We start from the raw sequence: 44,465 nt of genomic DNA, 5'->3' as shown, positions 1-44,465 counted from the left end.
CCCTGAGGGCGCTTCCGGAAAACACGGCGCGCCACCTTGGGTAGCCTAGCGTGTGCGGAGGGGTGGTGTCGTCCGTAGTGACATCAGGGTGCCCGAAGCGAAGCGAGGGCGGGTTCCCTGTAGGAACGAGGACGAGCACCGTCCCCCCCCCGCGTAGCGCAACGTGCTGAAACGAAGAACGCTCCGTCCGCATCACTCAGATACAGACGGAGCGTTCTATTTAAGAGATGAGCTACTCAGTAACGCCGAGGTTAGTGAGCAGGAACGCGTAATCCCAGGCGATCTCACGCCAACGCACTGGAGCGTGCAGATTCCGAGCGCGCGAGGCACCAAATCTGCATGCGGAAGGGTATACGCGGTTGGCGTGCTTTAGCCTACTTGGTGACGCCCAGGTTGCTCAGCAGGAACGCGTAATCCCACGCGATCTCACGCCAACGCGTATACCTGCCGGAACCACCACCGTGACCGCCCGACATATCAATCTTCAGCAGCGGCACCGGCGACGACGGGTCAATCTGCTCACGCAGCGCCGCAATCCACTTGGCGGGCTCCACGTAGAGCACACGCGTGTCGTGCAAGCTCGTCACCGCAGCAATCGCCGGGTAGCGGACCGGGCGGATGTTCTCGTACGGGGTGTACGACTTCATGTAGGCGTAGACCTCGGGGTCCTCAATCGGGTTGCCCCACTCTTCCCACTCCATCGCCGACAGCGGCAGCTCCGGGTCAAGGATGGTGGTCAGCGCATCCACGAACGGCACGGCAGCCAGGCAGGCGGCGTACTTCTCGGGGGCGAGGTTCAGCACGGCACCCATGAGCAGGCCGCCCGCGCTACCGCCGTAGCAGCCGATACGCGCCTCATCAGCCCACGGCTTCGCCGCAATGTAGCTGGTGACGTCCACGAAGTCGGTGAAGGTGTTCTTCTTCGCGAGCTTCTTGCCGTTCTGGTACCAGGAGCGGCCCATCTCGCCGCCGCCGCGGATATGCGCGATGACGTAGATGACGCCGCGGTCCAGGATCGACAGCATCGGGATGGAGAACATCGGATCCATGGACGACTCGTACGAGCCGTAACCGTACTGGATGACCGGGTGCGGCTTGCTCATGTCCAGGTCGGCGCGGTGAATCACCGAAATCGGGATGAGCGTACCGTCCGCCGCCGGTGCCCAGTCGCGGTAGGCGCGGTAGTCCTCGCGGTTGTAGCCGCCCAGCACCGGGGTTTCGCGGCGCAGCAGCAGGGTCTGCGACATGGGGAAGTAGTCGTAGACGCGGCGCGGAGTCAGGTACGAGGTGTAGGCGATGCGCAGCACGGGGGAGTAGTTCTCCGCACGCAGCACGGATGCGGTGTACAGCTCCTCGTCGAAACCGGCAGGTTCCATGAAGGTCACGCCGGCGGGTCGGCGGCGGCGCCACTGGATGGGCAGCTGCTCACGCGGTGCAAGGAAGATGCGGGTGGTGGTGTCCGCGCGGGCGGTAACAACCAGGTGCGTTGCGGTGAAGGTGAAGCCCTCCAGACGCACGTGCTCGCTGTGGCGGATGACCGGCACCCAACGCTGTGCGTACTCTTCGAGGCTTTCGCCTTCGCGCGGCATGTCTGCGAGGACCAGCTCGGAGTTCAGCGCATTGTAGTCGTGCTGAATCAGCAGGTGCTGCTCGCCGGCAATGTTGAGCGGCTCGGCGTAGTATTCGATGCCCGCGCTCTTGGGGATGAGCAGGGTCGGCTCGCCCTTGGGTTCGCGGGTCGGTACGATGCGCACCTCGGTGTACTCGGAGTTCGAGCTGGTGAGCACCACGGAGGAACGGTCGGAGCTCATAGCAGCGGAGAGCCACATGGTGTTGTCCGGCTCTTCGTAGATGAGGTGATCTTCGGTGCCCTGTCCGACGTCGTGCACGTAGACACGCCAAGGGCGCCAGGAGTCGTCGGGGACCACGTAGATGAGCTGCTCGGCGTGGTTGATGAAGAAGGAGCCCGCCGCAATGTTGGGGATGGTGTCTTCGAGGAAGGTGCCGGTTTCCATGTTGAGGAAGCGCTGCTCGTAGCGTTCGTCGCCCTTCTCGTCCACGGAGATGCTCAGCAGCTTGCCGTTACGTGCCGGCTGGAAGCTGCCGAGGGAGAAGAACTCCATGTCCTTGGCGTATTCGTTGCAGTCGAGGATGACGACCTCGCCCTCAAGCACCTCGCCGGGGGTGACGGTCGGCGGGGTGTAGCGCACCACCTCGTCGCCCTCGTGCAGGGCGGGGTAGCGGTAGAAGACGGGGTACTGGCCGCCGGGCACCATACGGCTGTAGTACCACCAGTCACCGATACGGTTCGGGACGGTCAGATCCGACAGCAGGGTGCGGTTCTTAATCTCGTTGAAGATGGACTCGCGGAGGGGCTGCTGGTCTGCGGTGACAGCTTCGGTGTATTCGGCTTCTGCCTTGAGGTAGTTGAGGACCTCTTCGCTTTCCTTGTCGCGGAGCCATTCGTAGTGGTCGATGAAGACGTCGCCGTGGTGTTCACGGCGGTGCTCGACCTTCTTCGGTACGGGCGGGGTGAGGTTCTGTTCAGCCATGCTGCCACCTCTTTCAATGAGTTATGGGTTTATGAATGGTGTGTGCCGTCTGCGCCCGCGTTCCTGCGCCGCCGCGATGGCGGTGAGGGTGCGCGGGGGACTGTGGGCACGCCTAGTTCTAGTGTATCGAAGAGTGAGGGAGGCTACTATATTGCGGCTTGTGCGGGGTTGCCCGGCTCAGCCTGTGGAAGCCCCACTGAAGTCTCACCGTAGCCTTGCCGGGGCGTGCGTGTTCGGCGGCTAGTTGGCGCGGCCTTTAATGGACATGAGGGTGCGGCGGCCCGCCTTGTTTGCCTTCGTGAAGGCTCGGTTACTCTGCCGGTACTCGCGCTCCTGGGAGCGTAGACGCAGGCGCGCGGATTCCGCCATCATCCTGCGGTAGCGTTCGAAGCGCTCGGGGTCGAGAGCGCCGTCAGTGATGGCCTGCTGCACCGCGCATCCGGGTTCGGAACCGTGGGAGCAGTCGCTGTACCGGCAGGCGGAAGCGTAACCGGAGACGTCATCGAAGGTTTCGTCAATCGCGGCGCTATCGCTCGTTGCGGCTAGGGCTCGCACGCCCGGGGTGTCGATGAGCACCGTGCCTGCCGAAGATTCTGCACCGGAGTCTGCCTCACCGGGCAGAACAATCATCTGGCGGCTGGTGGTGGTGTGCCGTCCCTTGCCGTCAGCATCGCGGACCGCGGAAGTCGCCTGCACCTGGTTCTCTGAAGCATCTTCGCGGGGGTCAACTCCGGGGTTGAGCAGGGCGTTGACCAGGGTAGATTTTCCGGCGCCGCTGCGGCCCAGGAACGCGGCGGTACGCCCGGCGACAAGTTCGGCAACCGGGGCAGGGTCGTAGCCGTTATCCGTGCAGACGGTGAGCACCGCATCCACGCCGCTACCCAGGGATTCCTGATACCCGGCGAGCTGTTCCGCCGTCACCAGGTCGCCCTTGGTGAGAATCAGCGCGACCTGCACCCCGGAAGCGTGTGCCAGGGCGGTGTAGCGTTCGATTCGCCCGATGGACGGCTCGGGGAAGCACGGCTCAACGATGCAGAGCATATCCACGTTGGCGGCGACAGGCTGATCCGAGGATTCGCGGGTGGCGCTGGGGCGGGTGAGGTAGCTTCGGCGGGGCAGAATCGCGAGGGGCTTATGCTCCGCGGGCTGGCTATCGCTACCGGTCCCGGGGATGGGCTGAGCCAGCACCCAGTCGCCCACGACGGGGTACTCCTCTTCGCCGTAGTCGTTCTCAACCGGACGCAGGGGAGCGGAGAGCTTCACGAGCTCGCCCCGCTCGCAGGTTAGTAGCTCGCAGCGGGTGCGGTGCACGGCGCTGACGCGGGCGAGGGTGAAATCTTCAAGGGTGCCGTCGAGGGTGAACGCGGCGCGGATTGCCGCGCCCTGCCAGGAGGGGTCGAAGCCGAGGGTCTCTAAGGTGTATGAGGCGGGAGTAATGGTCACAGGAATAGTCTTTCGTGGTTGCGGCGCCCGGTTGGTTATTATGCCTGGATAGCGCACTGGGGGAGGGGGCGTTTAAAAGGTTTGTTCTATTTGGGTTTCACGCCTTATAGCAGCGAGGCGCGGGCGCCGGCGCGGATGCGGCGGGCGGCAAGGAAAGTCAGCCCCAACCCGATAGCGGCGTAGAGTCCCGCCAGGGCCGTGTCTACCGCCAGGAGCGCGAAGAGATCCGGCGCGGTGCTGCTCGCAATACTGCCAGAGGTATCTAAAGCCTGCACCAGTCGGGACCCGGGGACCCACGAACACACCCACGCAAGCCAGCCGGGGTAGGTGCTCACCGGCACAATCACGCCCGCGCTGACCGGCAGAATAATCGACAGAAAATTTGACCCAGTGTACGGATCCGATAGGTACAGGCCCAAGCCGGCAGCAAAAATACCCAGGCAGACCCCGCCCAAAACCGCAACCGGCATCAGCGCAATGGCGCCCAGTAGAAGCCCCGAAGCCGCCCCGGTAGAGGGTGCCGTGAGGGACAGTAACCACACGATACCCACATTGCTCAGACCCGTCACGGACGCCAACAGGGCCGGCACTGCCGCCGCACCCAGCCAGTAGCCCGCATCCACTGCTCGTGCCGTGCACACGTACTCGAAGACACCAATCCACCGGTCGGTGGCCACACGCGCGACAATACCGGCTGCCACCGAGCTGAGGGTCGCAATCAGGGCGGTCGCGCAGCCGATGCGCACCGTATCGTTCGCGGCGAGGTCGGCACCCAGCAGCACCGTGAAAAGCACGTTGAGACCCGGCACGAGAACCAGGGTCGTGATAGCCGTTCCGAGGGTCGCGAAGGTAATGGACGACGACCAGCCGATAGAGGCGGTAGACAGTGCCCGACGCACCACGCCGGGCAGGGAGTCAGTAGAGAGAACACGCACGCTACATCGCCCCCAGGGTGCCGCGGCGACGGGCGGAGGCGAGAGCCTTCCGCGCAAAGCGGAAAGCGCATGCCGCCCAGATGAAGCTCACGATCAGGGTCTGAACCAAGGGGAGGAGCGCATCCGCCGGGGTAGTGATGGCGGTACGCCCAAGTAGGAGGTGAACCGGCGCCTGCAGGGGAATGAGCACGCCCGCGGCGTCCAGCCAGGCGGGCGCCTCAACGGTCGTGAAGAGAACCCCGGAAAGAATAAAAACCGGTACGAGCAACAGCTCCTCGTAGGCGATGGCGTTCGGCGTCGCCACGAAGAACACCGCAATCATGAACGTGACCGACAGGCAGGCAAGCCACAGCAGGGGAACGCCCAGAACGTAGCGTGGCCAGAGGGCGGAAAAGTCCGTGACCTGCAGGTTGAGGGTCGCCAGGGCCCACGTCAACCACGCCAGCGGTAGGGCTGCCAGACCCACAATGGAGGCACTCGAAACGATAGCCGCCAGCACCCGCAGCGGAGAAATCGACCCCGAACACAGGTACACGAGGGTCCCGCGGAAGCGCTCAAAATTAATGATGCCCGCAGACACGATGCAGACCGACCACATGCCCACAATGCCCGCGCGGGTCCACGCCAGGGTCGGGTCAACAGAGTGCCCCGCGGAGCTCTGCGCCGCCGCGCGCACGGCGAGCGCCTGAAGGATGACCGATCCGAGTACCGTACTGATGAGTAGCTGAATGAAGTAGGGGACCGTCAGGAACTGCCGCAGACTAAAGCCCATGAGCCGCAGCTGACGGGCGCACTCCTGCCACAGGTTGCACCCTCGGCGCTGTTGCCGGGACTCTACCGGACGCCGTGTCTGAGCGTTCATCGCTTGAGCCCCTCCGCCATTGCCAGGTATGCCTCTTCCAAGGTTGCCGGGCGAGTGTACGGCTCGGTCCGTACCCCAATGCGTGAGGCGGTGAGCCCCTCCGCCAGGATGCGGTGCGCCTCGCCCGCCTCGAACGTGGCGCGCTCGCCGTGCCAGTAGAGGGTCAGCTCCCAACCGGAACCGCGTGGGGCAAACAGTACCGCCGCCTTATCGCCGAGGAAGCCGCGTAGTGTATCAATGCCCTCGGTAGCGGTGGGGTCCACCTGAACCACAGTTGTGGCGGCAATACCTGCGTGTGCGGCAACGTCCTCGAGGGTGCCGCACACCGCAACGGAACCGGCGCCCAAAACGGTGATGGTGTGCGCCAGATCCTCAATTTCGCCCAGCAGGTGGCTCGTCAGCAGAATGGCGGTACCTTCATCCGCCAGAGACCGGATGAGGGTACGCACGGTCAGGGCGATATCGGGGTCGAGCCCGTTGGTTGGCTCATCCAGCAGGAGCAGGGCGGGGGAGCCGAGCAGCGCGCGGGCAATATGCAGGCGCTGCTTCATGCCGCGGGAAAACTCCTGGACGGGCCGCGTTGCCGCATCGGCGAGTTCCACACGGGCTAGAGCGTGCTCGATCTCGTGTCGTCGAGCCCGCCCGGAAACCCCCGCAACATCGGCGAAGAACAGCAGATTATCGCGGGCACTGGCTCGCGGGTAGAAGCCGTTCTCCCCGCCCAACGCGAGACCCACGTGACGGCGCGCCCGCTGCGGGTGAGCGATAGCATCAACGCCGTTCACGGTGAGGCTACCGCCGGTGGGTGTGAGCAGGGTCGAGCACATCTGCACGGTCGTCGTTTTGCCCGCACCGTTGGGGCCGAGAAGGGCATGAATTTCACCGGAGCTAACGCGAAGCGACACCCGGTCGACGGCGGTAAAGGCGTTTTCACCTTTGCCAAAGACGCGGCGAAGCTGCGCCGCGTCAAGAATTGTAGACATCGTGATAAAACCTTGCGGTGCTTAGTCACCCGAAGACGCTTGAGCATGGTGTTCGCACGCCTGCAATACGTGGGACGGGTGAGATGAATAGTCGTGAGAGAGGCACTACGTAGTGCCTGAATAATCCCAAGTCACCGACTGCAGGTGCGGAAGGTATAACAACGAAACCCTCAGAACTTTGGTATCCCAAGCGCACACTATGCGCTCCTGAAATGTATCGAACCAAAGCAGGGTTGTTTCTGAAATTTTTTAGAGCCCACCATCTGGGCGGGCATTCCGCGAGCCGGTGCGACTTTAGCGGGAGGTCATACCTCATCACTCCTAGATTCAAGGTTTCCATCAGTGTAGCACGGCTCACGGAATGCTGTGATTAAATTTTTTTGATTTTATTCGAAGAAGTTAAAACGATCCCCCGTTATTCGATCGGAATGCCCCACCAAGTGCATAGACACCAAGAGAAATTGCGACTGCACATGCACTCATGACGGCTATACCGCTATACCCCGGAAACTGCGTAAGTAATGTACCGCCAACGGCACCGCTGATAGTGGTTCCAGCGTACATTGCCGTGTTTGAGAGGGATGATACAGTACCGCGAGCTATAGCGGTATGGCTTTGTAGCTCTCCCATGAGGACGGGGAGCATAATTCCTCCGAGAAAAAGTGCAAGAGTAAAAATACCTAAAGCAGTCCAGAAATTAGCTGTCAATGACGCCGAGAGATACACAATACTGAGTGCCATAAGTCCCATGAGCATAGTCTTCTGCGTACCTATATGTGCGACGAATCGTGACCCTGTGAGGGAGCCTAGAGCGTTGCCACATCCGATTACAAGCATGGCGAAACCGATGGTTGTCTGCGATGCCCCAAAGTCTCGCGCGAACCATGAACCTATGAAAGATAGAGATGCGAATACTCCTGTCTGGAAAATCAGGTACGCCAGGAGGGATAGCAAAAGTGAAGGGGCTTTTAAAACGTGCAGGTAGGGAGTCAGAAAATTTCCATCTTGCGCTGCAGACACAGGGGGAATGCTGGGAAAACGTGAATAAAGTATACCCGAGAGAAGAAGAGACGCTGCGGCGATTGCAAAAAATGGTATCTGCCATCCATAAGTAGAGAGGAAAGAACCTACAGGAATACCGGCGATTTGGGCTATAGCAAGTCCAGCCGTTGCATACCCCATAGTTTTAATAATGGCTTGTTTCGGCACTGTCATGGGGATAGATGCCCAAATCTGCGGTGAGATCAGAGAAGCGAACACTCCCGCAAGAAACCGGGCGGTAAAAAGAGACCAAAACCCCCATGCTAAACCGCATAAGCCCGTAAAAAGCGTAAAGCCGATGGACCCGGTAAGAATAATACGCCTGCGATCAACGCGGTCTGACAGCGGGCCTGCAATGAGTGCGAAAATTGCATACCCTAAAGCGTATGCAGAGACGAACCACCCTGATTGTTCTGTGCTGGTGTTGAACTCCTTGCTGAGTAGCGGAAGCAGAGGGGCAGTGAGAAAAGTATCTGTGCCGATGACAAAGAGAGTGCTGAATGAGACAAGCCGCATGGTTGCCTCAGAATTTTGAGGTAGCTGATGAGATGTATTGTGAGAACTCATTGTGTGTCCTTTCATGTTATTTCTATGTTCGTCGAAATTAGAATAAATCTATATTATGCTAAAGGGCAAGCCCAAGATGTAATATTCTGTCACAGAGTCATGAAGGCTCAATACGTTATGCGAAAAACCCGGAAAGGCGTGGTTATGGGTAAGGAACGGCTGTATCACCCCACCTCTGATGACGTGACGTTGGATCGTGTCCTTGGCGCATTGTCAGACCCCATTCGACGAGATGTTCTCGCCCGTATCGCAGACCACGGGCCACAGTTCTGCGGTGATTTTGACTATGGAATCGCCAAATCTACGATGTCTTATCATTTCAAAGTGCTCCGAGAATCAGGGCTCATGCACACCGAAGTGCTGGGAACGCACCGTAAAATTACACGCCGAGACAGCGTGATTGAGAATCTTTTCCCCGGTCTTTTAGACTCTGTTGGACTACCACCGGGTCAAGGCCAATGGGGTGAATCTGCTGCGGATACTACAGGTGCCTGACTCGGCTAATCGGGTTGAGAGTATGCGAACCCCTAAAATGAGGTCAGAGCAAAGGCAATTCATAAAACGTCATCTTTGCAATGAAGCGTCTTAAAGTGTCGCGCACTCCTAAAACCCTTGACCCCGCGCAACCGATTATGACACCCTAATGACAGGTCAAGAGCGCCAGCGACAAGCCCCAGCTAGCTGGCCGGCAACCCTCCTCCGCGGTGGGGTGCCCTGGGTGAAGACCGGGCGTTACGCACAAGCGTGACGCAAGCGCGGGACCGATGTGACCGAATCCGGTACATCAATCGTGACAGGACAACTCAACGACGATTCCTGTACCGCTCGGCATGCGGCCCCCTAACTATCCCCTTAGGAGAGCCAAGCATGAGCAACAACACTACCGTCCCGACTCCCGCCAACCCCGCCGGTTGGAAGTTCGAAACCCGCCAGATTCACGCGGGACAGGCACCGGATGCCGCAACGGGAGCTCGGGCACTACCCATCTACCAGACCACTTCCTTCGTCTTTGACAGTGCAGAGCAAGCTGCAAACCGCTTCGCTCTCGCCGAGCTGGGCCCCATCTACACCCGCCTCAACAACCCCACCCAGGAAGTTATCGAGAACCGCATCGCCTCCCTCGAGGGCGGCGTCGGCGCGCTCCTGCTGGCCTCCGGTCAGGCGGCCATCACCTACGCAATTCTGAACATCGCTGGTGCCGGTGACCACGTGGTCGCTTCGCCCTCCGTGTACGGCGGTACCTACAACCTGCTCAAGTACACCCTCGCCGATCTCGGCATCGAAACCACCTTCGTTGAGAATCCTGACAACCTCGACGAGTGGCGCGCCGCGGTTCGCCCCAACACCAAGCTGTTCTACGGCGAGTCCGTGCCCAACCCCCGCAACGACGTGCTCGACATTGAGCCCATCGCCGCAATTGCCCACGAAAACGGCGTGCCCCTGATCGTGGACAACACCGTGCCCACCCCCTACCTGCTGCGCCCCATCGAGCACGGCGCGGATGTGGTCGTTCACTCGGCCACCAAGTACCTGGGCGGCCACGGCACCTCCATCGGCGGTGTGATTGTGGACTCCGGTAACTTCGACTACGGCGCAGACCCCGAGAAGTTCCCCAAGTTCAACCAGCCTGCCCCCGGCTACCACGGCCTGGTCTACGCACGCGACCTGGGCAAGGACTCCGCGTTCGGCGCGAACCTCTCCTACATTCTGAAGGCCCGCGTTTCGCTGCTGCGTGACACCGGTGCCGCCATCTCGCCGACCAACGCTTTCAACATCGGCATCGGTCTGGAGACCCTCTCCCTGCGCATCGAACGCCATGTTGAGAACGCCACCAAGGTCGCCCACTGGCTCGAAGCAAACCCGCAGGTCGAGAAGGTCATCTGGGCTGGCGTGGAATCCTCCCCCTGGTACGAGCGTGCACAGAAGTACCTGCCCAAGGGCCCCGGCGCAGTGCTCGGCTTCACCCTCAAGGACGCAACCCTGGAGCAGGCCCGCGACTTCGTGGACGCGCTGAAGCTGCACTCCAACGTGGCGAACATCGGCGACGTGCGCTCGCTCGTGATTCACCCCGCCTCCACCACTCACTCTCAGCTTTCCGCTGAGGAACTGGAGAAGATTGGCGTGTACCCGAACTTCATCCGCCTTGCTGTCGGTATTGAGAACATCGACGACATTCTCGCCGACCTGCAGTTGGGCTTCGACACCCTCTCCTAAATGGTGATGCAACCCGCAGGTGGACCGGCAAGCTACGGCTTTTCGGTCCACCTGCGGATTCCCCGTTACGGAGCATGTTGTAACTGTGCGGCGTTGCTGCCGCCCAACCTGTTGCTTCTTCTACCCACAGACGAGTACCCCGCTCACACCCGGCACCACCTCGCCGACCAACCCAGTGAAGGGAACCCCATGACCACCCAGAGCACTAGCCAGTCCGGCACCACCAAGTCCGGCACTACCAGCCAGCCTGTCACCGCACCCATCCCCGTGGCGGGCACCCAGCGCGAACACCCCGAAGCGCAAGGCTACCTGCGTCAGCTGAACATCGGCGACCTGGAGCTCGAATCCGGCGTAACCCTGCCGCAGGTCACCATCGGCTACGAAACCTGGGGCACTCTCAACGAGGCTGGCGACAACGCCATCCTGATTCTGCATGCGCTCACCGGTGACACGCACGTCTCCCGTGGCGTGCCCACCCCCGACATGCCTGCCCCGCTGATTCGCGCTATCGAATCGGACGGCTGGTGGGAAGGCATCGTGGGCCCCGGCTCGGTCGTGGACACCAACCGCTACTTCGTGATTGCCCCCAATATTTTGGGCGGCTGCTACGGCTCGACCGGTCCGTCGAGCATCGTCCCCGAGGGCTACCCGGGCGCTGGTGAGCACTGGGGTTCCCGCTTCCCGCAGGTGAGCATCCGCGACTCCGTACGTGCGGAGGCGCGTCTGGCGCGTGCACTGGGCGTGACGAGTTTCCGCTACGTGATTGGTGGTTCCCTCGGTGGTGCTCGCGCCCTGGAGTGGGCGGCGACTAACCCCGAGCTGGTGCGCGGATGCGCGGTCATCGCCTCCGGTCCTTCGGCTACGGCGGAGCAGATTTCGTGGGCGCACACCCAGAACATTGCGATTCGTTCGGACGCGAACTTCGCCGGCGGCGACTACTATGCGGGTCCCGCGCCGGTAACCGGTCTTGCCCTGGCACGCCGTATCGCGCACACCACCTACCGCAGCCCCGCCGAGCTGGAGCACCGCTTCGGTCGCGAAGAGAACCGCGGCGAAAGCACCGTGGGCGGTTCTCTGGGCGAGCCTCGTGGCCGCTACGCGATTGAAAGCTACCTGGACCACCACGGCGCCAAGCTGGTTGAGCGCTTTGACCCAAACAGCTACCTGGCAGTGAACGAGGCACTGATTTCGCACGACGTAGCGCGTGGCCGCGGCACCCTGGCGCAGGCGCTGGCGCACACCGATTGTGAGTGGACCATTGCGGCGGTGAACACGGACCGTCTGTTCTTCCCGCACGAGTCGCACCGCCTGGCGGAGGCGCTGCCCACCCCGGTGCCCGTGGACATTATCGAGTCGAACCACGGCCATGACGGCTTCTTGATTGAGGCGAAGCAGGTGGAGAAGATTCTGGCGCGTGCCCTCGGCGTTGAAGATGAATCCGCCACCCCAAGTGAGGCGCAGCGTGAGCGTGAGGCGTTGGATTCGATGACTCGCCTGTATGCTACGGCGACCCGCTAGAACCGCGAGTATTCACGGGGTACTGACCCAAGCCCCTCTGATCGCTGTTTATACCACCTAAGTGCGGGTAAATTCCGGGCGGGCAGATAGTGTCTTCACAGGTTCTTCCGCCCGCCGAGAATTAACCTTCACCCTAAAGGTTAGGTAAGGAGGCGCCGGGTGCTTGCACAATGCGAGTATCCGGCGTTTCTTTGCATCCTTTTAAAGGGTGTTGTGCCAGGTCAGGGAATATTTTCCGGTTTTTCGGGTGTTTTGCGAAACCTCCGCGAGATACCGCGGAAGTAGCCTCCTGTTGCACCGGAAGGTAAGGGTTCTCGGTTTGCTTTAGACCCGCTCTAACCCCATAGCATTAAAGTTGTGGTAAGTATTCAAGAGGTAGCGGAGCAGTTGGGGGTGAGCACCCACGCCCTGCGCTATTACGAAAAAGAGGGGCTCATTGCTGTGCCCCGTGATGCTCACGGAACCCGTATTTTTGATGAGGAGTCTATCTCCGCAGCACGGTTTATTGCTACCTGCCGTCAGGCCGGCATGAGTCTTGCCGATATTCGCACGATTTTGAGCAATCCGGACGACCACGCCCTATCCATTGAGGTGATGGAGCGTGCCCGTCAGAAGATTGAGGATGAGATTGTGGGGTTGCAGCAGAACCTTGAGCACCTGGATCGCCGTATTCAAGAGCACCGCCGTCACCTCGACAGCACCCGCTAGGTAACTAGTCTTCTGCAGACGCGTATAAACGCCCGGTATTCCCAACGTTGGGAATACCGGGCGTATTTTTGTGCTCAGCTGGCATGCTCGGCTACTCACCCCTAGCTACTGGGTATTTTCAGCCCGTAGGTTTAACCCCAAGCCGCTTTTTCCGGGTCAACACCGTGCGCACGAGCGTTCTCAAAGATGACCTCCCGCAGCCACTCCGCAAGCCCGGGCGCAAGCTTCTCGTAGTGCGCCTTGAAGCGGGCATCCTCAACGTAGCCGCGAGCCAGAATAGCGTGCTTGGCGGGGGTGACCTCAAAGAAGAACAGGGAGGCGCGGTGCCGCTCGGCGAGCGCGTTCGCCTCCTCGCTGCCGGGCTTCACGCCGCGGTTGAACGCCTCGACGAGGGCCTGTTCCACCTCCGCAACCTGCTGTTTGCCGTTCTGCCAGTCGGCACGGTTCATCGTTGCGGTACGGCGCTGGTATTCAGCCCAGTCGTCAGTTTTTCCGTAACGCTCCTGCGCTTCCTGCTGGTGGGCGAGGCTGAATCCCTCGCCCATAATTTCTGCTTTTTCGGCAGCGCTGAGCTGCTCATTTTTAGGTGCCATAGTGTCCTCCAAAAGATGTTCGATGGTTTCAAGCATGCGCTTGTACGCGACGATTTTGCGTTGAAGCATATCCCGCTGAGCGAGTAGATGCTCGGTGCTGTTCGCTTCGTCCTGCAGTATGTTGTGAATGGCGTCAAGGCTCATGCCGGTGGCGCGGTACCCCATGATGACGGTGATTCGTTCAAGATCTGCGTCGGTGTAGTACCGGTACCCGTTGAACTCATCATGCGCCGGGTTGAGCAAGCCTCGCTGCTCCCAGTGGTGAAGCGTGCGGACTGTTAGCCCGTGTAATGATGCCGCTTCTCCTACGGTGTATTCGTGTTGCCCGTCAGGTGGTGTTATGTTCGCGTCCATGGTTTCACTCTAAAACCTCACGTTAGGTGAGGGTCAAGCTAGCAGCGGAACCTGCGGTGCAGGTTTGCGGGGGAGTCCTCGCTAAGATGGGTGCATGAGCGAAAACAAATACGTCGTCGAATACACCCGCCCCGAGAACGAACGCGCAGGCACCCATCTGGTGCTCATGCTGCACGGCTACGGCTCCCAGGAACACGATCTGCTGTCTCTGGCGGCGCACCTTCCGCAGGAGGGCTTCACCTACGCCTCCATGCGTGCACCGCAGCCGGTTGGCACCCAGTTCTCCGCGGACTCGACCGGCGCCTACATTGCAGCAGACGCTATCGGCTACCAGTGGTACCCGCTGAACCAGCAGCTCGAATCCGACCAGCGCGCTATTGAGCAGGCGAGCGACTACGTGCTGGAGTGGGTGCGCGCGAACCGCGAGCCGTATGCTTCGGTGACCCTGCTGGGCTTCTCGCAGGGTATGGGCATCGCAACTTCGATGGTGCGTCACGCCCCCGGCGAGTTCGCCGCCGTGGTGGGGCTGTCCGGCTACGCGGTAGATTCTGATTCGCCGTACTTCAAGGATGAGGAACTGAAGAAGACCGAACTGCCGGTGTTCTTCGGCCGTGACCAGGAAGACCCCGTCATCCCGCAGGAGATGGTGAACTACACCTACGACTGGATCCGCAAGTACACCGACGGCATCAAGGTGCTGTACGCCGGTATCGGCCACGGCGTTGGCCCCATGGAGATTCGCCATGTGGGCGAGTTCCTGGAGGTGAAGGTGCAGGGTCAGGAGCCGCGTATTCGTGCGCAGAAGGTTGCGGAGGCGACCGGCGCCGTGGAAGGCTCTGACGCCTAAATCGACTACACGTAAGCCCTCGGGTCATCGACTCGGGGGCTTACGTGTAGTTCCGCTTGGAAAGACCGGGGATGCTTGGCTCCGCGCGGAAAGCGGTATTCGTCCTCGTTCCTACAGGGGACCCGCCCTCGCTTCGCTTCGGGCACCCTGATGTCACGTTCGGACGATACCGCCTTTCCGCGCTGGGGTGCTGTGCGGGCGCGGCCGCGTTTTCCGGATGCGCCTTCCGCCTCCCACTGTCCCCTCCCGACAGTGAGGAGGCTGCTCGGTGACCACACCCTGCCCCGCATGAGGGCAGTGCCTCCACCCCTTGAAAATATACCCCCCGGGGGTATATGCTGGAGAGTAGCATCGCCGCATCCCACCGACCCGTAGGAGCTTTCCCATGATTACCGCCCCGCCCCACCTCTTGCCGATGGCCTCCCACGGCTGCAGCTGTTGCGGACCTGCCTCACGTGCCGACACCGTCTCCAACCCTGCCGCCAGCGACTCGTCAGCAGGAGGGTCCTCCTCTAGCTACCAGGTCACCGGCCTGACCTGCGGGCACTGCGCGAAAAGCGTGACCCAGGCCCTTCAGGCCCTCCCCCAGGTCGACGACGTCCAGGTTGATCTCGCTGCTGGTGGTGTTTCCACCGTCACGGTCACCGGTGTCGTACCTCCGGAGACGGTTCGCCGGGCTATCGAGGCGACCGGCTACACCGTCTTATCCTGATCGATTTACCCATCATCTCGACCCCGACCGGGTTGAGCGAAAGGAACGTCATGAACACTCCCCACCATTCCGGCGATCACCATGGTGATCACCCCGCTCCGGAAACAGACCACACCCACCACCCGGATCATGCCAGCCACGAACACCACGCAGACGCCGACACCCACGGCCAGGCGATGCACCACGGTCACCCGCACTCTGCCCTGGACGAAGACCACCAGGTTCATGGTCACGGCGAACACGCCGGGCACAGCACCGCAATGTTTCGGGAACGCTTCTGGTGGTCACTGATTCTGTCCATTCCCGTCGTTATTTTCAGCCCCATGGTCGCCCACCTGCTCGGCTACCCCCTCCCGGAATTCCCCGGATCCACCTGGATTCCCCCGGTACTGGACACGATCATCTTCGTCTACGGCGGAACGCCTTTCCTCAAGGGCGGATGGAAGGAACTGAAATCCCGCCAACCCGGGATGATGCTCCTGATTGCCATGGCCATCACCGTGGCGTTTGTCGCCTCCTGGGTCACCACTCTGGGGCTGGGCGGTTTTGACCTGGACTTCTGGTGGGAGCTGGCCCTGCTGGTGACCATCATGCTGCTGGGCCACTGGCTGGAGATGCGCGCTCTCGGGGGTGCGTCCTCCGCGCTTGACGCGCTGGCTGCCCTGCTGCCGGATGAGGCCGAGAAAGTCATCGATGGGACCACCCGCACCGTGGACATCTCCGAGCTGGTCGTCGGCGACGTCGTGCTGGTGAGGGCCGGTGCCCGGGTGCCGGCCGACGGAACCATCATCGACGGAGCCGCCGAATTCGATGAGGGGATGATCACCGGCGAATCCCGTCCCGTCTTCCGCGACACCGGTGACAAGGTGGTCGCTGGTACCGTGGCCACCGACAACACCGTCCGCGTCCGGGTGGAGGCTACCGGCGGGGACACCGCCTTGGCCGGAATCCAACGCATGGTTGCCGACGCACAGGAGTCCTCCTCCCGGGCCCAGGCCCTGGCGGATCGGGCGGCGGCGTTGTTGTTCTGGTTCGCGCTGATTTCTGCTCTGATCACCGCGGTGGTGTGGACCACCATCGGCAGCCCGGACGATGCCGTGGTGCGCACGGTCACGGTGCTGGTCATCGCCTGCCCGCACGCCTTGGGCCTGGCGATTCCGCTGGTCATTGCAATCTCCACCGAGCGGGCCGCGAAATCCGGGGTGCTCATCAAGGACCGGATGGCGCTCGAGCGGATGCGCACCATCGACGTGGTGCTCTTCGATAAAACCGGCACCCTGACCGAGGGTGCGCACGCGGTCACCGGTGTCGCGGCAACTGTCGGCGTCACCGAGGGTGAGCTGCTGGCCCTGGCCGCCGCCGCGGAGGCCGACAGCGAGCACCCCGTGGCCCGCGCCATCGTGGCGGCCGCGGCCGCCCATCCCGAGGCCTCTCGTCGGCAAATCCGTGCAACTGGTTTCAGCGCCGCCTCCGGCAGGGGGGTCCGGGCCACTGTCGATGGCGCTGAGATCCTCGTGGGCGGGCCGAACATGCTGCGCGAGTTCAACCTCACCACCCCGGCCGAGCTCACCGACACCACCAGCGCCTGGACCGGGCGTGGGGCCGGTGTACTCCATATTGTCCGCAACGGTCAGATTATCGGTGCGGTGGCCGTCGAGGACAAGATCCGCCCCGAATCCCGCGCCGCTGTGAAAGCCCTGCAGGACCGCGGGGTGAAGGTCGCGATGATTACCGGTGACGCGCAGCAGGTGGCCCATGCGGTTGGCCAGGACCTGGGGATCGATGAGGTCTTCGCCGAGGTCCTGCCCCAGGACAAGGACACCAAGGTCACCCAGCTACAGGAGCGTGGCCTGAGCGTGGCCATGGTCGGCGACGGTGTCAACGACGCCCCGGCCCTGGCCCGCGCCGAGGTCGGCATCGCCATCGGGGCCGGCACGGATGTGGCAATGGAATCCGCCGGAGTGGTCCTGGCCAGTGACGATCCCCGGGCAATATTGTCGATGATTGAGCTCTCGCAGGCCAGCTACCGCAAGATGATCCAGAACCTCATCTGGGCGTCCGGTTACAACATCTTGTCCGTGCCCCTGGCCGCCGGCATGCTCGCCTCTAGCGGCATTCTGCTTCCCCCGGCTGCTGCTGCGGTGTTGATGTCGCTGTCGACGATTGTGGTGGCGCTTAACGCTCAGTTGCTGCGCCGGATTGATCTGGACCCGGCCCACCTGGCTCCCACCAGTCCGAAGGAAGAACACACCACGCCTACTCCGGCATCCACCGCCGTCCACTGATTCACCACTTCTCTCCACTGCCCCATATGACCCTGAAAGGCTCCACCATGAAGCGCACCCTTTCAGGGTCATATGGGGACCACGGACGAGATGGGTGGAATGGATCACGGCGTGAGCGCCATGGAGATTCGCCATGTGGGCGAGTTCCTGGAGGTGAAGGTGCAGGGTCAGGAGCCGCGTATTCGTGCGCAGAAGGTTGCGGAGGCGACCGGCACCGCGGAAGGCTAAGCTTTTCTGCTGACCCGGCTCTAACGTAATAGAGGCGCCGTCTCCCGAGGAGGGAGGCGGCGCCTCTTTCGCTTTCTCAGATTCTGCTTGGAAAGGTGGTTATCGTCCTCGTTCCTACAGGGGCTGGGTGGGTGGGTACGCTATACCCTTCCTCCGCTCCTGCAGGGGCACCCGCCGCACCCGGACGCTCTGCTCTTCCTTGCTTCGCGGCGGAGAGCGCCCGGGTGGGCACCCTGATGTCGCTTCCGGAGGGTATAGCTACCCTCGGCTCTGGTGAGGGGCGCGCGGAGGGGCGGTGTCGTCCGAAAGTGACATCAGGGTGCCCGAAGCGAAGCGAGGGCGGGTTCCCTGTAGGAACGAGGACGAACGCCGTCCCTCACTCTAACGCCCTATCTCAAACGGAATAAGAGGTCGGATTAGCCCTCGTGCGCAACCTTCACGGTCACGCCGTTGAAGGTGACGGTGTCGCCGGGGTGCAGCTGCTTGCCGCGTGCTTCCTCAATGTCGCCGTTGACCTTTACCAGGCCGTGCTGAATGACCTCGCGTGCCTGCGCGCCGTCCTCTACGAGGTTGGCGAGCTTGAGGAACTGGCCGAGGCGGATCATATCGTCGCGAATAAAAATTTCTTCCATGCTTCCTAGTTTATCCCGCCGGGTGCATCCTGGTGTCCGGCAAAAATGGGGGAGTGGTGGGCCGGGTAGGCATACCCAGGGGTGGGGTGGTGATGGTACCCTAGTGTCTTGCATCAAAAAGTGTGCATATTGCGCCGATGAGCGCGAATACGGGCGCCCCGTTCTGGGTTGCGTCCCTTATGAACCCGAACTCACGCACGTCACAGCCGGTGGCGGGGCAGAAGGAGTAACTATGGCTGAAAAGTCCACCCTCGATAACGTTATTGCGCTCGCGAAGCGCCGCGGCTTTGTTTTCCAGGCCGGTGAAATTTACGGCGGTTCCCGCTCCGCATGGGACTACGGCCCCCTCGGTGCAGAGCTGAAGGAAAACATCCGTCAGCAGTGGTGGCAGCGTTTCGTCCGCTCCCGTGCGGACATGGTTGGCCTGGACTCCTCCGTTATTCTGCCTCGTGCGGTGTGGGAGGCGTCCGGTCACGTGGCGACCTTCACCGACCCGCTGGTTGAGTGCCTGTCTTGCCACAAGCGTCTGCGTCAGGATCACCTGCTGGAGAACTTTGAGGCGAAGAAGGGCCGCGCGGCTGAGGGCATGGAAGAGATTGCTTGCCCGAACTGTGGTACTCGTGGCGAGTGGACTGAGCCTCAGAACTTCTCCGGTCTGATGAAGACTTACCTGGGCCCGGTTGATAATGAGGAGGGTCTGCACTTCCTGCGCCCGGAGACCGCTCAGGGTATTTTCGTGAACTTCAACAATGTGGTCACTGCTTCTCGTAAGCGCCCGCCGTTCGGTATTGGCCAGATCGGTAAGTCGTTCCGTAACGAGATCACCCCCGGTAACTTCATCTTCCGTACCCGCGAGTTCGAGCAGATGGAAATCGAGTACTTCGTGCACCCGGACGAGGCTGACAAGTACTTCAACGAGTGGGTTGAGGACTGCTGGAACTGGTTCGTTGACCTGGGCATCAACCCGGACAACATGCGCCGCTTCGACGTTCCCAAGGAAGAGCGCGCACACTACTCGGCTGGCACCATCGACGTTGAGTACCGCTTCGGCTTCCAGGGTTCTGAGTGGGGCGAGCTGATGGGTGTTGCGAACCGTACCGATTACGACCTGGGCGTTCACAACAAGCACTCCAACGCGAAGCTCGAGTATTTCGACCAGGCAACCGGCGAGCGTTACGTGCCGTACGTGATTGAGCCGTCCTTCGGTCTGACCCGCTCCATGATGGCGTTCCTCGTCGACGCATATGTTGAGGACGAGGCACCCAACACTAAGGGCGGCGTGGACAAGCGCGTCGTGCTGAAGCTCGATCCGCGCCTGGCACCGGTGAAGGCTGCTGTTCTGCCGCTGTCCAAGAAGGCTGAGCTGTCCGAGCCGGCTACCAAGCTGGCGAACGAGCTGCGCGGCCTGTGGAACGTGGACTACGACGAGGCGGGCGCTATTGGTCGCCGTTACCGCCGCCAGGATGAGATCGGTACCCCGTTCTGCATCACCGTGGACTTTGACACTCTTGAGGATCAGGCTGTGACCATCCGCGAGCGCGACACCATGAACCAGGAGCGTGTGGCTCTGGATCAGGTGAAGTCCTACCTGGCTGCACGCCTGGCAGGCTAAAAATATTCATAACATCGTCGGCGGGTAGCCTCTTAGAGCGAAAGAGGCTACCCGCCGTCGTGTATTTGGGCTACCCTGGTTAGACTGATTGGCACGATAGACGCGAGCGAAGGAAGGCACACGGATATGGCTGAACGCCTCAGCGAAAAATTTGAGATTCGCCCCTGGCAGGAGGGTGATGACCTTGCCCTGCTTGAGATTTGGAACTCTGCCCGCAATGAGGTTGAGGAGCGCCAGCGTGGCCTTTTCGGCCCGGATAGTGATGCGCCGTTTAGCCGTACTCTGGTGGTGACTGCTTCGGGTGTGCCGGTGGCTGCCGGTACTGTGGTAGCTTCGCTGCTGCATCCGACGCGTCTGTGGTCCTACATTGAGGTGGCAGCTGACCACCGCCGTCAGGGTATTGGTACCGCCCTGCTGGATGCGTTGCGTGAGATTGCGGCGGCGCACGGCCAGACGACTGCTCTGCGCGTGAAGCTGTCGCCGTTTAGTGATGGTGAGGAGTTTGCACAGGCTACTGGTATGAAGCTGATTCAGCGTTCCCGCATGGTGCGCGTGGAGCCGGGCGCGATTCCCCCGGTGTCTCTGCGTGAGGATGCTGACGGTAACGAGACTCAGGCGATTGAGGATTTGGCGACCGGTTCGGTAGAGCTGACTTCTGCGCTGTGGAATTTCTACCGCCGCGCTCACGAGTGGGATGTGCCCGCCGAGGTGGGTTTGGGCACCGTGAACCGTTACTTCCTTTCGGATGAGGTGCGTGCCTTTGGCGCTGTGGTGCTTCGCGACCACATCCGTGAGGCTGCCGCCGAGGGTAAGAAGGGCCAGATTGTGGCGTTTGCGGTGAGCTACCACCCCTTCGAGACTGACCCGGAGGCGGCGCTGGTGGATGAGAAGACCGCCACGGAGTTGCTGCTGGGCTACGACTTCGATAATGAGGGCGCTGTGGAGGCGATTATGCAGGTGCTGTCCCTGCTGAGCGCTAAGTACCCGGTGCTGGTTGAGGTTGACGACGCCATGGAGGCGCTGGTTCAGGTAACCGACGTGCTACTGCGTGCCGGTACCGCTTCGGTGGAGGGCGACCCGACCTATATTTACGTGACGGAGTAGGTTCGAGAGTAGATTCTCGAGTAGGTTTGTAGGTTCCCAAATAGATTCGCGGTACCGAGCCTGCTGGCTGACTCTTGCTGAAAGGGGCGGGGGAGCGGAATGCTCCTCCGCCCCTTGTGCGTGCTGCCCCTTTCGCGTACCTGCGCTCGCTGCCAACTACCGCCGCGGGGCGCCTCTGCGGCTCAGCATGCACCGCGCCTCCAAATTCCGCCTGTACTGTGTCTCTGTACCCCGTCAGCTGAGTCCGGTTCTCGATTTGCCCCCGTATGCCACAATATAGGGGTGAATTCTGAAGCACCCCGTCTTACCCTTCCGCCCCTGAAACTGGGCAATCTGACCGTTGATACTCCCGTGGTTCTCGCCCCGATGGCTGGCGTGACCAATAAGGCTTTCCGCCGCCTCTGCAGTGAATATGGCGGCGGCCTGTACGTTACCGAAATGGTGACTGCGCGCGCCCTGGTGGAGCGTAAGCCCGAGTCCATGCGCATTATTGAGCATGACCCGGACGAGAAGATCCGTTCCATCCAGATTTATGGTGTGGACGCGGTCAACGTCGGTAAGGCTGTGCGTATGGTCGTTGAAGAGGACCGTGCCGACCATATTGACTTGAACTTTGGCTGCCCGGCTCCTAAGGTGACTCGCCGCGGTGGCGGTGCCGCCCTGCCCTGGAAGACTGACCTGTTCACGGCGATTGTGCAGACCGCGGTGAAGGAGGCGTCCCGCAACGATATTCCGCTGACCATTAAGATGCGTAAGGGCATCGATGATGACCACATTACGTTCTTGGAGTCCGCCAAGATTGCGCGTGATGCGGGCGTTGCGGCGATTGCTCTGCACGGCCGTACTGCGGCTCAGCACTATTCGGGTAAGGCTGACTGGGATTCCATTGCGCAGCTGCGCGAGCTGATTCCGGACGTGCCGATTCTGGGCAATGGCGATATTTTCTCCGCTGAGGATGCGGTGCGCATGGTTGAGCAGACCGGCGTGGACGGCGTGGTGATTGGCCGCGGCTGCCAGGGTCGCCCGTGGCTGTTTGGTGACCTGCAGAATGCGTTTGAGGGTTCGTCGGAGCGTATCCGACCGACCCTGACTGAGGTGTCGGACATGATTTACCGCCACGCAGAACTGCTGGTAGAGACTTTCGGCGATGAGACCCGCGGCCTGCGCGAGATTCGCAAGCACGTGGCGTGGTACTTCAAGGGCTACCCGGTTGGCGGCGAGCTACGCGCGAAAATGGCTCAGGTGCCCGACCTGGCGACCTTCCGCGAGCTGATTGCTCAGCTGGACCACTCGATTGGTTACCCGGGCGCCGCCGTTGAGGGTTCGCGCGGTCGCGCCGGCAGCCCCAAGCAGCCGCACCTGCCCGACGGCTGGCTGGATTCGCGCATCCTCGGCGATGCTGAGCGTCTGGGGCTGGTGGAGGCTGAGCTGGACATTTCCGGCGGCTAACCCCCTGTACTTGTGTGCCGCGGCGTGCTGTTTGCGCGTCGCGGCGCATCCTTTTTTCGAGCTTGTTCGCGCCGCTCTTTGGCGCCCCTGTAGCGCCCACAGGCGCTACCTGTTGACCCCCACCGTAGAATTGAGTTTATGGCTGGATTAATCCGCAAAGAAGACATTGACGAAGTCCGCGCCCGTACCGATATCCGCGAAATTATTGAAGGCTACGTCAGCCTCAAAAGCGCCGGTATAGGCACCTTCAAGGGGCTGTGCCCGTTCCACGACGAGCGCACGCCCTCCTTCAATGTGCGCCCGCAGGTCGGCTCGTACCACTGCTTCGGCTGCGGTGAATCCGGTGACGTGTACTCCTTCGTCATGGCGATGGAGCACACCAGCTTTGTTGAGACGGTGGAGCGCCTAGCCGCCCGTATTGGTTACACCCTGCACTATGAGGGCGGTAAGCCCGGCGACCGCTACGAGGCGGGTATGCGCCGCCGCCTGCTCGATGCGCACAAGATTGCCGCCGAGTTCTTCGAACGCAACCTCTACAGTGCTGATGCGCAGGAGGCGCAGCGCTTCCTCGGCGCCCGCGGCTTCGACCCCGCCGCAACCCGCAAGTTCGGTGTCGGCTACGCCCCGCGCGGCTGGGACCACCTGCTCAAGCACCTTCGCTCCCAGGGCTTCACCGACGAGGAGCTGAAGGCGACCGGCATGTTCTCCGAGGGCAACCGCGGCCTGTACGACCGCTTCCGCGGCCGCATCATCTGGCCGATTCGTACTATTGCCGGGGAGACCATCGGCTTTGGTGCCCGCCGCCTCTTCGATGACGACCAGGGCCCCAAATACCTGAACACCCCCGAGACGCAGCTGTATAAGAAATCCCAGGTGCTCTACGGCATTGACCTGGCAAAACGCGATATGACCAAGACCAAGCAGGTCGTCATCGTGGAAGGCTACACGGACGTCATGGCGGCACACCTTGCCGGCATCACCACCGCCGTTGCCACCTGTGGTACCGCGTTCGGTCCCGGCCACATCAAGATGGTGCGCCGCATGATTACCGACGACGGCTCCGGCGGAGAAATCATCTTCACCTTCGACGGTGACGCCGCAGGACAGAAAGCCGCCATGGCAGCTTTTCAGGAGGATCAGCGTTTTGTGGCGCAGACCTTCGTGGCGGTTGCTGAGAACGGCATGGACCCCTGCGACCTGCGCCTGCACAAGGGCGACGCCGCCGTGCGCTCGCTGATTGCTTCGCGCCGCCCGCTGTTCGAGTTCGCGATTGATTCGACCCTCGCCAAGTACGACCTGGCGACTCTTGAGGGCCGCGTGCTGGCGATGCGCGCTATCGCCCCGATTATTGCCGGCATCAAGGACCGCGACCTGCGCCCCGCCTACATGCGTAAGGTCTCCGGTCAGCTCGGCCTGGAGCTGGACGAGATTCAGCGTGCCGTGGCGTACGCGCAGAACCAACCGAAGCTTTCGCGCTCCCAGCAGGCGGAGGCTGCCGCCGCCGCGCCGCGTTACGAGCGTCTGAACGAGGGGCCGCAGGGTCAGCCCGGTATGGCACATACCGACGCGCCCTACGACCCCGCCTACGATGCACCGCCTCCCGAAGATTACGCCGCGCCCAGCGCCTACGCCGGGCAGAACGCTGCCGCGCACCCGCCGAGTAGCATTCAGCCCGCCGCACCCCAGCCGCAGCCGGAGGCGCCTGCCGTCGAGGAGTTCCTCACCCCCGACCCGCGCGACCCGGTTGCACGCCTCGAAAAGGCTGCGCTCGAGATTGCCCTGCAGCACCCCGAGCTCATCAGCGTGGAGCAGTGGCGTAACCTCGCCACCGTGCAGTTCCGCTACCGCACCCACCGCGAGGTAGCCGCCGGCATTATCCATGCGGCAACCGTCATGGCGCCCACCCCCGGCATCGAGTGGATCAACTGTGTGCGCTCCGGCGCGGTGGAGGGGGTTCACCCCGCCATCGCGGAGCTGGCCGTCTCGCCCCTGCCCGTCAGCAGTGCTGAGCGTCTGCCCGGTTTTGTGACCGGCGCGCTCAACGCCCTGTTTGAGCAGCAGATTGCCCGCCAAAAGTCCGACCTGATGATGCGCCTGGAACAGCTCAGCGCCAACCCGGACGACGAAGAGTTCGAGGCGGTACAGCGTCAGCTCCTCGAGCTGGAGATGCGCCGCCGCCAGCTCAGCGCACAGCGCGGCTAGGCGCGGTTCTCTACGGGTGCCCCGGCAACCTGTCGAATGTCCTGCGTTCTGCATGTTGCCGGGGGAGCACAACCGGTCAGTAGAGGGCAACACCAGCCCCAATCCAAAGAGTGATGCACTTCACGGCATTTCAAGTTGCGGAGCCCAAACAGCCCCGGTATAGTTATTACTCGTTGCAAGGGAAACCGGCAACGAAAACAAAATAATCCCCCGTAGCTCAATTGGCAGAGCATTCGACTGTTAATCGAAGGGTTACTGGTTCGAGTCCAGTCGGGGGAGCAAAGCAGAGAAAGCCTCAGAACGAAGTTCTGAGGCTTTTCCATTTTCCCGACGGGACTCGAACGCAGTAACCACTGCGTTAGGTGCAGGCGCTGGGGCGCCCGCACCTAACTTCGTCTAGTCGAGTCCAGTCGGAACGTTCCCTCTAAACCGTGCACCAGTAACCCCTCGGGCTTACGCCCTCGGCGAGGCAAAGATGCCCCACCGCGCAAAAATATGAAGTCTAACGCACAGAAAAGTTCACCCCGTCCACACGCGCCGCACCCGCACCCCGGACACAGCGGGGGAGCGCCCCTCCGGCATCCTCTTACGCCTACTCCAGAGCAAATCCACAGGCGCAACCAAACCTAGAAAGCTACGCCTGCAGCTCAATGCAGCCTCCAGAAAGTCGAAAATACCTGAAGAGATAGCGCAAACCCCCACCCAAACGGTCACGCGGAGGTATCATAAGGGGCTAAACTATAGGAGGTGGAGTGCGAAAAAGAAGCCTCCAAAAACACGTCACGGAGAGGTGGTCATGACCACTACTACTAATCCCAAGGCACCCAAGCGTTTCTTTGCTGGCATCAGCGGGATTAAGTCCGGCGTCGCGAACATCATCGACGCTGGCAAAACCTTCAAGACCCTCGGACCCAGCCAGGTCAAGGACGAAATCCAGATTGCAAAGCACGAGCTGAAGACCAAGGGCATCGCCGTTGGTAAGGGCGCAGCCTTCTTCGGCGTCGCAGCAGTCTTCGGTCTGTTCCTGATCATTGCGCTGGTCGCCGCAGCAATCCTCGGCCTCGGCACCGTCATGCCCTACTGGGCATCCGCACTGGTCTTCGCCCTCGTCTTCCTCATCGTCCTGGCAATCTGCGCCCTGGTCGGTCTGAAGAAGGTCAAGGCACAGCTGCCGTTCAAGCCCGAATCCGCAATCTTCGGTCTGCTCTTCGACCTCGGCGTACTCAAGGAAGGTACCGCCATGTCCGCTGAGCGCCTGAAGAAGGAACAGGCAGAGCGTGCAGAGCAGAAGGCTAAGGAAGCTGAAGAAGCAGCAGAACGCGCACGTCAGGAAGCTGAAGAGCGCAAGGCACGCGGCGAGGAAGAGCCCAAGCCGCCGACCTTCGAAGAGCTCAAGCAGCGCACCGCGGAACGCCGCCAGCACCTGGCAGCCCTGCGCGACGACCTGCAGTCCTACACCGGCGACGTTCAGAACAACACCCAGCAGGCTCTGGATGCACTCAAGGCAGTGCCCTCCGAGGTTGCCGCAAGTGCAGCAGCTACCGGCCGCGGCCTGGCAGAGAACGTGCGCAAGCCCGAGGTTCTGCAGGCACGCTGGAAGTCCTTCGCAGCACTGGGCGCATCCATTGCAACCGTCCTGCACTTCCTGAACCGCCTGGTTCGCCGCTAAACACTGTTCGCCGCTAAACCTAGCCGCCGCTAAAACCGGTACAGGTTTAACGCCAAGCATCAAAACGCCCCGATACTCGTATCGGGGCGTTTGTGCGTCTACGGGCAGGTTGCCGGCTTCTGTCTCAATGTGAGGTTTAGAGGTAACTCCCAGCCAAAGCCGCCCGCCACAAATCGGAGAAGGACGCAGCTCACAGGTAGAATAGACAAGTGCTGTACGTACTGGACCCACCCGGTGCACGCGGCAGACAGAGGTAGAAGCGGCGCACCGTCGCACCCGAAACCCCAAAGTCACCGACACACTACACCCCGATGAGGAGCCCCGTCATGGAACAGGCAAAGACGATTCTGATTGGCGCAGAAACCTACCCGCCGGACATCAACGGTGCAGCGCAATTCGGTCACCGCCTCGCCACCTCCATGCTCAAGCGAGGCCACTCCGTGCACGTAGTCGCCGCCAGCCCCATCCCCGGCCCCAGCTACCGCACCGAAGTAGAGGGCGGCATCGTGGAGCACCGCCTGCGCTCGCACCTGCCCCCGACCCACGAGACGAACCGCATCTGCGTTCCCTGGGAGATCTGGTCCGAGGTCGGCGCAATCCTTGACGAGGTTCGCCCGGACGTGGTGCACGTGCAGTGCCACTACATTATTGGCCGCGCCCTCATCTTCCAGGCGAAGCGCCGCGGTATCCGCGTTATCGCAACGAACCACTTCATGCCGGCGAACCTTGACCCGTTCCTGCCCTTCCCCGCTCCCGTGAAGCGCGTGATTGAGAAGGTCACCTGGAAGGACATGCGTTTCTGCTTCTCCAAGACTGCGGTCGTTACCACCCCCACCCAGATCGGTGCGGATGCGATGCGCGACCTGGGTCATTTTGACCGTCCCGTCATGCCGGTTTCTAACGGTATTGAGATCAGCGACTACGAGCTGGCTGAGGGCGCTGACGCCGGCAAGGTTCCCGGTGAGCTGCGTATTGCCTTTGTGGGTCGCCTTGCCGAAGAGAAGAACGTGGATGTGCTTATCGAGGCGCTCTCCCTGCTGCCCGATACCCTCGAGCACGTGGTGCTGGATATTGCCGGTGGCGGTGAGCTGCGTGAGGCTCTCGAGCAGAAGGCGCACGATTGCGGTGTGTCCGACCGCGTGATTTTCCGTGGCTTCGTTCCGGATGAGCATCTGCCCGAGGTGTACCAGATGGCTGACGTGTTCTGCCAGCCCGGTACCGCCGAGCTGCAGTCCCTGGTTTCCCTGGAGGCAATGAGCGCCTCCACCCCCGTGGTGCTTGCGAACGCGCTGGCTCTGCCGCACCTGGTGGAGGAAGGCGTGAACGGCTACCTCTTCGAACCCAATAATGCTCAGGATTTGGCGAAGAAGCTGGAGGCTGTGCTCTCCCTGCCCGCCGCTGAGCGTGAGCAGATGGGCCGCGAGTCCCGCCGTATTGTGGGCTTCCACAGCGCTGAGAACACCTGGCGCACCTTCGAGGAGCTGTACGTGAGCGACGCTCCGTACCAGCGTTATCTGGATTCGCGCCGCTAAGCTTCTCTAGGCCTCCGAGCGGTGAGTAGGAGAGAGCGTTTTTCGTTCTCAGTCGCCGTTCAGGTACTCTAGAGGATGGTGCTGGCGCCCATTGCGCGCCGTCACTGCACCGGATGGGGAGTTAGCTCAGCCGGTTAGAGCAGGGGACTCATAATCCCTTGGTCGCGGGTTCGAGCCCCGCACTCCCTACGGCCCCGCCCGTCGACTTCACCCACTTGTCGGCGGGCGGGGCTTTTTCGTGCCTGCGCCCGCCTATTTTCGTGCGTGGAATGCATCAACGGTGATGAAAATGAGTAAATGACGAACGAAGACGCACCATAGCGTTCAATACGGTAGGGTTGAAGAGTCTTGTCACGAAAGACAGTGTGATGCCGCCGGTAGATGCCGATTCTGCCGGTAGGTGTTGCTTCCACACACCATACGAGAGGATCTCAATGTCGGAGAACACTCCCAACAACCCGTCGCAGGGTGCCGCCGGGGGCTACGGCTACGATGCTGGCGCGCGTCCCGCACAGGACGCTTCGCTTCCGGGCCAGGCTGCTCAGCCGGGTAATGTAGCTCAGGCTGCTCAGCCGAGCCAGCCCGTGCAGTCGAGCCAGCAGGGTAATGCTGCTCAGCCTGCCGCACCGGTAGCACCTCAGCAGCCCGTTCAGCCTGAGCCCGTTCAGTCGCAGCAGGCGCCCCAGCCCGCTCCGGCGAGCGCTAATGCACAGCCGAATGCTGAGGATCAGGCAGCTCCCGCTCAGCCCGGTCAGCCTGCCGCCGCACCTCAGCCTGGTACTGCACAGCCCGGTGCTGCACCTCAGCCCGGTCAGCCCGGCCAGGCAGTCTACGCGCCGAGCGCACCGCATCCGGTGGTGAAGGCACTGGGTGCCACCTGGAATGCGTTCCTGGACGTCTTCTCCAGCAACCCGGCGACCGCGCACGCCCGCATTTCTTCCGCCGGTGCGTGGGGTTGGATTGTTCCCACGACTCTGCAGGCGCTGGTGGGCGCGTTCTTCTTCAGCCAGCTGGTAATTCTGGCGGCGGTTGTCATGATGTCCATGTTGGGCTACATGTTTGGTGGCCGAAGTGGTGCCGCCTACGGTGGTGCCTACGCCGCACAGGCCGTGCCGACCGGACGCATGATTCTGGCGTACGTGCTGATGGCTCTCGCCATCTTCGGCGTGCAGGTTCTGCGCGGTGTGCAGCTGCAGCTGACCGCGCGCATTGGCAAGGCGCCGGCGTCCTTCACCGCGAGTATGCACGCTGTGTCGGTGTCTTCTCTGGTGCTGATTCCTTCGTTCCTGCTGCTGAACCTGCTCGTGTTCTTCTTGCGCCTCACCCGTAGCGGTGACGGCGCGTTCTTCCTGACCATGCTCATGGTTCTGGTGCTTGCTTTTGCGGTGTTCTCGGGTGAGGCTCTGACCTACCTGGGCCTGAACCGTCTGGGCCGCTTCGCGAAGTCCCCGATTATCATGCACGCGGCGCTGAGCACCGCATGGGTTCTGGCATCCATGGTTGTTTACTACGTGGCTATTCGCCTGATGGGAGCCTAGAATGCACGCGATGACTCATACCCCGGCTGCACCGGCTCGTCAGCGCTGGATGTTCCTGGCGGTTCTGCTGACCATTGCAGCGCTGATTCTGAGTGCCTGCAGCGCGAAGATTGAGACCCAGCTGGGTCTTGAGAGCGCCGAGAAGGGTACTCGTACGATTCTGGTTTCCTTCAACATGAAGGATAACCAGGACAAGGTTAAGGGCGGCACCCAGGCGCTGGATGCGTCCGTTCGTAAGCACCTGCCCGAGGGCATGGAGTACGAAGGTATTCAGTCTGAGGGCGAGAAGGCTCGTGCGACCTTCAAGGTCTCCTTCTCCTCCGTGGACGAATACCACTCCAAGGTGACCTCTCTGCTGAAGGCTTCGGGCTCCGACATCAAGCCGCAGATTAGCATCGTCAACTCTGACCAGGGCCTGGTGCAGGGTATTCAGGTGAAGGAAAACTTCAGCTCGGGCGACCTGCTGGGCTGGCTTCCTGAAGCTCTGGTAGTGGACGGTGTGGTGTCTGCATCCAACAAGAACAGCGTCCTCAGCAGTAGTGATGAAACCACTGTGAAGTTTGGCGAGAAGGAAGTGAAGAACTCCGGTGGGTCTAAGATTTCCGCTAAGGATGTTCAGGACCGCGGTTTCCGTAACGTCATCCTTGATGTGAAGGAGAAGGACGGCGGTTACTCCGTGATGGTTTCCTTCGTTGCGAAGGAAATCATGAACACCGAGACCGCCTCGGCGGTCGACGCCTACCTGAACCAGGTCAAGCCTGAGGGCTCCGAGCTGAAGAAGGGTCTGGAGTCCTCGCAGGCGAAGGCATACGCCCCCTCCGCGTCGACTGCCAGCGCCAAGGAAGAAGTGGGTCGTACCCTGACCTTTAGCGCTTCTTCGATTGAGGATTTGAGCAACGGCCTCAAGAAGCTGTTTGGTGCGGGTAGTACTGATCTCTCTGCCAGCCGTGAGGTAGTGGCGAAGGATCACAACTTCACCGTTCAGAAGAAGATTTCGGGCCTGCTGGACTGCTCCCTGCTGTGCTCCCCGAGCGGTGACGGTCTGACTCTGACCATCATGGACAGCAACGATAAGTCCTACATGGTGGACCCCGAGGGTCGCGCTAGCTCCTCCCGTTCTGGCGGTAGCAACACTCTCATCGCGGTTGACCGTGTTTCTTCGCGCCAGATCGAGATGAAGAGCATGAAGGTCGCTACCTCCCTGGGCCTGGACGGTTCCATGGAAGCGCGTTTCCTCTACGCATTCCCGACCGAGGATGTTGCGGGCGCTGAGCAGAAGCTCAAGGACGTTTTCGCGGGCGGCGGCGATGACGAGACCGAGGTGCGCCAGGACAGCGACTCCACCATCGTGAGCGTGAAGGTTCGCGGTAAGGACCAGAACGAGTTCAACCAGCGTCTGAACGCATACCTGCCCGACTCGAAGGTAACTGTCACCCGCCCCGGCGGCTACCACCCCTTCGGTTCCGACTACACAGTGACCCCGGAGATCAAGCTCTCTTCGAAGCTGGGCAACTACTACTCCGCTCCCTTCGAGTTCACTTTCAAGGCTCCGACCTTCTCCTCGCTGGATCAGCAGAAGGTTGATGCCGCGAACAGCCTCGCGAAGAACTCTCAGCACGTGCAGCTCACCGTGAACGGTGGCGAGCTGGGCGTCAAGACTGACCGTGGTGTCAGTACCACCTCCGGTCTGACTGTTCCGGTGTCAGGTCTGAGCATGACTGACGTAATCGTGGACGCGGTTATTGTGGGTCTGCTGCTGCTCATCCTGGTTCTGCTCTTCCTGTTCCGCAAGAAGATCGCGGCGGCTCGTGCGAAGGGCCGTGAGCGTCGTGCCGCTTCGGCTGCTGCACTGGGTGCAGCTGCGGGTGTTGCGACCGGTTACGGCGCAACCCAGGCTGACGCACAGGGTGGCTACCCGGCACAGGGCGGCTACGCTGCTCAGAATGGTTATGCTGCTCAGAATGGTTATGCTGCTCAGCCCGGTTACCAGGCACAGGGCGGCTACCCGGCGCAGAACACCGCCTACACCGCGGGTGATGATTCGCCGACTCAGGTGTTCACCCCGCAGCACGGCCTGAACTACGGTGAGAATGAACCGACCAAGGCAATGCCCGCGTACGATGCACAGGCCGCGCAGACCGTACAGCCTGCACAGCCGGTTCAGCCTACTCAGCCCGGTCAGCAGGTTCAGCCCGGCCAGACTGCTCAGCAGCCTGTACAGCCGAACCAGTTTGGTGCTGATGACGGTGACGTCCTCCAGTAATCAGCTGTCTCTAGCACCTACGCTAGTGAGCACAACTTAGGCTGGCTCCTGTGGCCCGTTGCCTCCTTCTTGGGAGGTGACGGGCCACAGCTGTATCTGCGGCTCGTCTCCATTAGTGTCTGTTCCTAATATCCGCCCGGCACGGGTAGCAGAATGCTTGGTTCCTTCGAGCCCAGCAGGCTCATGGGGTTGATGTACTCGGCGTCCTTGCCGCTGCCGTCCCCGCGGGCGCCTCCCTGGCGCACACCCCAGTACAGGCACGGAGTGGAGCACCGCCGGTAGGGGTGCTCACTGTCGCCGCCGGAGGTTGTAGCGACGGTGCCGATGACCTCACCGGCTGCAACGGTGGTGCCGACCGGGAGCGCCTCATCCATAGGTTCGAAGGTGCTGCGCCGCCCATCCGGATGCGCAATGACCAGCACTTTGCGGTTGACGACCGTGCCGCTGAACACCACTTTGCCGGGTGCCGGTGCGTAGACGCGCCGGTCGTGTTCGGGCACGGCGAGGTCTACGCCGCGATGCCCGGCACTCCAGCGTTGGGCGGGCTTCTCAAAGGGATGGATTACCCGCGGTCTGGAGGTGGCGGTGGGGGAGCGGTAGCGTAGTCGGCTCGCGGTGAGCTCAACGGTGCCGGAATCTGTTACCTCCGCGACGGATGCGCCGCCGTCTGCAAAACCAGTCCAGCCCGTAACGCCCCTCCCGCCCGAATAATCCTGCCCACCCGCACTCACAAGCGCGCCCAGCAGGCAGCACGCCACCAGCATTACGCGCCGCAGCGAGTTCTCTAAACTTTTCATGTTCTGCTTCATCTTCTGAGCACATCACGAATTGCCTCGCCCCGCAGCGCCTCACGAAAAATTGTGGATAACCCCGCCGTTTTCGCCTTAAAATCCTTTATCCACAGTGCCCCCGCACACACCCGAACCGCCCGCACAGGTTTTAACCCCGACCCGGCGGATTAATCGCGGAATATACGGTACAATGTCGTATTGCAGTGTGCCTGCGCGGGTATTCTCCCTCATCGAGGGATTCCGCACAGCATCACTGACGACGCGCGGCGTGAGCGGCATCCTCACATGGGGAGCCGATAAGGGACCTTCGGTCCACCCACACGGGGTGGTTAGGGCCTGAGCTGAACGGGCAACCGTGAGCGCTAACCGCCGCCAGGAAAAACTGATAACTACTATGCGCGCGTTGGGCTAGCCCGAATGGGAGGTCCGCGCGGCACCACAAAGGAGACGACATGCCCGTCGTAACTATGCGTGAAATGCTGGACTCCGGCGTTCACTTCGGTCACCAGACCCGCCGTTGGAACCCCAAGATGAAGCGTTTCATCCTGACCGAGCGCAACGGCATCTACATCATCGACCTGCAGCAGTCCCTCGCCTTCATCGACAAGGCATACGAGGCTGTTAAGTCGACCGTCGCACACGGTGGCAACATCCTGTTCGTGGGTACCAAGAAGCAGGCTCAGGAAGTTATCGCTGAGCAGGCAACCCGCGTGAACATGCCCTACGTGAACCACCGCTGGCTCGGTGGTATGCTGACCAACTTCAGCACCATCTCCAAGAGCATCGAGCGCATGAAGGAACTCGAGCAGATTGACTTCGACGATGTAGCAGGTTCTCGCTACACCAAGAAGGAACTGCTCCTCATGCGTCGCGAGTTCGAGAAGCTCGAGAAGACCCTCGGCGGTATCCGCAACCTGTCCAAGGTTCCCTCCCTCCTGTGGGTTGTTGACACCAAGAAGGAGCACCTGGCAGTTAACGAGGCTCAGAAGCTGGGCATCCCCGTTGTTGCTATCCTCGACACCAACTGCGACCCCGACGAGGTTGCTTTCCCGATCCCCGGTAACGACGACGCTATCCGCTCCGTCAACCTGCTCACCCGCGTGATTGCTGACGCAGTGGCAGCCGGCCTGATCGAGCGCAACGCTAAGAAGAACGGCAAGGCTGAAGCAGCTGAGGAGCCCATGGCAGCTTGGGAGCGCGAGCTCCTGGAGCAGCACGAGGCTGCAAAGGCTGAAGAGGCAGCTAAGTAAGCTTTCTTAGCCCACTAAGCTTTATGCTTTGTGGCCCCCGCCTGTGGGGACCACGTTCGGACGGCGCCCGCCCTGACCTGGGCGCGGCGCCGTCCGCCATTTGTACCACCGGGATGTCATCCCGATTTATTACAGCAACACAAGGAGTTCACAATGGCGAACTACACCGCAGCAGACATCAAGGCACTGCGCGAGAAGACCGGCGCAGGTATGCTCGACGTCAAGAAGGCTCTGGACGAGGCTAACGGCGACCAGCAGAAGGCTGCCGAGATCATCCGCGTTAAGGGTCTGAAGGGCATCACCAAGCGCGAGGGTCGCGCAACCGCTGAGGGCCTGGTAGCTGCACGCGTTGAGAACGGCGTTGGCTACATGATCGAGGTCAACTCTGAGACCGACTTCGTGGCAAAGTCCGACCCCTTCATCGCTTTCGGCCAGAACGTGCTCGAGGCTGCTATTGCTGCTGACGCTTCCACCCTGGAAGAGCTGCAGGCTGCATCCTACGAGGGCAAGACCGTTGAGGAGCTGACCACCGACGCTGGTGCACTGCTCGGCGAGAAGATCGTTGTCCGCCGCGTTGCACGCGTTGAGGGCGAGAACGTTGCAGTTTACCTGCACAAGACCTCCAAGGACCTGCCCGCACAGGTTGGCGTTCTGCTGGCTGTCTCCGGTGAGAACACCGACGAGATCGCACACGACGTTGCAGTGCACATTGCTGCAATGAGCCCCAAGTACCTGGATTCCGAGTCCATCCCCGCAGACCAGATCGAGACCGAGAAGCGCGTTGCTCGCGAGACCGCAATCGCTGAGGGCAAGCCCGAGAAGATTCTGGACAAGATCGTTGAGGGTCGCCTGAAGGGCTTCTTCAAGGAGAACACCCTGCTGGATCAGGACTTCGCAAAGGACTCCAAGAAGTCTGTTGCACAGGTTCTGTCCGAGGCTGGCGCAACCGCAACCGCATTCGCACGTTTCCGCGTGGGTGCATAAGGACTCGCTGCAGTTCTACCCTCCCGTATTACGGGTTCCCGGTAAGGGAAATCGTATGAGGTTGGGATTATAGCCTGAAGCCGGGTAGTCACCACTGGTGGCTACCCGGCTTTGCTGTATCCTTGATAAGGACTAGGCGGCAGGAGCCCGCCCAAATCACCCATAACAATCCCTAGGTAAGCCACTGGAGGAACCATGACTGAAGCGAATCCCCGCCCGATGCACCGTGACGAGACCGGCCGCCGCCGCGTTTTGCTCAAGCTTTCCGGTGAGGTTTTTGGTGGCGGTGAAGTTGGCATTTCGACCGAGGTCGTGCGCAGCATCGCTAAGCAGATCGCCGCAACCGTTGGCGAGGTTGAGACCTCCATCGTGATTGGTGGCGGTAACTTCTTCCGTGGCGCTGAGCTTTCTCAGGCGGGTATGGACCGCTCCCGTGCAGACTACATGGGTATGCTCGGCACCGTCATGAACTCCCTGGCTCTGCAGGACTTCCTGGAGCAGGAGGGTATTGACACCCGCGTTCAGTCCGCTATCACCATGCCGCAGGTTGCTGAGACTTACATTCCTCGCCGCGCGATCCGCCACATGCAGAAGGACCGCGTCGTGATCTTCGGTGCTGGTGCGGGCCTGCCCTACTTCTCCACCGACACCGTGGCTGCGCAGCGTGCCCTGGAAATCCACGCGGACGAGGTTCTGGTCGCTAAGAACGGCGTGGACGGCATCTACACTGCTGACCCGAACAAGGACCCCAACGCTGAGCGCCTGTACAACCTCACCTACGATGAGGCTATGCAGCGTAACATCCGCGTGCTGGATCAGACCGCATTCTCCCTGTGCCGCGACAACAACGTGACCATGCGCGTGTTCGGCATGCAGGGCGAGGGTAACGTGACCCGCGCAATCCTGGGCGAGAAGATGGGTACCCTCGTTACTCGCTAACACCTAAATTTTAGGTTGGGGCATGCCTGATGCCCCCTCTGATTGTGACCGTGCTCGATAGCGCGGACTTATTCTGGACGGTACCGCGCGGGTGAGCGCTAAAACTCGCTTATGCCCGCCGGTACCGTCTAGACTTATATCAAATACGACGTTCTGCCTCTTTCCTGCCGACTACGCATTATTTCTAAGGTTTTTGCCTCGGATGCGCCGCGGACCGGTGGGAATCATGAGGGCTGAGCGAACGCCCACCGACAATTCTGGCACCCCAGAATTCCGACAAAGGAGATCCTTTCGTGATCGAAGAAATCCTTGCCGAAGCCGGCGAGAAGATGGAAAAGACCATCGAAGCAACCAAGACTGAGTTCGCTAAGGTTCGTACCGGTCGTGTGAACCCCGCAATCTTCAGCGGCCTGACCGCAGAGTACTACGGTGCACCGACCCCGCTGCAGCAGCTGGTGTCCTTCAACGTTGAGGACGCACGTACCGTCAAGATCGTTCCCTTCGACGTGACCGCACTGGCAGCTATCGAGAAGGCTCTGCGCGACTCCGACCTGGGTGTTAACCCCAGCAACGACGGTGCAGCTATCCGCGTGGTCATGCCCGAAATGACCGCTGAGCGCCGTAAGGAATACACCAAGCTCGTCAACAGCAAGGCTGAGGAGTCCCGCGTTTCCATCCGTAACGTTCGCCGCCACGCTAAGACCGCTATTGACAAGCTGGTCAAGGACAGCGAAATCGGTGAAGACGAAGGCGCACGTGCTGAGAAGGAACTGGACGCACAGACCAAGAAGCACATCGACCAGGTCGACGCACTGTACAAGCACAAGGAAGCTGAACTGCTCGAGGTCTAAACCCTAATGAGTACACGCAAAGAAGCGAAAGAAGAGAGAGGCGCGCCGCCTGCTCCACAGCCGAGCCCGCAGACCGCTGCAACGCCGGTGAAGTCGCGCAGCGCCAAAGCTGGCCGTAACCTGCCCGCCGCCATTAGTGTGGGCGTTGGTTTCGGCGTGCTATTGGTGCTGGGCCTGATTTACCAGCCGGTTTTTGTTGCGATCGCTACCGGCGCGGCAGCTTTGGGCGCCTGGGAAATTGGGCACGTGCTCAACACCCGCCGCGGCTACGGCATCCCGGAGTACCTGCTGGGTGCCCTGTCTGGCGCAATTGTGGTGGTGTCCTACCTGTTCGGTTTTACCGGGCTGGGCATCGCCCTGGCGGTGAGCCTGCTGGCGCTGCTGCTCTCTTCTGCTCTCGTGCGTGCTGACCGTCAGGTCTCACTGGGTAAGTCTTTGAGCGGTAGCGCCCTGGCTCTGCTGTGGGTGCCGCTGATGCTGGGTATTGCCATGGTCTACTTCCAGACGGACCACGGCGAGCGCGGCATCCTCATGATTCTGCTGATGGCAATCTGCAATGACACGTTCGGCTTTATTGCCGGCGTGAATTGGGGTAAGCACCCGATGGCGCCGAAGATCTCCCCGAAGAAAAGCTGGGAGGGTCTGGCTGGTTCCTTCGTCGGTTCGGCGGTGGTTGGTGCTATCGCGTTGGCGGTCATGGGTTCGCCCTGGTATTGGGCTATTCCGTTGGCGGCGGTCATGGTGGTCGCTTCGACTGCCGGTGACCTGGTCGAGTCCGTGTTCAAGCGCCGTATGGGTGTGAAGGACATGTCGAATATCCTGCCCGGTCACGGCGGCATGATGGATCGCCTAGACTCGATTCTTTTCGCTGCGGCGGCTGGCTGCCTGATTTTCCGGTTTATTATGCCGCTCTAAAGCCTGAAGCTTTTATCGCTTATGGAGGCGGGGCGTTTCTTCCCACGAGTGGGGGAGGGGCGCCCCGCCTCTGCTGTACCCGCTTTCGCTGTACCCGGTGAATAGGGGCGTAAAAGGCTATATCTAAGACACCGCCCGCCAACCTTGCACCAGGTAGCCTGCGCATTGGTATTCTTAAAGTTCAATCGTCGAGAGGAGCCCACTTTGGCAAGCACCACCCACGGAGGCGGATTTGCCCGTGCAGGAGAAACCGAACCCGGCTACAAGCGCAGTGAAGTAGACCGCCTGTTCACCCGCCTCGCCGAGGACTACGAGAAGCTCAGCGGAGCCGCCGAACTACCCGAAGACCTCTACACCTCCCGACGAATCCGCCAGGTCGTCTTCCGTGAAGAACCCGGCGGCTACCAGCTGGATGTGGTCGACCGCGCCCTCGAAAAGATTGAGGAACGCTTCGCCAAGCTTGAACGCAGCCGCTACATTGAGGCGTACGGCCTGGACAACTGGGAACGCTCCCTCGTAGAGACCGGCGAGCTGCTCGCTGGCCGCCTGGAACGCCCTGCCGGTGAGCGTTTCCGCCGCCCCAGCAAGCGCCGCCACATGGGCTATTTCGTCGGCGACGTGGACGCCATCTGCGACCGCGTGTACGCCCAGCTCAACAGCGAAGAGCCGCTGGACCCCTCCGTGGTGCGCCACGCAAAGTTCCGCCCCGCCTCGGGCACCGTCAGCTACGAGGAATCCCAGGTGGACGCTTTCCTGGACCGCTGCATTGAGCTGCTGCAGGACCTGCTCTAAAACGTATGTGTAGAATCCCCCGCCCCGGATAACAGGGTGGGGGATTCTTCTATGCCGAGGACAGCCCTAAACGCAGGCGCATGCCCGAACGTACCCGCGAGCTCATGAGACACTAGAACCATGAAGTTTGGATCCTCAGCACGCGTCGGCGGCAGCCGCGACCGCCTCACCGACGCCCTCACAGAACTCACCCGCGCACCGCAGCGCGTCACTCTCCTCGGCTCGACCGGCTCCATCGGCACCCAAGCCATGGAGGTCATCGACCACCTCGCCGCGCTCAAGGGCACCAGCGCCTCCGCCGCCGACGCACCGCTGAAGGTCGTCGCCCTCTCCGCAGGCTCCCGATCCCTCGAACTGCTCGCACGCCAGGCAGTGCACGTGCGCGCCGAACTGGTCGCCACCAGCGGCACCGCAGAAGACGCACAGCGCCTCCGCGAACTCATCGAAGCGGCAGCCTCCGAAGCAGGAGCCACCGGCTACACCCCGCAGATCGCCCACGGCGCCGAAGCCTCCGTACAGGCGGCAGCGCACCCGGCAGACACCGTCCTGAACGGCATCACCGGCTCCATCGGCCTGGAACCGACCCTCACCGCCCTCAACAGCGGCTACCGCGTGGCACTCGCCAACAAGGAATCCCTCATCGCAGGCGGCCCGCTCGTACGCGCCGCCGTGGACGCATCGCCCCTGGACACCCCCATGGTGCCCGTCGACTCGGAGCACTCCGCCCTTGCGCAGGCGCTCGCCTCCGGAACCGACGCTGAAATTGACCGCCTCATCCTCACCGCATCGGGCGGCCCGTTCCGCGGCTACAAGCGCGAACAGCTGCACGACGTGACCCCCGCGCAGGCGCTCGCACACCCCACCTGGGACATGGGCCTGGTTGTCACCACCAACTCGGCCACCATGGTTAACAAGGCACTCGAAGTGCTCGAGGCGCACCACTTGTTCGGCGTGGACCTGGACCGTATTGACGTGGCGGTTCATCCGCAGTCCGTCGTGCACTCTATGGTGCAGTTCGTGGACGGCTCCACCATCGCGCAGGCGTCGCCGCCGAGCATGGTTCTGCCCATCGCACTGGGTCTGACTTGGCCGCACCGCATCCCCGGCGCGGTACCCGCGTGCGACTGGTCGAAGGCGGCATCCTGGACTTTTGAGCCGCTGGACGAGGAAGCATTCCCCGCCGTGCGCATGATTAAGGACGCCGGCAAGGTCGGCGGCACCCACCCGGCAGTGTTCAACGCCGCCAATGAGGAAGCCGTGGCGGCATTCCACGCGGGCGCGATTCGCTTTACCGACATTGTCGATTCGGTGGCGCGCGTGCTGGAGGAGCACACCGGTAGCGCCGAAGCGGTCTCTGACGCTGATTTGACGCTGGGGGCGGTGCTGAACGCAGAGCGTTGGGCTCGCGTGCGCGCGAATGAGCTGCTGGGCATGACCGGCAACTAGGAGACGGCTTTCTTCCTGCTTTTGCGAGAAGTACAGCTGTTGCAGGAGGGACGGTGTTCGTCCTCGTTCCTACAGGGGCACCCGCCCTCGCTTCGCTTCGGGCACCCTGATGTCACTACGGACGACACCGCCCCTCCGCGCCCCCTTGCCTCCCCTCCCGGCGCATAGTAGGCTAGTGTTCAAAATATGTTCTCTCTAGGGCAAACAATGAAGAGCCCTCGAACGAGTGAACAAAGATGCAGCGTATATTTCACGAGGAAGTGCCCCTATGCGTCGACAGAACACCCTACGAACCCTAGCCGGGGCTATACTCCCGCTAACCCTGGTGCTTAGCTCCTGCGCATCCGGGCAGCCCAGCGCCGACTCCTCGGCATCCGCTAACACTGAGAAGGCGTATAGCGCCTCCAAGAGCCCCGATAGTCAAGCTATCGAAAAAGTAGAGAACCTTGCCTCGCTTTCTGACAACGTTGCCCGTGCCTACCAGCGCTCCCTGAGCCAGTGCATGACTGAACGAGGTTTCCCGAACTACAAGGTTCCTGCGGGAAAAACTGAAATCCCGCTGCTTCTGCATGCTGATCTTGAACCTCTCACCGTTGCGGACGCCCGCGCTCGCGGATACGAAGAGCGCTACTCTGCGGCTACTACAGCGCTGGAAGAGCAGAGCCGTACTATGAGCGATGCTGAAATGCAGGCTCTTAACGGCACCGAAGGAAAGGGCGGTTGCCAGCAAGAAGCCACCCGCGCAGTCTTCGGTTCAGAAGAATCCCGTGCGATCATAAAAAAGGTCAACGTCACTGCGGTTCACTACCTTAACAACGACGCAATCTTCAAAGACCTTGGGCCTGCCACCGAGAAGTGGGCACAGTGCATGAAGGAACGCTTCGGAGGAGACTACACCACGCCGGTTATGGCTCGCGAACAGTACCGCCAGAACAACCAAGACACCCACGAGCTGGCGATCAACGATGCGACCTGCCGTGAAGCAACCGGGCTGGATGCCGAACAGCGGAAGATAGCTATCGCTTACCTGAGTTCCTTCCTCGAAAAGGAACAGGGCCTCATCGAGCAGGTGACCACCGCCAAGAAAACTGCTGAAGAGAACGCCCGAAAGATTCTGAGCTAATCCTCCGGACTAACCAGACCGGACTAACCAGAACAGGCGTACAGGGTAGCCACGACGGCTACACCTCGTCACAGCGTATTGTGCCCGGCACGTATCCCCGTGCCGGGCACAAACTAACCCCACACGGCACCGCCGCCTAAGCCCAAACGGCACAGACAATAGCGTTCCCGTACGCGCACCCAAAGAAGGGACACCATGAGCGCCACCCCCACCCGCCAGAAGAAAACCCTCTGGCTCTACGGCATTATCGCCCTGCTCCTCATCATCACCGTCGGTACGCTCATCAGCGCCCAAAACATCAAAACCACCGCCCAAAAAGACGCAGAAGCGGCACCCCCGGACCCCTCCATCATCACCGCCACAGTCACCCGCGAAAAACTGCACACCACCGTGCCCCTGACCTGCACCGCGAACTACGCCACCTCAACCCCGCTACGCTACAGCGGCGAAGGACAGTACACCGCAATCACCATCAAACACGGTGACACCGTCGGCAACGGCACCCTCATCGCAGAAGTCAACGGTGAACCTCTCATCACCCTCACCGGCGGCTTCGCGCTCTACCGCGACCTCAAGCTCGACGACAGCGGCCCCGACGCCGCACTCCTCAACGAGGCACTAACCGCCATGGGACGCCAGGGCCCGCAGCCCGCGCGCATCACCGAAGACACCTACGAGGCTCTCAACAACCTCCTCGACAGCCTCGGCTACGCGCACGTGAAGACTGACCAGCCCATTCCCGCCCGCTACTTCCTCATCATCAACCGTGCCGGAATTGTCACCGGCAACCCCCGCGCAACCGGCGCCATCGCGGACGGTCCCGTAGCCACCATCGCAGAGGGTAGCAAGACTCTCAGCTGCACCGGAACCACCGGCAGGCTCACCCCCGAAGCTCGTAGCGGTCAGAAGGTAACCGTGCCCTCTCTCGGTGATACTGAGTACGTTGCAACCCTCGGGTACAAGAACACCACCGAAGCCGCAGGTGCTGCAGGCAACAGCCAGGCCGGTCGCCAGGCCAATGGTGCAGAAGGCGCGGCTGGCTCCAACCTCAACGGCGCAGCCGGTGCGGCAGGAGGCACCGAAGGCGAACGCATCCTCACCCTCGACGTAGGGGATAAGGCGGACAGCCTCCGAGGCGCCGTCAACGCGGAACTCACCCTCGAAGAAACCCCCGAAGCGCACCTGGTCGTACCCTCATCGGCGCTCTACACCCGTGACGGACAGACCCGAGTCATCGTGCTCGGCCCCGAAAGCTCCAACGGATCGAAGGCCCGCGAAGAACGCGAGGTAACCGTTACCGTCATCAGCAACGCCAACGGCAAGAACGCCGTCACCGGTGACCTGCACGAAGGCGACAGCGTCAAAATCATGCGCGAGAAAAAGTAGGGAGTAGACATGACTGACTCCCGCGCCGCTCACGCGCACCCACCAGCCTATAGCGTCGATATTCAGGGAGTGTCCCAGCACTTTATGCAGGGTGACACCCGAATTGACGTGCTCAAAAATATTGACCTGAAAGTCCGCTACGGAGAAGTCGTCGCAATCCTGGGACCGTCCGGCAGCGGCAAATCAACCCTGCTGAACATCCTCGGTCTGCTCAGCATGCCCGCCTCCGGCAGCTACCTGCTGGACGGTACAGACACCGCAACCTTCAACGCGGCACAGCGAGCTGAAGCGCGCCTGGACAACATCGGTTTCGTCTTCCAGGCGTTCCACCTCATCGAGCATAAGAACGTGTACCGCAACGTTGAGCTACCGCTCATCTACCGTGGCGTGCCCAAAGCGGAGCGAGCGCAACGTGTTGCGGATACTCTCGCCCTGCTGGGGTTGAGCCACCGGACGGATGCGCCCATCACCACTCTCTCCGGTGGCGAGAAGCAGCGTGTAGCTATTGCTCGTGCACTCATTGGAGAACCGGCGTTGCTGCTCTGTGATGAGCCGACCGGCTCGCTGGATGAAGAGCTCACCCGTGAAGTGATTGACCTGCTCCGCGAATGTACGGGCGATCAGCAAAGCACGATTGTGATTACCCACGACCCGCTCGTGGCGGAGCACTGCGACCGGGTGCTGCGCATGCACGAGGGGCAGCTCATCGAGCAGAAAGCGCCGCAGCAGGAAGAAACGACCGCTCGTGAGCTTCTGAACCAGCCTAGCTTTACTGAGGAACAAGCATCTAAGCCGCAGGGGAGCGGGCGTGCACCCTGGGCGCTCGCCTCCCTCAAAGAAGCGTGGGACGCTACCGTTCACCGGGTGAGGCGCAATATCTTCACCATGCTTGGTGTGGTTCTGGGTATCGCTTCGCTTGTGCTGACCGTTGGTCTGACCGCCACCATTTCTGGGCAGCTGGCGGACAGCTTCGACATTTTTAGAGCTAAGCACCTGACGATTAGCTCTACCCGAACCGAAGCTATGAGCCGGGCTGAACTTCTGAGCCTAGCGGCAAGCGAGAATTATCGGCGTGTTAGCCAGCTGAACGGAGTGACCGGTACCGCGCTGGTGGATCAGCTGGATGAATCCACCGATATTCAGCGCGGCCCCGACAACTTTGGCGAGCGCGGCGCTAACGTGACGGCGTCCGTCCTTGCTGCAACGCCCACTATCTTTAGCGTGCAGGGTCACGAGCTGGTGTGGGGCCGTACCTTCGATGAGGGGCACGTGGAGCGTAACGATAAGGTCGTGGTGCTCAGCGAAAGCGTGATGCGCCAGCTCGCGCTGCCCTATAGCCCCGGGGTCACGGTTTATATTCACGATGAGCCGTACACCGTTATCGGTGTGGTGCGGGAGAATCCCTCGCTGACTCTTTCGTACGGTTCGGTCTACCTGCCTCTGGGCGCGAAGCCTGGTGCCGATGCTGAAGAAGCACAGCCCGCCGCCGGTGGTGGTGCTGCTGCGGCGCAGACCGGTAAGCGTTCCACTCAGATTGTGGTGAGTACTGTTGCCGGTGCCGCAAACCAGATTGCGGAGGAAGCACCGTATGCGCTCTCGCCGGAACGTCCCGCCCTGTATAGCGTGAGTGTGCCGCCGGAGCCGAAGACCCTTCGTGAGGCTGTCGACCAGCAGCAACGCACCATGCTTATAGCCATGAGCGTTATTACCCTCGTGATTGGTGCGATGGGCATTATGAATACGTTCCTGGTTGCGGTGATGGAGCGTCGCCGTGAGGTTGGTTTGCGTCTGGCTATTGGTATGCGCCCTTCGGGTATTCTGCTGCAGTTCTCGGCGGAGGCGCTGCTGACCGGTATCCTGGGCGCTGTGGCTGGTATTGTGCTGGCGGTTAACGGCATCTCGATTGTGTCTTTGATGAACCGTTGGACGCCGATTATTAGTGCCGACACTATTCTGCTGGGCCTGGGCGCTGGTGCGCTGGTTGGTGTGTTGGCTGGTCTGTACCCGGCTGCGAAGGCTTCGCGTATTGATCCGGCACAGACCCTGGCGGCAGGCTAGTCGCGCTGAGCAGGGTTTGGAGGGGCGGTGTTCGCCCTCGCCCCGCTGGTTGGGATGGCGCACCGCATGTTTCCTCCGCGCCTACGC

General features: G+C 61.5%; 35 protein-coding genes, 2 tRNA genes and 1 riboswitch. Of the genes, 28 read left to right on the top strand and 9 right to left on the bottom strand.

Going from position 1 to position 44,465, the window contains the following annotated elements:
- Window positions 1–374: 374 nt before the first annotated feature.
- The 6 genes from HMPREF2682_RS07180 to HMPREF2682_RS07155 form a co-directional block, all read right to left on the bottom strand.
- The gene (locus HMPREF2682_RS07180; RefSeq protein ID WP_070832782.1) at window positions 375–2,552 is read right to left on the bottom strand and encodes a S9 family peptidase; all 2,178 of its coding nucleotides are present in this window, start codon (window positions 2,550–2,552) and stop codon (window positions 375–377) included.
- 240 nt (window positions 2,553–2,792) lie between these two features.
- Window positions 2,793–3,995, bottom strand: a complete 1,203-nt coding sequence (rsgA, locus tag HMPREF2682_RS07175) for a ribosome small subunit-dependent GTPase A (protein WP_070832779.1) — start codon at window positions 3,993–3,995, stop codon at window positions 2,793–2,795.
- A gap of 104 nt (window positions 3,996–4,099) precedes the next feature.
- Window positions 4,100–4,930: an ABC transporter gene (locus HMPREF2682_RS07170; RefSeq protein ID WP_070832776.1), complete on the bottom strand. Its 831-nt coding sequence runs from the start codon at window positions 4,928–4,930 to the stop codon at window positions 4,100–4,102.
- A 1-nt stretch (window position 4,931) separates the two neighbouring features.
- Window positions 4,932–5,702: an ABC transporter permease gene (locus tag HMPREF2682_RS07165; protein ID WP_246827280.1), complete on the bottom strand. Its 771-nt coding sequence runs from the start codon at window positions 5,700–5,702 to the stop codon at window positions 4,932–4,934.
- An 86-nt stretch (window positions 5,703–5,788) separates the two neighbouring features.
- Window positions 5,789–6,775 (bottom strand): ABC transporter ATP-binding protein, encoded by a 987-nt coding sequence (locus HMPREF2682_RS07160; protein ID WP_070832770.1) that lies wholly within the window; start codon window positions 6,773–6,775, stop codon window positions 5,789–5,791.
- A 399-nt stretch (window positions 6,776–7,174) separates the two neighbouring features.
- On the bottom strand, window positions 7,175–8,383 hold the full coding sequence (locus HMPREF2682_RS07155) for an MFS transporter (RefSeq protein WP_083321774.1): 1,209 nt from the start codon (window positions 8,381–8,383) through the stop codon (window positions 7,175–7,177).
- On the opposite strand from HMPREF2682_RS07155, the gene HMPREF2682_RS09305 reads away from it, so the two are divergent.
- The 4 genes from HMPREF2682_RS09305 (at window position 8,360) to HMPREF2682_RS07140 (ending at window position 12,823) form a co-directional block, all read left to right on the top strand.
- A complete protein-coding gene (locus tag HMPREF2682_RS09305) occupies window positions 8,360–8,878 on the top strand; it encodes an ArsR/SmtB family transcription factor (protein ID WP_366508789.1) in 519 nt (172 codons plus the stop codon). The two genes, HMPREF2682_RS07155 and HMPREF2682_RS09305, sit on opposite strands and share 24 nt — an antisense overlap.
- 154 nt (window positions 8,879–9,032) lie before the next feature.
- A riboswitch (SAM riboswitch) is annotated at window positions 9,033–9,145 on the top strand.
- A 105-nt stretch (window positions 9,146–9,250) separates the two neighbouring features.
- Window positions 9,251–10,597, top strand: a complete 1,347-nt coding sequence (locus HMPREF2682_RS07150; RefSeq protein WP_070832767.1) for a bifunctional o-acetylhomoserine/o-acetylserine sulfhydrylase — start codon at window positions 9,251–9,253, stop codon at window positions 10,595–10,597.
- Window positions 10,598–10,786: 189 nt separating this feature from the next.
- Complete coding sequence (locus HMPREF2682_RS07145; RefSeq protein ID WP_210400862.1) at window positions 10,787–12,115, top strand: homoserine O-acetyltransferase MetX; 1,329 nt, start codon at window positions 10,787–10,789, stop codon at window positions 12,113–12,115.
- Window positions 12,116–12,472: 357 nt separating this feature from the next.
- Window positions 12,473–12,823 carry a MerR family transcriptional regulator gene (locus tag HMPREF2682_RS07140; RefSeq protein ID WP_070832765.1) on the top strand — a complete coding sequence of 117 codons (351 nt, stop codon included), beginning with the start codon at window positions 12,473–12,475 and terminating at the stop codon, window positions 12,821–12,823.
- A gap of 131 nt (window positions 12,824–12,954) precedes the next feature.
- Here HMPREF2682_RS07140 and HMPREF2682_RS07135 read toward each other — a convergent pair whose 3' ends face one another.
- A complete protein-coding gene (locus tag HMPREF2682_RS07135) occupies window positions 12,955–13,770 on the bottom strand; it encodes a MerR family transcriptional regulator (RefSeq protein WP_070832762.1) in 816 nt (271 codons plus the stop codon).
- A 94-nt stretch (window positions 13,771–13,864) separates the two neighbouring features.
- Between HMPREF2682_RS07135 and HMPREF2682_RS07130 the strand changes: the two genes are divergently transcribed.
- The 4 genes from HMPREF2682_RS07130 to HMPREF2682_RS09605 all read left to right on the top strand — a co-directional run bounded on the left by HMPREF2682_RS07130 (window position 13,865) and on the right by HMPREF2682_RS09605 (window position 17,842).
- Window positions 13,865–14,617 carry an alpha/beta hydrolase gene (locus HMPREF2682_RS07130; RefSeq protein WP_070832757.1) on the top strand — a complete coding sequence of 251 codons (753 nt, stop codon included), beginning with the start codon at window positions 13,865–13,867 and terminating at the stop codon, window positions 14,615–14,617.
- Between the two features lie 385 nt (window positions 14,618–15,002).
- On the top strand, window positions 15,003–15,329 hold the full coding sequence (locus HMPREF2682_RS07125) for a heavy-metal-associated domain-containing protein (RefSeq protein WP_070832754.1): 327 nt from the start codon (window positions 15,003–15,005) through the stop codon (window positions 15,327–15,329).
- A gap of 260 nt (window positions 15,330–15,589) precedes the next feature.
- The gene (locus HMPREF2682_RS07120) at window positions 15,590–17,614 is read left to right on the top strand and encodes a copper-translocating P-type ATPase (RefSeq protein WP_070833031.1); all 2,025 of its coding nucleotides are present in this window, start codon (window positions 15,590–15,592) and stop codon (window positions 17,612–17,614) included.
- Window positions 17,615–17,713: 99 nt separating this feature from the next.
- Entirely contained in the window at window positions 17,714–17,842 is a 129-nt protein-coding gene (locus HMPREF2682_RS09605) for a hypothetical protein (RefSeq protein WP_256370768.1), read from the top strand.
- A 416-nt stretch (window positions 17,843–18,258) separates the two neighbouring features.
- Here HMPREF2682_RS09605 and HMPREF2682_RS07115 read toward each other — a convergent pair whose 3' ends face one another.
- Window positions 18,259–18,474, bottom strand: a complete 216-nt coding sequence (locus HMPREF2682_RS07115; RefSeq protein WP_070832751.1) for an RNA-binding S4 domain-containing protein — start codon at window positions 18,472–18,474, stop codon at window positions 18,259–18,261.
- A 232-nt stretch (window positions 18,475–18,706) separates the two neighbouring features.
- On the opposite strand from HMPREF2682_RS07115, the gene HMPREF2682_RS07110 reads away from it, so the two are divergent.
- The 10 genes from HMPREF2682_RS07110 (at window position 18,707) to HMPREF2682_RS07065 (ending at window position 31,843) form a co-directional block, all read left to right on the top strand.
- On the top strand, window positions 18,707–20,086 hold the full coding sequence (locus HMPREF2682_RS07110; protein WP_070832748.1) for a glycine--tRNA ligase: 1,380 nt from the start codon (window positions 18,707–18,709) through the stop codon (window positions 20,084–20,086).
- A gap of 126 nt (window positions 20,087–20,212) precedes the next feature.
- Window positions 20,213–21,190: a GNAT family N-acetyltransferase gene (locus tag HMPREF2682_RS07105; protein WP_070832745.1), complete on the top strand. Its 978-nt coding sequence runs from the start codon at window positions 20,213–20,215 to the stop codon at window positions 21,188–21,190.
- 282 nt (window positions 21,191–21,472) lie between these two features.
- On the top strand, window positions 21,473–22,639 hold the full coding sequence (gene dusB, locus HMPREF2682_RS07100) for a tRNA dihydrouridine synthase DusB (RefSeq protein ID WP_044142776.1): 1,167 nt from the start codon (window positions 21,473–21,475) through the stop codon (window positions 22,637–22,639).
- Between the two features lie 138 nt (window positions 22,640–22,777).
- On the top strand, window positions 22,778–24,841 hold the full coding sequence (gene dnaG / locus HMPREF2682_RS07095) for a DNA primase (RefSeq protein ID WP_070832742.1): 2,064 nt from the start codon (window positions 22,778–22,780) through the stop codon (window positions 24,839–24,841).
- A 206-nt stretch (window positions 24,842–25,047) separates the two neighbouring features.
- Window positions 25,048–25,120: transfer RNA gene (locus HMPREF2682_RS07090), tRNA-Asn, on the top strand.
- A gap of 517 nt (window positions 25,121–25,637) precedes the next feature.
- On the top strand, window positions 25,638–26,510 hold the full coding sequence (locus HMPREF2682_RS07085; RefSeq protein ID WP_070832739.1) for a phage holin family protein: 873 nt from the start codon (window positions 25,638–25,640) through the stop codon (window positions 26,508–26,510).
- 326 nt (window positions 26,511–26,836) lie between these two features.
- Window positions 26,837–28,042: a glycosyltransferase gene (locus tag HMPREF2682_RS07080; RefSeq protein WP_070832736.1), complete on the top strand. Its 1,206-nt coding sequence runs from the start codon at window positions 26,837–26,839 to the stop codon at window positions 28,040–28,042.
- A 115-nt stretch (window positions 28,043–28,157) separates the two neighbouring features.
- Window positions 28,158–28,231: transfer RNA gene (locus HMPREF2682_RS07075), tRNA-Ile, on the top strand.
- Window positions 28,232–28,476: 245 nt separating this feature from the next.
- Window positions 28,477–29,580, top strand: a complete 1,104-nt coding sequence (locus HMPREF2682_RS07070) for a hypothetical protein (RefSeq protein ID WP_070832734.1) — start codon at window positions 28,477–28,479, stop codon at window positions 29,578–29,580.
- A 10-nt stretch (window positions 29,581–29,590) separates the two neighbouring features.
- Window positions 29,591–31,843 (top strand): flagellar motor protein, encoded by a 2,253-nt coding sequence (locus HMPREF2682_RS07065; RefSeq protein WP_246827278.1) that lies wholly within the window; start codon window positions 29,591–29,593, stop codon window positions 31,841–31,843.
- Window positions 31,844–31,968: 125 nt separating this feature from the next.
- Here the strand turns inward: HMPREF2682_RS07065 and HMPREF2682_RS07060 are convergent, their stop codons facing one another.
- Window positions 31,969–32,640 carry a M23 family metallopeptidase gene (locus HMPREF2682_RS07060; protein WP_246827277.1) on the bottom strand — a complete coding sequence of 224 codons (672 nt, stop codon included), beginning with the start codon at window positions 32,638–32,640 and terminating at the stop codon, window positions 31,969–31,971.
- Window positions 32,641–33,086: 446 nt separating this feature from the next.
- Here HMPREF2682_RS07060 and rpsB point away from each other — a divergent pair, with 446 nt between their 5' ends.
- From rpsB to HMPREF2682_RS07010, 10 genes are all read left to right on the top strand, one after another.
- Window positions 33,087–33,884, top strand: a complete 798-nt coding sequence (gene rpsB, locus HMPREF2682_RS07055; protein ID WP_005507063.1) for a 30S ribosomal protein S2 — start codon at window positions 33,087–33,089, stop codon at window positions 33,882–33,884.
- A 153-nt stretch (window positions 33,885–34,037) separates the two neighbouring features.
- Window positions 34,038–34,868 carry a translation elongation factor Ts gene (gene tsf, locus HMPREF2682_RS07050; protein WP_005507065.1) on the top strand — a complete coding sequence of 277 codons (831 nt, stop codon included), beginning with the start codon at window positions 34,038–34,040 and terminating at the stop codon, window positions 34,866–34,868.
- Window positions 34,869–35,063: 195 nt separating this feature from the next.
- Entirely contained in the window at window positions 35,064–35,807 is a 744-nt protein-coding gene (pyrH, locus tag HMPREF2682_RS07045; RefSeq protein WP_005507067.1) for a UMP kinase, read from the top strand.
- A 293-nt stretch (window positions 35,808–36,100) separates the two neighbouring features.
- Window positions 36,101–36,658, top strand: coding sequence for a ribosome recycling factor (gene frr / locus HMPREF2682_RS07040; protein ID WP_060823760.1), 558 nt, complete (start codon window positions 36,101–36,103; stop codon window positions 36,656–36,658).
- An 87-nt stretch (window positions 36,659–36,745) separates the two neighbouring features.
- Entirely contained in the window at window positions 36,746–37,573 is an 828-nt protein-coding gene (locus HMPREF2682_RS07035) for a phosphatidate cytidylyltransferase (protein WP_239662362.1), read from the top strand.
- A 204-nt stretch (window positions 37,574–37,777) separates the two neighbouring features.
- Window positions 37,778–38,365 (top strand): hypothetical protein, encoded by a 588-nt coding sequence (locus tag HMPREF2682_RS07030; RefSeq protein WP_005507072.1) that lies wholly within the window; start codon window positions 37,778–37,780, stop codon window positions 38,363–38,365.
- 120 nt (window positions 38,366–38,485) lie between these two features.
- Window positions 38,486–39,811 (top strand): 1-deoxy-D-xylulose-5-phosphate reductoisomerase, encoded by a 1,326-nt coding sequence (dxr, locus tag HMPREF2682_RS07025; RefSeq protein WP_049355100.1) that lies wholly within the window; start codon window positions 38,486–38,488, stop codon window positions 39,809–39,811.
- 268 nt (window positions 39,812–40,079) lie between these two features.
- Window positions 40,080–40,934 (top strand): hypothetical protein, encoded by an 855-nt coding sequence (locus HMPREF2682_RS07020; RefSeq protein ID WP_070832729.1) that lies wholly within the window; start codon window positions 40,080–40,082, stop codon window positions 40,932–40,934.
- A 195-nt stretch (window positions 40,935–41,129) separates the two neighbouring features.
- Window positions 41,130–42,320 carry an efflux RND transporter periplasmic adaptor subunit gene (locus HMPREF2682_RS07015; protein WP_070832726.1) on the top strand — a complete coding sequence of 397 codons (1,191 nt, stop codon included), beginning with the start codon at window positions 41,130–41,132 and terminating at the stop codon, window positions 42,318–42,320.
- Between the two features lie 9 nt (window positions 42,321–42,329).
- Window positions 42,330–44,378, top strand: a complete 2,049-nt coding sequence (locus tag HMPREF2682_RS07010) for an ABC transporter ATP-binding protein/permease (RefSeq protein WP_070832723.1) — start codon at window positions 42,330–42,332, stop codon at window positions 44,376–44,378.
- The last annotated feature ends 87 nt before the right edge of the window (window positions 44,379–44,465 follow it).

The sequence above is a fragment of the Rothia sp. HMSC061D12 genome (assembly GCF_001836735.1).
GTDB lineage: Bacteria > Actinomycetota > Actinomycetes > Actinomycetales > Micrococcaceae > Rothia.
Note: the sequence above shows the minus strand (reverse complement) of the source record. Positions and strands in the feature narration are given on the sequence as shown.

Bases quoted from the DNA above. Each gene is read 5' to 3' on its own strand.
- HMPREF2682_RS07085 (WP_070832739.1), top strand. From the start codon at position 25,638: ATGACCACTACTACTAATCCCAAGGCACCCAAGCGTTTCTTTGCTGGC.
- HMPREF2682_RS07105 (WP_070832745.1), top strand. From the start codon at position 20,213: ATGGCTGAACGCCTCAGCGAAAAATTTGAGATTCGCCCCTGGCAGGAG.
- HMPREF2682_RS07150 (WP_070832767.1), top strand. From the start codon at position 9,251: ATGAGCAACAACACTACCGTCCCGACTCCCGCCAACCCCGCCGGTTGG.
- HMPREF2682_RS07165 (WP_246827280.1), bottom strand. From the start codon at position 5,702: ATGGGCTTTAGTCTGCGGCAGTTCCTGACGGTCCCCTACTTCATTCAG.
- HMPREF2682_RS07080 (WP_070832736.1), top strand. From the start codon at position 26,837: ATGGAACAGGCAAAGACGATTCTGATTGGCGCAGAAACCTACCCGCCG.
- HMPREF2682_RS07015 (WP_070832726.1), top strand. From the start codon at position 41,130: ATGAGCGCCACCCCCACCCGCCAGAAGAAAACCCTCTGGCTCTACGGC.
- HMPREF2682_RS07145 (WP_210400862.1), top strand. From the start codon at position 10,787: ATGACCACCCAGAGCACTAGCCAGTCCGGCACCACCAAGTCCGGCACT.
- HMPREF2682_RS07130 (WP_070832757.1), top strand. From the start codon at position 13,865: ATGAGCGAAAACAAATACGTCGTCGAATACACCCGCCCCGAGAACGAA.
- HMPREF2682_RS07060 (WP_246827277.1), bottom strand. From the start codon at position 32,640: ATGAAAAGTTTAGAGAACTCGCTGCGGCGCGTAATGCTGGTGGCGTGC.
- HMPREF2682_RS09305 (WP_366508789.1), top strand. From the start codon at position 8,360: ATGAGATGTATTGTGAGAACTCATTGTGTGTCCTTTCATGTTATTTCT.
- HMPREF2682_RS07110 (WP_070832748.1), top strand. From the start codon at position 18,707: ATGGCTGAAAAGTCCACCCTCGATAACGTTATTGCGCTCGCGAAGCGC.
- pyrH (WP_005507067.1), top strand. From the start codon at position 35,064: ATGACTGAAGCGAATCCCCGCCCGATGCACCGTGACGAGACCGGCCGC.
- dnaG (WP_070832742.1), top strand. From the start codon at position 22,778: ATGGCTGGATTAATCCGCAAAGAAGACATTGACGAAGTCCGCGCCCGT.
- HMPREF2682_RS07065 (WP_246827278.1), top strand. From the start codon at position 29,591: ATGACTCATACCCCGGCTGCACCGGCTCGTCAGCGCTGGATGTTCCTG.
- HMPREF2682_RS07115 (WP_070832751.1), bottom strand. From the start codon at position 18,474: ATGGAAGAAATTTTTATTCGCGACGATATGATCCGCCTCGGCCAGTTC.
- HMPREF2682_RS07160 (WP_070832770.1), bottom strand. From the start codon at position 6,775: ATGTCTACAATTCTTGACGCGGCGCAGCTTCGCCGCGTCTTTGGCAAA.
- HMPREF2682_RS07155 (WP_083321774.1), bottom strand. From the start codon at position 8,383: ATGAGTTCTCACAATACATCTCATCAGCTACCTCAAAATTCTGAGGCA.
- HMPREF2682_RS07180 (WP_070832782.1), bottom strand. From the start codon at position 2,552: ATGGCTGAACAGAACCTCACCCCGCCCGTACCGAAGAAGGTCGAGCAC.
- HMPREF2682_RS09605 (WP_256370768.1), top strand. From the start codon at position 17,714: ATGGATCACGGCGTGAGCGCCATGGAGATTCGCCATGTGGGCGAGTTC.
- rpsB (WP_005507063.1), top strand. From the start codon at position 33,087: ATGCCCGTCGTAACTATGCGTGAAATGCTGGACTCCGGCGTTCACTTC.
- HMPREF2682_RS07070 (WP_070832734.1), top strand. From the start codon at position 28,477: ATGTCGGAGAACACTCCCAACAACCCGTCGCAGGGTGCCGCCGGGGGC.
- HMPREF2682_RS07010 (WP_070832723.1), top strand. From the start codon at position 42,330: ATGACTGACTCCCGCGCCGCTCACGCGCACCCACCAGCCTATAGCGTC.
- dxr (WP_049355100.1), top strand. From the start codon at position 38,486: ATGAAGTTTGGATCCTCAGCACGCGTCGGCGGCAGCCGCGACCGCCTC.
- HMPREF2682_RS07020 (WP_070832729.1), top strand. From the start codon at position 40,080: ATGCGTCGACAGAACACCCTACGAACCCTAGCCGGGGCTATACTCCCG.
- HMPREF2682_RS07125 (WP_070832754.1), top strand. From the start codon at position 15,003: ATGATTACCGCCCCGCCCCACCTCTTGCCGATGGCCTCCCACGGCTGC.
- HMPREF2682_RS07120 (WP_070833031.1), top strand. From the start codon at position 15,590: ATGTTTCGGGAACGCTTCTGGTGGTCACTGATTCTGTCCATTCCCGTC.
- HMPREF2682_RS07135 (WP_070832762.1), bottom strand. From the start codon at position 13,770: ATGGACGCGAACATAACACCACCTGACGGGCAACACGAATACACCGTA.
- tsf (WP_005507065.1), top strand. From the start codon at position 34,038: ATGGCGAACTACACCGCAGCAGACATCAAGGCACTGCGCGAGAAGACC.